58 protein-coding genes and 1 pseudogene (1 of these 59 only partly in view) are annotated in these 56,484 nt (G+C 65.8%); 32 read left to right on the plus strand and 27 right to left on the minus strand.

Going from position 1 to position 56,484, the window contains the following annotated elements:
* Nucleotides 1–160 precede the first annotated feature (160 nt).
* On the minus strand, nt 161–685 hold the full coding sequence (locus ACIBI6_RS38460) for a cysteine dioxygenase (protein ID WP_396959921.1): 525 nt from the start codon (nt 683–685) through the stop codon (nt 161–163).
* A gap of 172 nt (nt 686–857) precedes the next feature.
* Entirely contained in the window at nt 858–1,439 is a 582-nt protein-coding gene (locus ACIBI6_RS38465; RefSeq protein WP_396959923.1) for a TetR/AcrR family transcriptional regulator, read from the minus strand.
* Nucleotides 1,440–1,540: 101 nt separating this feature from the next.
* On the opposite strand from ACIBI6_RS38465, the gene ACIBI6_RS38470 reads away from it, so the two are divergent.
* The 5 genes from ACIBI6_RS38470 to ACIBI6_RS38490 all read left to right on the plus strand — a co-directional run bounded on the left by ACIBI6_RS38470 (nt 1,541) and on the right by ACIBI6_RS38490 (nt 9,782).
* Nucleotides 1,541–2,965 carry an MFS transporter gene (locus ACIBI6_RS38470; RefSeq protein WP_396959925.1) on the plus strand — a complete coding sequence of 475 codons (1,425 nt, stop codon included), beginning with the start codon at nt 1,541–1,543 and terminating at the stop codon, nt 2,963–2,965.
* Between the two features lie 474 nt (nt 2,966–3,439).
* Entirely contained in the window at nt 3,440–4,498 is a 1,059-nt protein-coding gene (gene pheS / locus ACIBI6_RS38475) for a phenylalanine--tRNA ligase subunit alpha (protein ID WP_396959927.1), read from the plus strand.
* 46 nt (nt 4,499–4,544) lie between these two features.
* Entirely contained in the window at nt 4,545–7,049 is a 2,505-nt protein-coding gene (gene pheT / locus ACIBI6_RS38480) for a phenylalanine--tRNA ligase subunit beta (RefSeq protein WP_396959929.1), read from the plus strand.
* 592 nt (nt 7,050–7,641) lie between these two features.
* Complete coding sequence (locus ACIBI6_RS38485) at nt 7,642–8,907, plus strand: hypothetical protein (RefSeq protein ID WP_396959931.1); 1,266 nt, start codon at nt 7,642–7,644, stop codon at nt 8,905–8,907.
* Nucleotides 8,908–9,008: 101 nt separating this feature from the next.
* Complete coding sequence (locus tag ACIBI6_RS38490; RefSeq protein WP_396959933.1) at nt 9,009–9,782, plus strand: ESX secretion-associated protein EspG; 774 nt, start codon at nt 9,009–9,011, stop codon at nt 9,780–9,782.
* A gap of 39 nt (nt 9,783–9,821) precedes the next feature.
* On the opposite strand, the gene ACIBI6_RS38495 is transcribed toward ACIBI6_RS38490, so the two are convergent.
* The 5 genes from ACIBI6_RS38495 to ACIBI6_RS38515 form a co-directional block, all read right to left on the minus strand.
* Entirely contained in the window at nt 9,822–10,850 is a 1,029-nt protein-coding gene (locus tag ACIBI6_RS38495; protein WP_396959935.1) for a hypothetical protein, read from the minus strand.
* 54 nt (nt 10,851–10,904) lie between these two features.
* Nucleotides 10,905–11,411, minus strand: a complete 507-nt coding sequence (locus ACIBI6_RS38500; RefSeq protein WP_396959937.1) for a PspA/IM30 family protein — start codon at nt 11,409–11,411, stop codon at nt 10,905–10,907.
* A 25-nt stretch (nt 11,412–11,436) separates the two neighbouring features.
* A complete protein-coding gene (locus ACIBI6_RS38505) occupies nt 11,437–12,204 on the minus strand; it encodes an alpha/beta hydrolase (RefSeq protein WP_396959939.1) in 768 nt (255 codons plus the stop codon).
* Nucleotides 12,205–12,258: 54 nt separating this feature from the next.
* Nucleotides 12,259–12,549 (minus strand): DUF427 domain-containing protein, encoded by a 291-nt coding sequence (locus ACIBI6_RS38510; protein ID WP_329406503.1) that lies wholly within the window; start codon nt 12,547–12,549, stop codon nt 12,259–12,261.
* Nucleotides 12,550–12,869: 320 nt separating this feature from the next.
* Nucleotides 12,870–13,787, minus strand: a complete 918-nt coding sequence (locus ACIBI6_RS38515) for a helix-turn-helix transcriptional regulator (protein ID WP_396959942.1) — start codon at nt 13,785–13,787, stop codon at nt 12,870–12,872.
* A 166-nt stretch (nt 13,788–13,953) separates the two neighbouring features.
* On the opposite strand from ACIBI6_RS38515, the gene ACIBI6_RS38520 reads away from it, so the two are divergent.
* The 5 genes from ACIBI6_RS38520 to ACIBI6_RS38540 all read left to right on the plus strand — a co-directional run bounded on the left by ACIBI6_RS38520 (nt 13,954) and on the right by ACIBI6_RS38540 (nt 18,447).
* On the plus strand, nt 13,954–15,204 hold the full coding sequence (locus ACIBI6_RS38520) for an MFS transporter (protein WP_396959944.1): 1,251 nt from the start codon (nt 13,954–13,956) through the stop codon (nt 15,202–15,204).
* A gap of 2 nt (nt 15,205–15,206) precedes the next feature.
* Entirely contained in the window at nt 15,207–15,734 is a 528-nt protein-coding gene (locus ACIBI6_RS38525; RefSeq protein ID WP_396959946.1) for a cyclophilin-like fold protein, read from the plus strand.
* 169 nt (nt 15,735–15,903) lie between these two features.
* Nucleotides 15,904–16,929, plus strand: a complete 1,026-nt coding sequence (locus ACIBI6_RS38530) for a zinc-dependent alcohol dehydrogenase family protein (protein ID WP_364352299.1) — start codon at nt 15,904–15,906, stop codon at nt 16,927–16,929.
* Between the two features lie 32 nt (nt 16,930–16,961).
* Nucleotides 16,962–18,095, plus strand: a complete 1,134-nt coding sequence (locus tag ACIBI6_RS38535; RefSeq protein ID WP_364352296.1) for an alpha/beta hydrolase — start codon at nt 16,962–16,964, stop codon at nt 18,093–18,095.
* 214 nt (nt 18,096–18,309) lie between these two features.
* Nucleotides 18,310–18,447: a hypothetical protein gene (locus ACIBI6_RS38540; RefSeq protein WP_396959948.1), complete on the plus strand. Its 138-nt coding sequence runs from the start codon at nt 18,310–18,312 to the stop codon at nt 18,445–18,447.
* A gap of 239 nt (nt 18,448–18,686) precedes the next feature.
* Here the strand turns inward: ACIBI6_RS38540 and ACIBI6_RS38545 are convergent, their stop codons facing one another.
* The 5 genes and pseudogenes from ACIBI6_RS38545 to ACIBI6_RS38565 form a co-directional block, all read right to left on the minus strand.
* Nucleotides 18,687–19,697, minus strand: coding sequence for an alpha/beta hydrolase (locus tag ACIBI6_RS38545; RefSeq protein ID WP_396959950.1), 1,011 nt, complete (start codon nt 19,695–19,697; stop codon nt 18,687–18,689).
* 187 nt (nt 19,698–19,884) lie between these two features.
* Nucleotides 19,885–20,124: pseudogene (locus ACIBI6_RS38550) on the minus strand (DUF397 domain-containing protein); the annotation flags it as partial.
* Entirely contained in the window at nt 20,114–20,404 is a 291-nt protein-coding gene (locus ACIBI6_RS38555; protein WP_396959952.1) for a DUF397 domain-containing protein, read from the minus strand. The gene ACIBI6_RS38555 and the pseudogene ACIBI6_RS38550, both read right to left, overlap by 11 nt.
* A 27-nt stretch (nt 20,405–20,431) precedes the next feature.
* Nucleotides 20,432–20,641, minus strand: coding sequence for a DUF397 domain-containing protein (locus ACIBI6_RS38560; RefSeq protein ID WP_396959954.1), 210 nt, complete (start codon nt 20,639–20,641; stop codon nt 20,432–20,434).
* Nucleotides 20,638–21,567, minus strand: a complete 930-nt coding sequence (locus tag ACIBI6_RS38565; RefSeq protein WP_396959959.1) for a helix-turn-helix domain-containing protein — start codon at nt 21,565–21,567, stop codon at nt 20,638–20,640. Before ACIBI6_RS38565 ends, ACIBI6_RS38560 begins: the two co-directional genes overlap by 4 nt.
* Before the next feature lie 361 nt (nt 21,568–21,928).
* On the opposite strand from ACIBI6_RS38565, the gene ACIBI6_RS38570 reads away from it, so the two are divergent.
* The 3 genes from ACIBI6_RS38570 to ACIBI6_RS38580 are packed head-to-tail and all read left to right on the plus strand — an operon-like array spanning nt 21,929 to nt 22,848.
* Nucleotides 21,929–22,234 (plus strand): hypothetical protein, encoded by a 306-nt coding sequence (locus tag ACIBI6_RS38570; protein WP_396959961.1) that lies wholly within the window; start codon nt 21,929–21,931, stop codon nt 22,232–22,234.
* On the plus strand, nt 22,231–22,572 hold the full coding sequence (locus ACIBI6_RS38575; RefSeq protein ID WP_396959963.1) for a hypothetical protein: 342 nt from the start codon (nt 22,231–22,233) through the stop codon (nt 22,570–22,572). The genes ACIBI6_RS38570 and ACIBI6_RS38575 overlap by 4 nt, the downstream gene beginning before the upstream one ends.
* Nucleotides 22,573–22,623: 51 nt before the next feature.
* Nucleotides 22,624–22,848, plus strand: a complete 225-nt coding sequence (locus tag ACIBI6_RS38580) for a hypothetical protein (RefSeq protein ID WP_396959965.1) — start codon at nt 22,624–22,626, stop codon at nt 22,846–22,848.
* A gap of 22 nt (nt 22,849–22,870) precedes the next feature.
* Here the strand turns inward: ACIBI6_RS38580 and ACIBI6_RS38585 are convergent, their stop codons facing one another.
* A complete protein-coding gene (locus ACIBI6_RS38585) occupies nt 22,871–23,257 on the minus strand; it encodes a hypothetical protein (RefSeq protein WP_396959967.1) in 387 nt (128 codons plus the stop codon).
* Nucleotides 23,258–23,269: 12 nt separating this feature from the next.
* Complete coding sequence (locus ACIBI6_RS38590) at nt 23,270–23,782, minus strand: DUF3558 domain-containing protein (protein ID WP_396960049.1); 513 nt, start codon at nt 23,780–23,782, stop codon at nt 23,270–23,272.
* A gap of 467 nt (nt 23,783–24,249) precedes the next feature.
* On the opposite strand from ACIBI6_RS38590, the gene ACIBI6_RS38595 reads away from it, so the two are divergent.
* The 7 genes from ACIBI6_RS38595 (at nt 24,250) to ppc (ending at nt 33,505) form a co-directional block, all read left to right on the plus strand.
* Complete coding sequence (locus ACIBI6_RS38595; RefSeq protein ID WP_396959969.1) at nt 24,250–28,002, plus strand: nitrate- and nitrite sensing domain-containing protein; 3,753 nt, start codon at nt 24,250–24,252, stop codon at nt 28,000–28,002.
* Nucleotides 28,003–28,043: 41 nt separating this feature from the next.
* Complete coding sequence (locus tag ACIBI6_RS38600; protein ID WP_364352512.1) at nt 28,044–28,427, plus strand: roadblock/LC7 domain-containing protein; 384 nt, start codon at nt 28,044–28,046, stop codon at nt 28,425–28,427.
* A gap of 35 nt (nt 28,428–28,462) precedes the next feature.
* On the plus strand, nt 28,463–28,861 hold the full coding sequence (locus ACIBI6_RS38605; protein WP_396960051.1) for a DUF742 domain-containing protein: 399 nt from the start codon (nt 28,463–28,465) through the stop codon (nt 28,859–28,861).
* A gap of 49 nt (nt 28,862–28,910) precedes the next feature.
* Complete coding sequence (locus ACIBI6_RS38610; RefSeq protein WP_396960053.1) at nt 28,911–29,465, plus strand: GTP-binding protein; 555 nt, start codon at nt 28,911–28,913, stop codon at nt 29,463–29,465.
* A 37-nt stretch (nt 29,466–29,502) separates the two neighbouring features.
* Nucleotides 29,503–29,646, plus strand: coding sequence for a hypothetical protein (locus ACIBI6_RS38615; RefSeq protein ID WP_396959971.1), 144 nt, complete (start codon nt 29,503–29,505; stop codon nt 29,644–29,646).
* 501 nt (nt 29,647–30,147) lie between these two features.
* The gene (locus ACIBI6_RS38620) at nt 30,148–30,567 is read left to right on the plus strand and encodes a VOC family protein (protein ID WP_396959973.1); all 420 of its coding nucleotides are present in this window, start codon (nt 30,148–30,150) and stop codon (nt 30,565–30,567) included.
* A gap of 172 nt (nt 30,568–30,739) precedes the next feature.
* A complete protein-coding gene (ppc, locus tag ACIBI6_RS38625; RefSeq protein ID WP_396960055.1) occupies nt 30,740–33,505 on the plus strand; it encodes a phosphoenolpyruvate carboxylase in 2,766 nt (921 codons plus the stop codon).
* A 119-nt stretch (nt 33,506–33,624) separates the two neighbouring features.
* Here the strand turns inward: ppc and ACIBI6_RS38630 are convergent, their stop codons facing one another.
* The 3 genes from ACIBI6_RS38630 to ACIBI6_RS38640 form a co-directional block, all read right to left on the minus strand.
* A complete protein-coding gene (locus tag ACIBI6_RS38630; RefSeq protein ID WP_396959975.1) occupies nt 33,625–34,026 on the minus strand; it encodes a RidA family protein in 402 nt (133 codons plus the stop codon).
* A complete protein-coding gene (locus tag ACIBI6_RS38635; protein WP_396959977.1) occupies nt 34,023–34,793 on the minus strand; it encodes an IclR family transcriptional regulator in 771 nt (256 codons plus the stop codon). Before ACIBI6_RS38635 ends, ACIBI6_RS38630 begins: the two co-directional genes overlap by 4 nt.
* 70 nt (nt 34,794–34,863) lie before the next feature.
* Entirely contained in the window at nt 34,864–35,961 is a 1,098-nt protein-coding gene (locus ACIBI6_RS38640) for a sugar kinase (RefSeq protein ID WP_364352254.1), read from the minus strand.
* Nucleotides 35,962–36,049: 88 nt separating this feature from the next.
* Between ACIBI6_RS38640 and ACIBI6_RS38645 the strand changes: the two genes are divergently transcribed.
* Genes ACIBI6_RS38645 through ACIBI6_RS38660 form a run of 4 tightly spaced genes read left to right on the plus strand, consistent with a single transcriptional unit; the run spans nt 36,050 to nt 41,039 of the window.
* Nucleotides 36,050–37,333, plus strand: coding sequence for an amino acid deaminase (locus ACIBI6_RS38645; protein ID WP_396959980.1), 1,284 nt, complete (start codon nt 36,050–36,052; stop codon nt 37,331–37,333).
* A gap of 9 nt (nt 37,334–37,342) precedes the next feature.
* A complete protein-coding gene (locus ACIBI6_RS38650) occupies nt 37,343–38,953 on the plus strand; it encodes an amidohydrolase family protein (protein ID WP_396959982.1) in 1,611 nt (536 codons plus the stop codon).
* Nucleotides 38,954–38,958: 5 nt separating this feature from the next.
* Entirely contained in the window at nt 38,959–39,576 is a 618-nt protein-coding gene (locus ACIBI6_RS38655; protein WP_364352246.1) for a bifunctional 4-hydroxy-2-oxoglutarate aldolase/2-dehydro-3-deoxy-phosphogluconate aldolase, read from the plus strand.
* Nucleotides 39,577–39,587: 11 nt separating this feature from the next.
* Entirely contained in the window at nt 39,588–41,039 is a 1,452-nt protein-coding gene (locus ACIBI6_RS38660; RefSeq protein ID WP_364352243.1) for a gluconate:H+ symporter, read from the plus strand.
* Nucleotides 41,040–41,337: 298 nt separating this feature from the next.
* On the opposite strand, the gene ACIBI6_RS38665 is transcribed toward ACIBI6_RS38660, so the two are convergent.
* Nucleotides 41,338–42,300 carry a helix-turn-helix transcriptional regulator gene (locus ACIBI6_RS38665; RefSeq protein ID WP_396959984.1) on the minus strand — a complete coding sequence of 321 codons (963 nt, stop codon included), beginning with the start codon at nt 42,298–42,300 and terminating at the stop codon, nt 41,338–41,340.
* A 63-nt stretch (nt 42,301–42,363) separates the two neighbouring features.
* On the opposite strand from ACIBI6_RS38665, the gene ACIBI6_RS38670 reads away from it, so the two are divergent.
* Complete coding sequence (locus ACIBI6_RS38670; RefSeq protein ID WP_396959986.1) at nt 42,364–43,521, plus strand: epoxide hydrolase family protein; 1,158 nt, start codon at nt 42,364–42,366, stop codon at nt 43,519–43,521.
* A 34-nt stretch (nt 43,522–43,555) separates the two neighbouring features.
* Here the strand turns inward: ACIBI6_RS38670 and ACIBI6_RS38675 are convergent, their stop codons facing one another.
* Nucleotides 43,556–44,536: a helix-turn-helix transcriptional regulator gene (locus ACIBI6_RS38675; protein WP_396959988.1), complete on the minus strand. Its 981-nt coding sequence runs from the start codon at nt 44,534–44,536 to the stop codon at nt 43,556–43,558.
* A 62-nt stretch (nt 44,537–44,598) separates the two neighbouring features.
* On the opposite strand from ACIBI6_RS38675, the gene ACIBI6_RS38680 reads away from it, so the two are divergent.
* Entirely contained in the window at nt 44,599–45,090 is a 492-nt protein-coding gene (locus ACIBI6_RS38680) for a pyridoxamine 5'-phosphate oxidase family protein (RefSeq protein WP_364352231.1), read from the plus strand.
* Nucleotides 45,091–45,280: 190 nt separating this feature from the next.
* On the opposite strand, the gene ACIBI6_RS38685 is transcribed toward ACIBI6_RS38680, so the two are convergent.
* Complete coding sequence (locus ACIBI6_RS38685; RefSeq protein ID WP_364352228.1) at nt 45,281–46,183, minus strand: LysR family transcriptional regulator; 903 nt, start codon at nt 46,181–46,183, stop codon at nt 45,281–45,283.
* 110 nt (nt 46,184–46,293) lie between these two features.
* Here ACIBI6_RS38685 and ACIBI6_RS38690 point away from each other — a divergent pair, with 110 nt between their 5' ends.
* Complete coding sequence (locus ACIBI6_RS38690; protein WP_396959991.1) at nt 46,294–47,058, plus strand: SDR family oxidoreductase; 765 nt, start codon at nt 46,294–46,296, stop codon at nt 47,056–47,058.
* 24 nt (nt 47,059–47,082) lie between these two features.
* Here ACIBI6_RS38690 and ACIBI6_RS38695 read toward each other — a convergent pair whose 3' ends face one another.
* The 7 genes from ACIBI6_RS38695 to ACIBI6_RS38725 form a co-directional block, all read right to left on the minus strand.
* Entirely contained in the window at nt 47,083–47,232 is a 150-nt protein-coding gene (locus ACIBI6_RS38695; protein ID WP_396959993.1) for a hypothetical protein, read from the minus strand.
* Nucleotides 47,233–47,254: 22 nt separating this feature from the next.
* On the minus strand, nt 47,255–47,671 hold the full coding sequence (locus tag ACIBI6_RS38700; protein WP_396959995.1) for a hypothetical protein: 417 nt from the start codon (nt 47,669–47,671) through the stop codon (nt 47,255–47,257).
* 40 nt (nt 47,672–47,711) lie between these two features.
* A complete protein-coding gene (locus ACIBI6_RS38705; RefSeq protein ID WP_396959997.1) occupies nt 47,712–48,932 on the minus strand; it encodes an RNA polymerase sigma factor in 1,221 nt (406 codons plus the stop codon).
* A gap of 1 nt (nt 48,933) precedes the next feature.
* Nucleotides 48,934–49,275, minus strand: a complete 342-nt coding sequence (locus tag ACIBI6_RS38710; RefSeq protein ID WP_396959998.1) for a YciI family protein — start codon at nt 49,273–49,275, stop codon at nt 48,934–48,936.
* 9 nt (nt 49,276–49,284) lie between these two features.
* The gene (locus ACIBI6_RS38715; protein ID WP_396960000.1) at nt 49,285–49,854 is read right to left on the minus strand and encodes a dihydrofolate reductase family protein; all 570 of its coding nucleotides are present in this window, start codon (nt 49,852–49,854) and stop codon (nt 49,285–49,287) included.
* A 105-nt stretch (nt 49,855–49,959) separates the two neighbouring features.
* Nucleotides 49,960–50,739, minus strand: coding sequence for an isocitrate lyase/phosphoenolpyruvate mutase family protein (locus ACIBI6_RS38720; RefSeq protein ID WP_396960002.1), 780 nt, complete (start codon nt 50,737–50,739; stop codon nt 49,960–49,962).
* Entirely contained in the window at nt 50,736–51,416 is a 681-nt protein-coding gene (locus tag ACIBI6_RS38725; protein WP_396960004.1) for a hypothetical protein, read from the minus strand. Before ACIBI6_RS38725 ends, ACIBI6_RS38720 begins: the two co-directional genes overlap by 4 nt.
* On the opposite strand from ACIBI6_RS38725, the gene ACIBI6_RS38730 reads away from it, so the two are divergent.
* The 5 genes from ACIBI6_RS38730 to ACIBI6_RS38750 form a co-directional block, all read left to right on the plus strand.
* Nucleotides 51,415–52,185 carry an ArsR/SmtB family transcription factor gene (locus ACIBI6_RS38730; protein ID WP_396960006.1) on the plus strand — a complete coding sequence of 257 codons (771 nt, stop codon included), beginning with the start codon at nt 51,415–51,417 and terminating at the stop codon, nt 52,183–52,185. The genes ACIBI6_RS38725 and ACIBI6_RS38730 overlap by 2 nt on opposite strands.
* Before the next feature lie 327 nt (nt 52,186–52,512).
* Nucleotides 52,513–53,571, plus strand: coding sequence for an N-acetyl-gamma-glutamyl-phosphate reductase (gene argC, locus ACIBI6_RS38735; RefSeq protein ID WP_396960008.1), 1,059 nt, complete (start codon nt 52,513–52,515; stop codon nt 53,569–53,571).
* The gene (gene argJ, locus ACIBI6_RS38740; RefSeq protein WP_396960010.1) at nt 53,568–54,785 is read left to right on the plus strand and encodes a bifunctional glutamate N-acetyltransferase/amino-acid acetyltransferase ArgJ; all 1,218 of its coding nucleotides are present in this window, start codon (nt 53,568–53,570) and stop codon (nt 54,783–54,785) included. The genes argC and argJ overlap by 4 nt, the downstream gene beginning before the upstream one ends.
* A complete protein-coding gene (argB, locus tag ACIBI6_RS38745; protein WP_396960012.1) occupies nt 54,782–55,798 on the plus strand; it encodes an acetylglutamate kinase in 1,017 nt (338 codons plus the stop codon). Before argJ ends, argB begins: the two co-directional genes overlap by 4 nt.
* A protein-coding gene (locus ACIBI6_RS38750) for an acetylornithine transaminase (protein WP_396960014.1) crosses the window boundary here: on the plus strand, nt 55,795–56,484 show its 5' portion. It continues 525 nt past the right edge of the window; only the first 690 of its 1,215 coding nucleotides appear in the window; its start codon is at nt 55,795–55,797; its stop codon lies off the right edge, out of view. The genes argB and ACIBI6_RS38750 overlap by 4 nt, the downstream gene beginning before the upstream one ends.

Below are 56,484 nucleotides of genomic sequence, written 5' to 3' on the forward strand. Positions count from 1 at the left end.
GGCCTGCGTTACGACGAAAACACCCACCTCAGCAACCGCCAACGCGCCCAAGCAGCCCTCACCGCCGCCTGAGGTTGACAGAAGGTGTCTCATGATTGCGCCTCCCTAGCGCTCGGCTCCGTCATGACCACCATGGCGGCTGTGTTGAATGTTCGCTCGCTCATACGCCCACGAAATCCGTGAGCGCGCGGTACTCGCGGACCGGTCGAAGCGGTGGTGAATAAGCGTGTACCGAAGCGGCCGGGCGGGTGCTGTGATTGCGCAGCCGGTGCGCGCGTTCAGGTCCGAAGGCGACAGTTTCGCCCGCTCGCCATTGCGTCGTGCGGACCGGGCCGCCGGGATGACGGTATTCCTCGCCGAGTTCACCGATGGATACCGTGAACGAGCCGGACGCACCGCCGTGATCGTGCGGTTCGGTGCCCTGTCCCGGTGCCCACGACAGCAGCCACACCTCGACGCCCATGGTCAGCGCCAGCCGGGTCCACCAACGTTGCTGCGGATCGAACCGAACGATGTCCAGGAGCGGTGTTGCCATGGCATCGGCAACCGACCTGGTCAATTCCCGCAATTCCGCCGGCGACCACAACGTCCGCTCCGGACATACCGCCTCGCGTATCAGCGGTACATCGACCGAGGGGTGAATATCATTGGTGTGCTTGAGATTCACCGGCAGTGATGTGGTCAAGCGAGATACTCCTGACATGGTCGTGGGGACAAATCGACTGCGCTGCCATCAACCGCGACGAAGCGGTCTCGGCGCATTTTCCGGCACCACGACGCCGTTGCCATCGGTCTCGATCACCGTGAGCAAAACTGTGCATCCGCAGACCTTGCCGTCACCGCACGGGAAAGATCGGCTAATCCGCCTCGGCGCGGAGGCTTTCGAGCATGTCGGTGGCCCAGCAGACCTCGACCGAATCGGGGCCGGCGACACCCATTGCGGCCATCACGGTGAGCAGCATGCCGTTGCCGAGGAAGCGGCAAATCTCCGTGATGGAGGCGTCGGTGAGCTCTTGGATCACGCTGTAGATGCCGCCGAAGCGTTCGCGGACGTTCGGGCCGATGGCCGGATCGGAGGCGGCGGCGAAGGCATGCAGCAGCACCAGGAGTAGTTCGCGTTCGTTGAGGAACGTCTTGTAGCCCTGGCCGAGCGCGCGCATCTTCTCGTCCTGCGTGGAGTCGGGTGTGATGCCTTCGGCGGCGGCCGCGCGGAAGATGTCTTCGATGCGGTCGCATACTTGGTTCGCCGCGGCCAGGAACAGTTGCTGTTTGGTGCCGAACAGGCGGATCACATATGGCTGCGAAACTCCGGCCAGTCGCGCGATCTCATCGGTTTTCGTTGCGGCATAACCTGATTCGGCGAATGCGGTGATGGCCGCGCGCAATACTTCCGCGCTGCGTTCGGTCGCGGTCATCCGGGTTCGGGCTGGACTCGCCATCGTGCTCCACTTCGTCGTCGGCCGCCTGCCCTTGACATGTTATCAGTCGATGCATACTGTCCGAGCAGTTAGTTATCAGTCGATTACAACAAAGGCTGGACATGTCCGAGACACTCGTAACCGCCGCCCCGCAGGCGCCCGTCGAACCGCATGCTGGCGGCCGCGCGCTGGCGGCCGTGCTGGCCGCGGTCGGCATCCCGATGTTCATGGTCACGCTGGACAACCTGGTGGTGACCAATGCGCTGCCGGTGATCCGCACCGAACTCGGCGCCTCCCTCGCCGATCTGCAATGGTTCGTCAACGCCTACACGCTGGCCTTCGCATCGCTGCTGCTCACCGCCACGTCCATCGGGGACCGGCTCGGTCGCCGCCGGATCTTCCTGGCCGGTATCGCGGTCTTCACGGCGGCATCGGCGGCGTGCGCGCTGGCCAGCGAGCCCTGGATGTTGATCGCCGCCAGGGCGATTCAGGGTTTCGGTGCGGCCGCGGTGATGCCGCTTTCGCTGACCCTGTTGTCATCGGCGGTCCCGGAGAAGATGCGCAGTGCCGCCATCGGCATCTGGGGTGGCATCTCCGGGCTCGGCGTCGCGCTCGGACCGCTGATCGGCGGTGCGGTGGTCGAGGGACTGAGCTGGCAGTGGATCTTCTGGGTGAATGTGCCGATCGGCGTGCTGGCGCTGCCCTTCGCGGCGCGGGTGCTGACCGAATCGCACGGGCGGGCCAAGCGGCTGGATCCGCTCGGGCTGGTGCTGTCCGCGGGCGGCGTGCTCGCGGTGGTGTGGGGCGTGATCCACGGCGCCGATGACGGTTGGACCTCGACCGGCGTGCTGGCCGCACTGATCGGCGGTGCGGTGCTGCTCGGCCTGCTGATCGCCTGGGAGTTGCGGACACCGGATCCGATGCTGCCGCTGCGATTGTTCCGCTCCCGCGCATTTCGGGTGAGCAATACCACCGTCTTCACCTTCTCGGTCGGCGTCTTCGGCTCGATCTTCTTGCTGGCGCAGTATTTCCAGGTAGTGCAGGGCTTCGGGCCGTTGCAATCCGGTATCCGGACCATGCCGTGGACGATGGCGCCGATGGTGGTCGCGCCGCTGGCCGGATTGGTCGTGGATCGGGTCGGCGCGCGGAATCTGCTGACGGCCGGACAGACGTTGCTGGCGGTGGCCCTGGCCTGGATGGCGGCGGTGGCCTCGGTCGACGCGAGCTACCTCGCATTCGTCGGTCCGTTCCTGCTGGGTGGCATCGGGATGGGGCTGACATTCGCACCCGGTGCGACCGTGGTGATGGCCAGTGCGAGTCCAGCGGATCGGGCGATGGCTTCGGGCACCAACAGCACCATCCGTGAGGTGGGTGTCGCCATGGGTGTCGCCGTGCTGGCGTCGGTCTTTGCCTCACACGGCTCCTACACCGATCCGCAGAGCTTCGTCGACGGTCTGATTCCCGCCGTGTGGGTCGGCGCCGCGATCGTCGCGGTGGGCGCGGTGCTTTCCCGGCTGTTGCCCAGCCGCATCACCGCAGTGGACTGATCGTCGCGGCACTGATCGGCGGCTATGCGCCCGCCCCATGTCATTCGCGTGGGGCGGGCGCACAGCTGCGTTCTGGTATGGCCGCCGTCGCAGGGTGCGCGCCACTTCCGGGCCCTATCACGACGGGCCTTTGGACATGAGTGGTGCGTGCCGGGCATCGAACAGGGCGCAACCTGCGGCGAGGCCTAAGCGTGCGCTCTTCGCAATCCTGGTCCTCGTCGCGGGGTACGCGCTGTTCGTCGTCGGAAATGGAACTGCGGCGCGCTGTGGCGATCAACGAATTGCCGCTGGCCGTCGAGCCGCGCTGGCCGTGGGTGAACTGCGCAAGTTCGAGCTGGCACACGCTCGGCAAGCGCCACAGCGGTAATCCGGATGAATCGGCCGCGGCGCATCGAATACGATTCGACCAGCAGCAATGTGGGTAGGCAATTACGCGGACCCGCCAACCGATCCCCAGGGGAGAGACGAACGATCGTGGCCGACGACAACGATGGAGTCGAGAACGCAGCGCTGAGCGAAGAGGCATTGGCCGCCGCCGCGGCGGAGGCCGAGAAGGCGTTTGCGGCGGCCGCCGATCTCGATGCGCTCGCGGTCGCGAAGACCGAGCATCTCGGCGGTAAGGCGCCGCTGGCCTTGGCCCAGCGTGCGCTCGGCAGCTTGCCGAAGTCGGAGAAGGCGGACGCGGGCAAGCGCGTGAATGTCGCGCGGGCGCGGGTATCGGAGGCCTTCGAATCGCGCCGCACGGTGCTGCTCGCCGAGCGTGACGCGGCCGTGCTGGTCGCCGAGGCGATCGATGTGACGCTGCCCGCGCGTCGGGACGCCGTCGGAGCGCGCCATCCGATCACGGTTATCTCCGAGCAGATCGCGGATGTCTTCGTCGCGATGGGATGGGAGGTCGCCGAGGGGCCCGAGGTCGAGACCGAGCACTTCAATTTCGACGCGCTGAATTTCCTGCCCGATCATCCGGCCCGCACGATGCAGGACACCTTCCATATCGCACCGGAGGGTTCGCGGCAGGTGCTGCGCACGCACACCTCACCGGTCCAGGTGCGTTCGCTGCTCGAGCGCGAGCTGCCGATCTATGTGGTGTGCCCCGGCCGGACCTTCCGCACCGACGAACTCGACGCCACCCATACCCCGGTCTTCTCCCAGGTGGAGGGTCTGGCGGTGGACAAGGGTCTGACTATGGCGCATCTGCGCGGCACCCTGGACGCGTTCGCGCGCGCCCTGTTCGGGCCGGATACCCGCACGCGTATGCGCCCCAACTACTTTCCGTTCACCGAGCCATCGGCCGAGGTCGACGTGTGGTTCCCGGACAAGAAGGGCGGCGCGGGCTGGGTCGAATGGGGCGGCTGCGGCATGGTGAACCCGAAGGTGCTGATCGCCAGCGGGATCGATCCCGAGGTGTACAGCGGGTTCGCGTTCGGTATGGGGCTGGAGCGGACGCTGCAGTTCCGCAACGGCATCCCGGACATGCGGGACATCGTCGAGGGCGACGTGCGCTTCACGCTGCCCTTCGGTGTTCGGTCCTGAGCTTGTCGATTCCAACGAACCTTCGATCGAGAGAGCGAAACGTCAAGTGCGAGTAGCGCAGTCCTGGCTGACCGAAATCCTGCGCCGGACCACCCCCGACTGGTCGGTGACCCCGGAGGAGCTCGATGCCGGATTCGTCCGCGTCGGGCTGGAGGTCGAAGAGGTCGACAAGCTCGAGCGGGTGACCGGTGATATCGATCGGCCGCTGGTGGTCGGTCGCGTCGCCGAGATCACCGAGCTGACCGAGTTCAAGAAGCCGATCCGGTTCTGCAAGGTGGATGTCGGCAACCCCGATCTGCAGGAGATCGTCTGCGGCGCAACGAACTTCGCCGTTGGCGACCTGGTCGTCGTGGTGCTGCCGGGCGCGGTGCTGCCGGGCGGATTCCAGATCTCCTCGCGCAAGACCTACGGGCATGTGTCCAACGGCATGATCTGCTCGGTCGCCGAACTCGGTATCGGCAAGGATCATTCGGGCATTCTGGTGCTCGAGCCGGGTACTGCCGAACCGGGCACTGACGCCAATGAGCTGCTCGGACTCGACGATACGGTCATCGAGCTGAACATCACGCCGGATCGCGGGTACTGCTTCTCGGCCCGCGGTCTTGCGCGCGAACTGGCGTGCGGATTCGATCTCGAATACGCGGATCCGGCGGTGCGGACACTGGCCGATGACGAGCAGGACGCGTGGCCGGTCCGGCTCGAACCGGAGTCCAAGTGCACCCGTTTCGCGGTGCGCCGGGTCATCGGTATCGACCCGAATGCGGTGAGCCCCTGGTGGTTACAGCGTCGGCTGCTGCTGTCGGGTGTGCGCCCGATTTCGCCCGCGGTCGATGTCACCAACTATGTGATGCTCGAGCTCGGCCAGCCGCTGCACGCCTTCGATGCGGCCAAGCTCACCGGCGGTCTCGTCGTGCGCACCGCCGACAACGGTGAGACGCTGCGCACTCTGGACGAGGTCGAGCGGGTGCTCGATGCCGAGGATGTGGTGATCGCCGACGATTCCGGTGTGGTCTCCCTCGCGGGTGTAATGGGCGGTGCGACAACGGAAGTCGGCGCGGAGTCGACCGATATCGTGCTGGAGGCCGCCACCTGGAATCCGCTGCTGGTCTACCGGACCGCGCGCCGGCACAAGCTGGTCTCCGAGGCTGGTAAGCGTTACGAGCGGGTCGTGGATCCGGAGATCAATGTCGTCGCGCTCGATCGCGCTGCCACGCTGCTGGCCGAAATCGCCGGTGGCACAGTGCAATCCGCCCTCACCGATGTGCGTGTGCCGGTGCCTGCCGCGCCGCCGATCCGGATCGATATCGATCTCGCCGATCGGGTGGCCGGCGTGGTGTATCCGACCGGCACCTCGGCGCGTCGGCTCGCGCAGATCGGCTGCACGGTCGAGGTGGGTGTCGATGAGACCACCGGGCACGGACAGCTCGTCGTCACGCCGCCGAGCTGGCGGCCGGATCTGGCCCAGCCCGCCGACCTCGTCGAAGAGGTGCTGCGGCTGGAGGGGCTGGAGCAGATTCCGTCGGTCATTCCGACCGCGCCGGCCGGGCGCGGGCTGACCGCCGCGCAGCGCCGTCGGCGCGCGGTGAGTCGGGCGCTGGGCTTCGCCGGATGCGTCGAGGTGCCGCCGCCGCTGTTCCTCGCCGCCGGGATTTTCGACATTTGGGGCTTGGCCGCCGACGATCCGCGCCGCAACACCACGCGGGTGCTGAACCCGCTCGATGTGGAGCGCGCGGAATTGGCGACCACGCTGCTGCCGGGGCTGCTGGAAGTGGCCGCGCGCAATATCTCTCGGGGTGCGCGCGATCTCGCGATCTTCGGGATCGCGCAGGTAGTGCTGCCAGGTCCCAATGTGCGTGCGGTGGCGGCGTTGCCGGTGGATCGTCGTCCGACCGATGCGCAGATCGAGGAGCTGATCGATTCGCTGCCCGCGCAGCCGGTGCATATCGGGGCGGTGCTGACGGGTCGGCGGGAACCGCGCGGGCCGTGGGGTGCCGGACGTCCGGCGGAGGCCGCCGATGCCTTCGCGCTCGCCGACGCCGTCGCCGATGCGGCGGGGGTGAGCATCGAGCGTCGCCCAGGGGTCTATCTGCCGTGGCATCCGGGGCGGTGCGCCGAGCTGGTGGTCGATGGTCAGGTCATCGGGCATGCGGGTGAATTGCATCCGGCCGTTTTGGAGCGGGCGGGTCTGCCGCCGCGCACCTGTGCCGTCGAACTCGATCTCGATGCGCTGCCGTTGCGCGAATCTCGGCCCGTCCCAGTGGTTTCCCCGTTCCCGGCGGTACTGCAGGACGTCTCGGTGAGCGTCGCCAAGTCGGTGCCCGCTGCCTCGGTCGAATCGGCGCTGCGCACTGGCGGCGGTACGTTGCTCGAAGATATCGCCCTGTTCGATGTGTACGAGGGCGCGCAAGCGGGGGAGGGACGCAAGTCGCTCACCTATGCCCTGCGTTTCCGTGCCACCGACCGGACCCTGACCGAGGACGAGGCGAGTGCCGCGCGTGACTCGGCAGTCGCTGCGGCCGCCGGCGCGGTCGGCGCGGTGCTGCGGGGGTAGTCGACTGAAATCGGCCCCGGATGGAAATCCCGTCCGGGGCCGGTTTGCGTTGTGGCTGAGGGCATACCGCGCGGGCGGCCGAAGAAGGTCGAGTGTCGCTCGCGACCGCTGAGTTGCCGATGCCACTGTGTCGCAGCTGCACTCGCATGTCGCCCGCTGAGCTGACGCAGACCTTCGATGCGGTCACACACCGACGCTCCGCATGACACGCCGAGCTGAAAGTCACAAGCTCTGCGCGAACTCGGATTTGGCGCGGCGGTCGAATTTTTCGTCCGCGATAAGCCATGGATGGCACTCCTCTGGTGCCGCTTTCGTAGGTCGAGGCGTCACCGCATGGTCAGGTCGGGGATGGCCAGAGGGGTTGGTCCTGATCGCCGGTTGACACCCGCGGTGTTGTGCGGCTGAAACCGGGGGGACTGCTCGCGGGCCGATTTGCTCGTCGAGTGTCCAGCGCAGAGCCGATTCGTCGCGCGGCAGGTGGGGGATACCGTTTGATATGGTAAGGATCTCCGGACGGGTCGAGAGGGTGGGGATGGCGCACCGAGTGACGTTGATGCTGCGATCGATGGGCGGTTGAGCCATGGGATTCGGCATGTTCGAGTGGAGCGCAGGCGATCTCGGCTCCGCGATGCTCGGAAGTCTCACCGATTGGATCGCGGGCGAGGAACGTCAACCGGGGGTCGATCCGGCCGCCGTGCAGACCAAATACAACCAACAGCGCGACGGTGTCCGCAGCACCGCCAATGGCATCGGCTTCCACGGTGACTACCGGCCGCGTTCGGTCAACAACCGCGACGACTTCGATACTCCGACGACCTCCCAACTGCGCGAAAAGGTCGACAAGATCGACATCACCGCCGTCGACAACCTGGCGACCGCATGGAATGAGATCGGCAAACGCGCCGAGACCTCGCTGAACACCTTCAACAAGGCGATGGAACGCGCGACCGATGAAAGCATCTGGAAGGGTGCGTCGCGCGATGCCGTCGCCAAGGCTGTCAGCGACTACAGCACCCAGGCCATGCAACTCGCCAATGCCGCCAAGCTGACCGGCAGCAAGGTCGCCGAACTCAAAACCGGCCTGGAACCGACCAAAGCCCTTGTGCCGCATGCTCCCGAGCTCCGGTCGAATGTCGAAAACGCTCGGCACTGGGTAGCGGGCCGTGGCTGGCGCGATAACGACGAGGCCGAGAGCACCGCGCACGCCGAGGCGGTTCGCGTGCTGCGCACCGTGTACGCGCCGGTCATCGAGGAGACCGACACCAACGTCCCGGTCATTCCGAAACCCGATAACCCCACCGCCAAGCCGGGCGAAACTCCCACCGTGGGACCGGGTTACAGCCCTGGTGGCAGCCAGCCCGGTACTTCCACCGGCGGCACCGAGCCGACGGGAAAGCAGGAGCCCGCGAGCACCGAGGATGGCCAGTCCACCGACCCGTCGAATACCCAGTCGACGGATAGTTCGACGACACCCACTGCCAGCACCGAGCCGACCACGACAAAGCCGGATACCACCGCGACCAACCCGTCGTCGACGACAATGCCGACCACCACAGGCTCGTCGACCGGTTCGGGCAGCCCGAGTGGCATACCCGGCACGACCAGCCAGTCCCCGGGCCGAACCGTCACCGGCGCACCCACTGGCACCGCTACCTCCGCCGCGGCGGCAACGACCACCGCCGCGACCACGGGCCGCAGCGGTATGTCCGGCATGGGCTCACCCGGCAGCCGCGGCGGCAAGGACGAGAACGAGTCCACCAAGGGCGTCCCCGACTACTTGATCAACCAGCAGAACGGCGAAGAGCTCATCGGGCTCGACAGCGCGCCGAAGACGGTCCCGCCGGTCATCGGTGAGTGACCGAACGCGACGAGGGCACCAAGGACACAGCGTCAACGATCGCAGCGGAGCCGAGCGCCAGGGAGGCGGAGCTGTGATCGCCGGAAAGACAGGAAGACCGCATGACAACCGCGCGGCGGTGGCGTTTCACCGCGCTCGAATTCCGAGTGCTCTGGGAGTCGACCGGACGGGATGTGCTCCCGTATCCGCTGCGACATCGCTCCACCGAGGTCTTCCAGGAAGATTCGAATCGGTTGCGTCGGGCCGCGGCCGAGGTGGTGGTCCCACAGTTGGACGACGATCTGGTGCGGTCCGTCGAGGTGCTGCTGGCACCGGAGGCGCGCGTGGAGGTGGCGGGGTTCCACGGTCCGCGTAACGAGCGGAAGATTCGCGCACACGGTGGGGTGCATTTTCAGCACGCCGCATTGGCGATCCAGGAGCCGGGGCCCGATCACGAGCACGGCGGAGATGTGGACCTGCTGTTCCTATCGGCCGATGACCTGGCCCCCGCCGTGGTCGATGTATTGCCGGAAACCCGTCCGGGACAAGGCAAACCGATGCAGGTGCCGGTCGAGGAATTGGAGAAGCCACCGCCCGTGGTGCGCGACGCGTGGCGTCCGACGATTCGCGAGGAGTTCGACAAGTTCTTCCGTCGGCCGACCACTGCCACCGTGCATGTCGGCGTCTACCCGCTCGGCAGTGTGGACAATCGGCATACCAAGGGCCGCAAGGACTTCCAGATCACAGATTTCGAAAATGATGGGCGCTATGTAAGTTTCGGCAGTCGTACCGTCATCGTGAAGCCGACCGATCGCCAGCGCATCACCTCGACACTGCGCGAAATGATCAGCCGCACAGTCGAAGAGGTCCGCAACGGTGATCACCTCGCCCGTTGAGTGCCCACGCCCGGTCGCGCCGGGCGTGGGCCCGCCGGATCAGCTGGTGGCCTCACCCAGGATTCCGAGCACCACGTCCGAGGTGTAGAACGGCTCGAGTCGTTCCCGAATCAGCTTGCCCAGTACGCCATTTCGCTTCGCGCCCTCGATAACGGCGGGGCCGTAGCGCAGGATCTCCTTGGCGATATCGTCGCCGGACAGACCGAGTTCCGGCAGCATCGCGGCCAGCGTGTAATCGCCGTATTTGGTGAAGAAGACATCCACGCACTCGTCGACGAGCAGCCCGAAATACTCCTTCTCCCTGGTGGTGACCGCGATCTCGTAGCAGAGCAGCACCAGTTCGTTCAGATCCTTCTGGGTCAGGTAGTCCCGCAGACCGCTCACCGGCTCATCGGCGTGCAGATCCCAGAACTCCATCGCGGCATCGTGTACCGGAGCGTCGCGCAACATCTCCCGAATGGCATTGTTGGTGCGCTTGAGCGCGAATACCGCGCCCTTGCCCGCCATATCGCCGATGAAGGTGCTTTCGGTGGCCTTCTTGGCGGTCTTGGCCGCCGACTGTCCCATGGAGATCAGCGAGGAGACACCCGGAATCTTGCCCGCGATCTGCCTGTTCGCCTCCATGAAATCGGAGATCAGCTTATCCACGAACTTCGAGGCGACGGTGGCGACCAGCGGGCTCTCGGTGAGCCGCTCCAGGATGCGCTCCTGTGCCTGGTGCATACCGAAGATCTTCTCCAGCAGTGCCTCGACCGGTTCGCGGTCGACGACCTGGCCCAGCGTGTAGTCGTTGTTGGCGGCGATATTGTCGTAGATCGAGTCGGCGAATACCCCGACCATATCCGCGATGACCGGACTGCCGCCGATCAGGTCGATGACGGTGCGAACCGTCTCCTTGGCCTGGTCGATGCCGACGATATCGCGGAAGATGAGGGTGTCGGCCACCTCGATCACCGATTCCACGTCACGAGCGACGACCTCGGTGAAGCGCTCGCCGCTCACCTCGGCCAGCAGGAATTCCACTTGGGCATCGAGTAGCCGTTCGGCGATCTCACCCGGCTCGCTCATCGAATATCACCATCACATTCGTAGTCCGTCGCGCTCGGTCAGCTTACGGATCGTTCATTCGACATCATTGCCGTGCAACGATTTCCGTATCTGAGCCAGACGCTCACGCGCCGCTTTCTCGCGCGTCTCCCATTGTTCGTCGGCGCTGCGGCCCGCAGGAGTCTGCCGGTCGAGTTCGCCCATCCCCTGCGCGGTACCGAAACGCTGCTCGACCTTATCGCGAACTGACTCGAAAGTAGGTACGCCGCCGGACGAATATCCGCCCACCTCGGGTCCGGACGGGATACCGGTCGGCGGTACCGGTACCGCCGGTACCGGAGAAAAGCCTCCGACCTGCTCGGATGCGCCGACGCCCGACTCTTGATCATGCGGTTGCGGCGTGACCGTGGTGGGACTCACACCCGCATCGGGGCCCGCATGACCGAGGCCCGAGGCTTCCGCGACCGCGGTGTGCACCCACGAGAGCCGAGGCCGCCCCGCGGTGGCGGTACCGAGCACTGCCAAGAGTTCGTCATCGGACAGTGCCGCGAGGCGCGCGGTGATCTCACCCAAATCGCTCATATCGCCAGGCTACGCACGAGCGCCGTCACGGGTTGAGCAGATCACTCGCCCAAGTGCGGATCAGATCCGGCCAACTGACCCTGGCCGAGATGATCAGATCGTTGTGACCGCCGCCGGGAAAGACCACCAATCGCTTCGGTTCGGGTGCGGCCGCGTACAGCCGCTCGGCGTGCCGCAGCGGCAGCAGTTCGTCCTGGTCGCCGTGCATGATCAAGATCGGTGCGCGCAGCTTGCGGATGCGGCGCAGGCTCGGATAGGCGTCCGGGACGAACGGGCTGGGTAGGAATGGATATACCGAGCGGGCCGCGTCACGCAGACCGGTGAAAGTGGACATCAGAATCAGTCCTGTGGGCGGATGCTCGGTCGCCAGTTCGAGCAGCACCCCGCCGCCGAGCGATTTCCCGAGATAGAGCACTCGATCCGGATCGACGCCAGGCTGTTTCAGCAGCACCTCCCGCGCCGCGTGGGCATCGAGGTAGGTGCCGTACTCGGTGGGGCGCCCGGTGCTTCGGCCGTAGCCGCGGTAGTCGAAAGTCAGTACGTCCAAACCGATTTGGGTGAGCAGCGCATAGATCGGCACCCGGTCGCCGATATTGCCCGCATTGCCGTGCGCGAACAGGACGTGCCCGATCGAGCGGGCGGCGGGCAACCACCACCCCTGCAGTATCTCGTCGTCCGTCGTGCGGATGGACAATTCGGTGTAGTCCATCTCGAGGACCGACGGCGTCTGCACGATCTGCCGATCGGGCATGAAGGTCAGCGCATTGAGGATCGGACTGGCCGGATGTCGCATGCCATCGTTCTTACCCGGTACCCGCCACCTCTGCGCGCCGACGCCCCGAGCGGACTACACCTCGACGATGTCGACGCCCTTCCAGAACGCGACCCGATCGCGCACCTGCTCGGCCTCCGGCTTCGGATCCGGGTAGTACCACGCGGCATCCGGATTCTTCGCGCCTTCAACCTCGACCGTGTAATAGGACGCGAGCCCCTTCCATCCGCACACGGTATGCGTATCGCTGTCCCGGAAGTACTCCGTCTTCAGTGTTCCCGCCGGAAAGTAATGATTGCCCTCGACCACTACGGTGTCGTCGCTCTCGGCCAACACCGTGCCGTTCCATACCGCTCGTACGCTCATCGAATCTCCCACCGTCGCACTGGATTCCGCCGCGCAGACACCACGGCTACGGTGTGTAACCCAAACCACACGCACCGTATTCCCCGCCACCGCTCGCTATCAGTCAGCCGCGCACCTCCGACCAGTCCCGGCGTTGCGCGCAAAAGGTGCGCGGTCAGCCGAGAAGGCGACGCCGCGTGCCGCTGACCGCGCGCCGCTGACCGCGCATCGCCCGGCGTCTGTGCCTCGAATCGGATCGGTCACCGCCGTGGAAACCCCTCCGTGACCGGCATATCGCCATCGTGGTCATTCTCTTGCTCTCAAAACGCTGGGGTGACGAGCTATTCGCCGGCCGTGGTGGCGGGTTGATCGGCGGGCGCGGGCGGGTGAATGTTGGTGGCAGCCCAGGTACCGAGCAGGGTCATCGCATCAGCCGACGGGGTGGCCGGTTGCACGGTGTAGAAGTTGACGACCAGCCCCGGGTCGGCGGGCAGCGGCATGGTTTCGTAGCCGATGCTGATGTCGCCGACGACGGGGTGATGGAAGGATTTGGTGCCGGTGTAGTGCAGGCGCACATTGTGTTTGGCCCATCGGACCCGGAATTCCTCGCTGCGGGTGGACAGTTCGCCGACCAGGTCGGAGATGCCGCGGTCATAGGGGTCGCGGCCGGCGTCGGTGCGTAGCAGGTTGACCGCACCGTCGGCCATGTGGTCCCAGTCGGGGTAGAAGTCGTGGGCGCGTGGGTCCAGGAAGCAGAACCGCACGAAGTTCACCGGCTTGGAGACGTCCGGGTGCAGGGGGTCGGGGTAAAGGGGGCTGTAGAAGGCGTAGCCGAGTTGGTTGCCCGCGACCAGGTCGTGGCGGGCGTTGCGGACGAAGGCGGGCCCACTGTAGGTGTCGAGCAGGTTCTGCACGCCCGGACGGACGGTCTTCGCGGCGCGGCGCGGGCGTCGTTGCGGGCTGATCAGGGCGTTGCGGTGCAGATCGAACAGGTGGGAGCGTTCGGCGTCGTCGAGTTCCAGCGCGCGGGCGATGGCGTCGAGCACCGACTCGGAGACGCTGTTGACCTTGCCGCGTTCGATCTGGGTGTAGTAGTCCACCGACAGCCCGGCCAGGGTGGCGACTTCCTGGCGGCGCAGGCCCGGGACGCGGCGCTTGGCGGCGTCGTAGACCGGCAGCCCGACCTTTTCGGGGGTGATCTTGGCGCGGCGTGAGGCCAGGAACTGGCCGATCTCGGCGGCGCGGCTGCTCGACTCCATGTGATCGAGGCTAGGCCCGTGGCCTGCGTGTTTGCCAGGTGCTGTGAGAGGGGTGTTGCCAGCACCCCTCTGATCTACACCTCCCACAACCGCGCTGCGCCGCGTTGCATGGATTGCGGAGCCGACAGCTCCGAGTCCCGCAATTCTTCGACATCGACGAGGTGAGATGAGCACGCCGACCATCGACCGCCCGAGCACCCGTTTGCCTGTGCTGGTGTACGTGCTGGCCGCCGGGATCTTCCTGATGGGCACGACCGAGTTCATGATCGCCGGCCTGTTGCCCGACGTGGCCGCCGATCTCGGGGTCGACATCGCCCGGGCCGGCCTGCTGGTTACCGCGTTCGCGGTCGGCATGATCATCGGCCCGCCGGTCATGGCGCTGGCCACCCTGCGGCTGCCCGCTCGGGCCACACTGGTCGGTGCGTTGGCGGTGTTCGCGGCCGGGCACGTGGTGGCCGCGGTCAGCGACTCGTTCACCGTCGTCACCGTCTCCCGGGTGGTGACGGCGCTGGCGACCGGCACGTTCTGGGCGACCGGCGCGGTCGTCGCCGCGGCGGCCGCGGGACCGGGGGCGAGCGCGCTGGCGCTGGCGGTGATGTCGGGCGGGTTGAGCCTGGCGGTGGTCGCCGGCGTTCCGTTGGGCACCTTCGCCGGGCAGCTCACCGGATGGCGTGGCCCATTCTGGATCCTCGCCGCACTGGCTGTTCCCGCCATCGTCGCCGTGCTGCGCTTTGCCCCCGCGACCTCCCACCGCGTCACGGACGAGGTGTCGGTGCGGGCCGAGGTCGCCGCGGTACGTCCGTGGCGGGTGTGGGCGGTGCTGGCGGCGATCACCCTGGCCCAGGCCGGGTTCCTCGGCGCCTACAGCTTCATCAGCCCGCTGCTGACCGACCGCGCCGGTATTGCCACGGCGCTGGTCCCGCTGGTGCTGGTCGGATTCGGTATCGGTGCGCTGGCCGGTACTGCGCTGGGCGGTCGGCTCGGTGACCGGTGGCCGCTGGGCACCATCACCACCGCGATCGCCGCCACCTCGCTACTGCTGCTCGTCCTCGCTGCGACGGCGAGCCACTCGACGATCGTCGTCGCCCTGGTCGTCGCGCTGGGTGCGTCGGGTTTGGGGGCGAACCCGGTGCTGATCGCGCAGACTATGCGGTTCGCCGGGCACGGCTCCCGGCTGGCGTCCTCCCTGGCGACCGCGGCGTTCAACCTCGGCACCGCCGCCGGTTCGGCACTGGCTGCGACCACCCTGTCCACCGCCCTCGGCGTGACCGGACCCGCGGTGCTGGGCGCGACGATCACCACGACCGCGCTGATCCCGATCGCTTTCCTCGCCGCCAACCGAACTGGTCCGCGCAGCGACAACACGCCGACGCGACCCGGCCGGCAGCCCCAGCGGGTTCTGATCGGAGTGAGCTGAGCATGCGCCGCACCGCAACCGACAGGAGCTACCTGTGCACCCTGATCGCCGTGAGCGCGATAGCGGCCACGGCGGTGATCACGGCCTGCTCCGACGCCCCGGAAACAACTACCCCGGCCCTCCCCGCGCGTGCCTGGCAACCGGCGACGACACCGCCAGGTCAGGAGGAAACGTTCATGCAGATCCGACTGCGTATCGACACCAGCGAAGCCACCGCGCGGCTCTACGACAACCCCACCGCCCGCGATTTCGCCTCGCTGCTACCGGTCACCCTCACCATTCACGATCTCGGCGGCAGGGAGAAGGCCGGGACGCTGCCGCGTGAACTCGCCGACGGGCAGGGCCAATCCGGTTACCGCGCCGGGCAACTGGGTTACTGGGCGCCCAGCCACGACCTGGCCATCTACTACCGCGAAGACGGTTTCCGCATCCCCGCCCCCGGGATCGTGATGATCGGCGAGATCGAGGGCGGTCTCGACGCGATCACCGCCGCCAACGCCGGCACCACCCTCACCATCACCGCCGCCTGAGCACCGAACAGAAAGGGCATCCCTCGTGCCACGCGGCATGTCAACGCCATCTGCCCGGGAACCATCGAAACCCCGATGGTCACCCAGATGTACGTCGTCGGCGTCGCACTGCCCGTCGACGGCGGCTACATCGCCCGCTGAACCACCCTGAATCGAGAGGACACACCCCATGCGTGGAGTTGTCATGTACGCCCCCGGCGATGTTCGCGTCGTCGACCGCGAAGACCCCAAAATCGTCGAACCCACCGACGCGATCATCCGGCTCACCGCCACCTGCATCTGCGGCTCGGACCTGTGGCCCTACCGTGGTGTCGAACCGGTCGATCACACCCTCATGGGGCACGAATACGTCGGTGTCGTCGAAGAAATCGGTTCCGACGTGCACACCCTGAACGTCGGTGACTTCGTCGTCGGCTCCTTCGTGATCTCCGACAACACCTGCGAGATCTGCCGTGCCGGATTCCAATCCCGCTGCGTGCACGGCTCATTCGTCGCCGGCACCATCGGCACCCAGTCCGAACTCGCGCGCATCCCCTACGCCGACGGCACCCTCGTCGCCACCCCCGCCATGCCCGAACCCGACCTGATCCCGTCGCTGCTGGCCGCGTCCGACGTGCTGGGCACCGGCTGGTTCGCCGCCGACGCCGCCGCGGCCGGACCCGGAAAGACCGTGGCCGTGGTAGGCGACGGCGCAGTCGGGCTGATGGGTGTCCTGGCTGCCAAACAACTCGGCGCCGAACGGATCATCGCCATGTCGCGTCACGCCGATCGTCAGGCTCTGGCCCGCGAGTTCGGCGCCACCGACATCGTCGAAACCCGCGGCGACGAAGGTGTGGCCGCGATCAAGGATCTCACCAACGGTCTCGGCGCCCACAGTGTCATCGAGGCCGTCGGGAGCCAGGAATCGATGATGCAGGCCATCAACTCCGCGCGCTCCGGTGGACACGTCGGCTACGTCGGTGTCGCCCACGACGGCGTCACCCTGCCCGCCGACCAGCTGTTCTTCGCCGAAGTCCACCTTCTTGGCGGCCCCGCCCCCGTGCGCCGGTTCCTGCCCGACCTCATCGACCGTATCTGGAATCGAACGATCGACCCCGGCAAGGTCTTCGACCTCACTCTCCCTCTGGACAACGTCGCGGAGGGTTACAAGGCGATGGACGAACGCCGCGCGATCAAAACCCTGCTCACTGTCTGACCACCGAAGAAACCTGCACCAGGAGCACCACCATGACCACCATCACGACCGTGCGACGACATCCGCGCCGCTGGACCCGCATCGCCGGCGCCGGTATCGCCACCCTCGCAGTTCTGGCCGCCTCGGCCTGCTCCGGCGCCAACTCGGCCACAACATCCGCCACGCCTGTGACACCGATCGCGGGCCTGGCCCCCGGTGACCTGTCGCGCGGCGCGGACAACTTCTACACCAGCGACCAGGTCACCATGCAGCCGGTGACGTTCAAGAACCAGTACCAGATGGACGTCACCGGCAATTTGTTCGTCCCCAAGAACCTCGCCCCCAGCACCCGGGCCGCGGCGATGGTGGTCGGGCATCCGATGGGCGCGGTCAAGGAGCAGAGCGCCAACCTCTACGCCACCAAGATGGCCGAACAAGGCTTCGTCACCCTCGCCCTTGACCTGGCGTTCTGGGGCGGCAGCGGCGGTGAACCCCGCAACGCCGTCGCCCCTGACCTCTACACCGAAACCTTCTCCGCCGGTGTCGACTACCTGCGCACCCAAGACACTGTCGATCCCGAACGCATCGGTGCTCTGGGAATCTGCGGCAGCGGCAGCTTCGTCATCTCCGCCGCCAAGATCGACCCACGCATCAAAGCTGTGGCCACCGTCAGCATGTACGACATGGGCGCAGCCAACCGCAACGGGCTCAACCATTCCGTCACTCCCGAGCAGCGTCAGGCGATCCTCGCTCGAGCCGCCGCACAGCGTGATGTCGAATTCACCGGTGGCCCCACCGAATACACCAGCGGCACCGTTCACGAGCTGACGGCCGAATCGACCCCTATCGAGCGCGAGTTCTACGACTTCTACCGCACCCAGCGCGGAGCCGTGACTCCCGAGGGCGCCAGCCCGGACACCACGACCCATCCGACGCTGTCGAGCAACGCGAAGTTCATGAACTTCTACCCGTTCAACGACATCGAGACCATCTCTCCGCGGCCGATGCTGTTCATCACCGGCGAGAACGCCCACTCCCGCGAATTCAGCGAAGAGGCCTACCGCCTCGCCGGTGACCGCAAAGAACTGGTGATCGTGCCCGGCGCCGGCCACGTCGACCTCTACGACCGCACCGAACTCATCCCCTTCGACAAGCTGACCAACTTCTTCACCCAGAACCTGCCCTGACCGGGACAGTTCATCGTGGGGCCCGGCGTGCCAGCAACACCGCGCGCCGGCCCCGCCGTATCCGGATACCGCACCGACTACAGCTACCGGCACGGGAGGAAGCCATGGACCACCGCACCAACCACCATGATCGAGCATCGGCCTTCGTACTCGGCCTCGCCATCGCGATTGTCGCCATCACCACCTACCTCTACTCGATTGGCACGCTCAGACCATGCTGAGCTACCCCCGCTGGATGTTGATCTCCGGCACTGATGCACCGCAGATGGTGGAATGCGGCCCAGGACCGACCGCCACCTCCTGGGATGTAGTAACCCTCGACCCGGAGTACCTCAGGAGACAGCAGACGTAGGTTGCGTGGTCAGAAGAGGATGTCTCGGACCCGAATCAGCCGGTGGCCGGTCGGGCCCCTCAGCGTCGATGTCGATCTCCGCGAGCCCGCAACCCGCGGTGGTCCAAGGACCACGGCATTGGTAACCCACGAGAGAAGTCCGGACTTGTTCAGTCTGGTCTTCGGATTGGCCGTATACGCCTAGTGCAGATAAGCATCGCCGACAGTGCACCGCTGGGGCGCGCGGCGGGCGCTGGCTCTTATACGCCGAGGCCTGCCTTCAGGGACGGCCAGGCTTTGGGCAGGGCGGTCTTCCAATACGGCCATGAGTGGACGCCGACGGCGGCGTAGTCGATGGAGAGGTCGGCGCCGAAGAGTTTCATGGCGGGCGTGAGAGCAAGGGTGCAGTCGTGCGATACCTGTTCGATCTCGTTCGCCCGGAGCGGGTCGTTGGGCCACGACCAGCGATCGTCGAACGGGGCATCGTCGGGGCCGGGCACGCCGGTGCCCATGTACAGGTGGACCGGTTTTCCGCGCAGCGTGTCGAGGTGTTTGCTCGGATCGTGCGCCGCCCACTCCGGGTTGCCCGCGGAACCCCACATGTTGTCCGGGTTGCCGCCCTTCGATTCGACCACGGGGCGCACCGAGAGCTGGCCGACACCGTCGGTGGAGTAGCAACCGCTGAAGGCTGCCAGGGCTCGGAACATGTCGGGGTGGCGCACGGCGAGAATGGCCGCCGCTCCCGCTCCCATCGAAAGTCCGCCGACGGCGTAGACCCCGTTGCCTTTCAGTTCACGGTCGATCAGCGGCGGCAACTCCGAGGTGAGGAAGGTTTCCCACTTCTGGTGTCCGATTTTGGGATCGTCCTGCAACCAGTCGGTGTAGTAGGTTCCCCCGCCGCCGACCGGCATCACCACATTGACCGGCTTGTCGGCGAAGAACTCCTTGGCACCGCCGCGCAGCGTCCAAGTGCTCGCCGGCTGAGATTCCGACGCTCCGTTTCCGTCCAGCAACAGCAAGGTTGGCCGGGATACCGACTGATTCGCGGGTACCAGTACGTCGAGGTGAATGGTCCGCTTCATCGCGGGGGAGTGCACGTATATCTGCCATTGCTGCGGGGAGGTGCGCTCGATCCGCTCGACGGTGGCCTCCGCGTGCGCTTGCGGAGCGACAACGAACAGCGGCGCGACCGCGACCGCCACGGCCGCGGCGATAGACGCCATCCGCCGGTACCCCCGGCGTTCTCGCAATACCGACACGCGTAAGACCATGTGCAAACCTCATCGACGGTTGGTGCCCTTGGAAGGGCGTGAATTTTCGCGTCGACGATGTCATGAAACGTCATGTAACCGGCGTCATCGGATTCCCACCGTTGGTGAGGCAGTCGGGTCGTGGACTGTGGAATCGGTGGGTTGGAAGCGCAATGGCTTGTACTGCAACCCGATTCGTCCGTTGTCCTTACGCTCGCGAACGGTGCAGCCCGGTTCGTTGTGTCGGACCGGGGCTGCTGAACCGTATTTCAGAGGGGGCCGCTAGTGGGGGCTGGTTGAACTCGCCGCCGCTCTGGACGCCAGCGGTGAAGGCATCCCACTCGGTCGGAGTGAAGATGAGCGCCGGGCCGGTCGGGTTCTTCGAGTCGCGTACTCCGCCCCTGCCCTCGCCGAGTTGCGGGACCTCGATGCAGTCCTTACCACTGGCGCTGCGGCTGCTCTAGAACCATTTGGCCCCGGACAAGTTGATGTTCACGCTTCTTGCTTCGAGGCTCGTCGCTACGCAGGCCGATTGAACTCGCCGCCTTGGACGCCAGCAGTGAAGGAGTCCCACTCAGAAGGGGTGAGACGAGTGCCGGTCCGGTCGGGTTCTTCGGGTCGCGTACTCCGCCCCTGCCCTCGCCGAGGTGCGCGATCTCCATACATGTGTCGTTGCCCGTGCTGTGGCTACTCTTGAACCACTTAGCCTCCGGCAAGTCGATGTTCATCCCGTCTACTCTGACAGAGGCCAGTCACTATGCGGGCCGGTTGAACTCCCCGTTCTGGACGCTAGCGGTGAAGGCATCCCACGCGCTCGGCGAGAAGACGAGTGCTTGGCCGGTCGGGTTCTTCGAATCACGCACCCCGACCTTGCCCCCGCCGAGGTGCGCGACCTCGATGCAGTCCTTACCACTGGCGCTGCGGCTGCTCTTGAACCACTTCGCGCCGGACAGGTCGGTGTTCACGCTCCGTACTCCTTTGCAACCGCCATTATGTGGCTTCGAGTGTCGTGCTCGCTCAACGCTACTCGGTGGATGTCGGCATACGCTGCAAGATACTGCTCAACTTCGTCGCCCTTGTCCAAGTACAGGGCACCTGTGAAGCCCTCCACGTAGACCACCGGTGGCTCCTTCAGCGCCGGGTTCGGATGAGCTGGGAACTCGATGTAGACGAAGTCTTTGGTTGTCAGTCCCAAATGATTCGGTGCATTGAACGGGACGATCCGAATCGACACGTTCGGGCGATTGCCGACCTCGATGAGTCGTTTCAGCTGGTCCGCCATGACTTCGTCGCTCCCGACGCGGTGCCGCAATACGGACTCGCTCAGCAGCACTTCAAGCGTGAAATTCTCCGAATCGTGAATCCGCTCCTGACGCTTCGCGATCAGATCAACTTCGCGGTCGGCATCAAGAGGTCGACCCGGTTGCGCCGTAGATATTTCCCACATCGCCCTCCGGTAGCCGGGCGTTTGGAGCAAGCCCGGCAGCAATGTCGACTGCCACGAGATAACGCGGCTGGCGGATTGCTCGAGCCCGAAGAACATCTCGAAATCCGGAGCTATTGCATCGGTATACGACTGCCACCAACCGTCCTTGCGGGACTCCTGGGCCAGCCACAACAGTACGCGCCGATCGGTATCACTGGCTCGATAAAGGTCGCAGAGCGCGTTGATGACCATCTTCTTGATTTCACTGTTGCGTCCGGATTCCAAGCGCCACAGCGTTTGTGACCCCATTTCGCATGCCTGGGCGGCCCGCGCCCGGCTCATCTTGCGCTCCTCGCGCAGCTCGCGCAGGCGTTGTCCGAGCACGCGGCGCGGCAGAGTCGTGATGTTCGATTCGGTCGACAAAGTAATGCCACCCACCCTTTCGTTAGCGTTACTTACGGTCATGTCAAGCTAGATGGAATAGTCAGACTGTTTGGAGCGAATTCGATTCGGGCTGAATCGAATTGGAATGCTCCCAACGTACCCGCTTGGTGTTTTACTGACTATGCGCCAGACGGTCGGGTCGACCAACCATTCGCCTCTGCTCAACCACCCCTCGCGGTGGCGAATTCGTGATGCCGCGCCCGACCATCTGACGTTCCAAAATCGCCACCGTCACAATATCTTTCGGAGGTATCCAGTGTCCGGCCTGACAGCAATCGATCACAACACGGTGCCGCCTGATTCGAGGACGACCGCAATCCGGCCCGCAAGCGAGGCGAAGGGAGCTGATCGCGAGCGGGAGCGGCCGAAGGCCACGGGGTTTGTGCGCGGCGACGTATCCGGACTGCAAGCACCGCGGCACGCGGCCGCGGTGCAGCGGCATGCCTGCGCGCTGGGCTATCACTACGTGTACACCATCCGGCCCCCGCGGGACGCCGCCGATGCGATCGGCTACGCACTCGGCATCGCGGCGGGCTTGGATGTGGCCGCGATCGTGGTCTACGACCTGGATCAGGTGGACAATCAGCCCGCGCGGGTGTGTGAGGACTTCGACCTCGAAACCGTTTGTCCCGCAACGACATGGGCACGCGTGGCAGGTCCGGCGTCGGTCGAGACGGGGGCGGCGTGAACGACGACGCGATACTCACTCCGCCGCGAGTCTGCGGCCGTGCCGATGTGCGACTGTCGCATCAGCTGATGCGGCAACACCGGGCCTGCCGGGTCGATCTGTGTGTCTGGAAAGCCGCGGCGTACTACACGCTGGTGGCCGCAGGGCATCTCGCGCCGCAGACGCTGACGCCGCGCGAGCCTGCCGCGGCGCGCGGTATCCACTTCCCACCGCTGGATGCGCAACCACCGGTGTGTGGCGGGCCGCCGATACGAACGCTGCGGGAGGTGCTGGACAGGTTGTCGGAGCTGGCGCTGCCGCTGACCGACTCGAATGGCAGTGCCATCCATGGGAATTGACTTTCTACGGGGCCGAATATGCGTGAGTGTCGCACCGAGGTCGACGGGTGGGTGGCCATCTGGAAGATCGACCACTGGAGTATCCGAATTATGCTCGTGCGCAGCCTTATCGATAGCGCGCGTCCATTGCTGAACGTCGATGTGGAGGCGGCCGCGCCCGACCTGGCCGATATGCGTGAGAAATACCCGAACCTGTCCCGTTTGTGGAATGCGGTGCGGCACGAGTACTGGGCGGAAGTGATTACGCCTCAGGAACATTCGGAGGGGACTATTTGATCGACGACAAGAGCGGCATGGCTTATCCGCCCATCGATTCGGTGTTGGTGTTGAAGTACGCGGAGTTGGTAACGTCTTGGCCGGTAATACGTTTGATTGATAGGGCCATTATCTCGCCCATGTCTTTGACTACTTCGATGTGTTCACGAATGATGGCGTCGATAGAGTTGGCTTCGCCGGTCGCTTGGCCTTTGAACATCTTGACCAGATCATCGGCCATGTGGAAATCGCCGAAGCCGGAAACGTTTTGCGCCTGCCGAGTGTACCGTGCCATATCCTGGAGGTCCTGCATTCGCTGATCGCACGCCGTGAGGCATTGCCGCGCTGCCTCTTCGCTGTCCAGATACAACTCACCGCTACGTGCTTGTTCTGCGAACCGCTGCCATTGTGCTAATTCGGACTGACTCATGAGAACCCCCTGTCATTTCGGCAGAACTGGAACGATCGACGCACCGATGCGAGTCAGAAGTGTGCAAGGGTCGTCGAGGTTGTCCACGCCCGCATAGTTCAGCAGTCCCAGTTGCAGGACGCCCTGAGACGCGGGGAACACCACATCGCAGCCCAGATCCTTGGAAGCGCCGTCGACTCGGAACTGTCGACCCTGACGGCCACCGATCACAACATCCTGGAAATCGACGTTTCCAGCTTTGTGCTCGAACTCGTCGACGGTTCGTCCCGTTGAGTAGACAGTGAGCGAGTACGTTCGTCCGTTCCAGGCGCAGATTTCCCACCCCGACTGGTGGACCCCAGCGATGCCGCTCTCTTTGGTCGCAGGCTTGAGCCCCGCCGCCACCACCGTGTCATCGGGGATCTGCGTGCACGGATCGAACAGCTTGACCGATGCCGCACTCGTCTCACTGCTGGCGCTCGGATTACCGCTCGTCGAACTCCCACACGCGACCAGCCCCGGCAGTGCGGCCGCCGCGAGCAGCATCAATTTCAATCGGTGCGCCATCCCCACCCTCTCGACCTGCGACTATCCGGAGATCTTGACCATATCAAACGGTATCCCCGGCATTGGTGGGTGCAAGGTAGGCGTGCTCTGAGGATTCAGTGCAGAATCACGCACACCGAAACCTCGGCGAACCCGATTGCGACGGGCGTCACGTCACACCGTCCAGCGGCCCGCTGTGAGCGGATCGATACCGCGGAAACGCTGGATTACCAGCGTGTATACAAATGCTTCCGATGTCCGGTTTGTCCGGTTTTCGCGTTGACACTTGCCATATCCCCGGAGCAGGCTGCTGCGTGACTTTCCGTGCGCTCGGGGTGTAGCGATCACGGCTTGGCCGTCGGAGGAGCAGGGTGGTGCGTTTACGTCAAAGGTCGGAAAAATCCGGTGGCACACCGGATATGACTGCCGATCCCGGAAGTGAACGCAAGGTTGCCGGGAACAGAATAGTGCGACCGCGCACGATTCGGGGGCAATTGGCCCGAATCCTCGTCGTCTCATTGGTTTTGGTGCTGGGGCTGCTCGGCGTGACGGTCGCCCGGGAGGTCAAGGCGTTCCGCGAGAGCGGAGACACGGTGCACGCGGTCTCGCTTGCGCTGGCCGTACAGGATCTGGTGCAGCAGGCGCAGCGCGAACGCGGACTCAGCAATGGCCTGCTCGGCGGCGATATTCGCCTGGTTCAGACCGTGGCCGATCAGCGGGCCGACACCGATCGGGCCATGCGCGCACTCGAGGAGGCGGCCGCCGGGAATACGCCCGGCGCGACTCAGGTGCGTTCGGCACTCGGACAATTCGACGCGCTCGATGCGACCCGTGCGCAGGTCGACGCCCGCCGCACCAGCAGGCAGGCCGCCTTCCAGTTCTATACCGACGGCATCTCCGCGCTGAATCGCCTGACGCTCGGGCTCGATCAGGCGCGCGACGCCGAGGTTCGACACGGCCTACAGGCTCTGTACGCGCTCGGGGAGGCCAAGGAGCAGACGGCCAAGGAGCGCGGATTCCTCAATGGCGTCTTCGCCGCCGATGAGTTCCGCAATGGCGAGTATGTCGAGTTCCTCGATATCCGCGCCGCCAAGATGGCCGGACTGACCGCCTTCGCGCGCGACGCGACCGCAGCACAACAGGCCCAACTCGATACGGCGCTACGTAGCGAAAATGCCGTCAAGGCAGGCGAATCGGAGCGAATCGCGATCGCGTCGAGCGCCGGTCCGCTGGTGCGTTCGGTGGATTCGAGCACCTGGTGGGCGCAGATGACGGCGGTCATCGACGAGCAGCGCACGGTGCAGCAAGGGGTCGGTGACGATGTGCAGCGGCGCGCGCAGGCGCTGCGCAGGGATGCGTTCCTGACGCTCGGCGGCTTCCTGCTCGCGGCACTGATCGCCATTGCCGCCGAGGTGGTGCTGGTCTTCGCCAGTGTGCGCGCCATCGTGCGTCCGCTCGCCGAGCTGGCGGCAGCGGCCGATGATGTCGCCAATCACCGACTGCCCGAGGTGATCGCGGCCTGGCAGGCATCCGATGACACCCATCCGGATCCGCCGGCGCCGGTGCGCACACCGCGCGGCGCGAGTGCCGAAATCGCCGCCGTGGCAGGGGCATTGGACGGCGTGCAGACCACCGCCTTCGAATTGGCTTCGCAGCAGGCGCTGGTCCGCCGGAATACCACCGAATCGATGGCGAATCTGGCGCGGCGCAACCAGAATCTGGTTCGCCGCCAGCTCGGCCTGATCAGTGAATTCGAACGCGAGGAACTCGATCCCAAGGCGCTGTCCAATCTGTTCGAGCTCGATCACCTCGCCACCCGCATGCGGCGCAATGCCGAAAGTCTGCTGGTGCTGGTCGGTTCGGCGAGTCCGCGGCGTTGGGCCGAACCGATCGCGCTCACCGATGTGGTCCGGGCCGGATTGTCGGAGGTCGACGACTATCGCCGGGTGGTGCTGCGGCGGGTCGACGATATCGCGATCACCGGCGCGGTGGTCAGCGATCTCGCGCACATGCTGGCCGAGCTGATCGAGAACGGATTGGCCTTCTCCCCACCGGATATGGAAGTGGAGATCTACGGACGCAAGCTGCCGACCGGATATCTGCTCGCCGTGGTGGACCACGGTGTCGGGATGCCGGTGGATCAGTTGGCGGAGGCGAATGCCCGGCTGCGCGGCGAGACCGATTTCATTGTCGCGTCGACGCGGTATCTGGGGCACTACGTGGTCGGTCGGTTGGCGCGACGGCTCGGGATCGATGTCGAGTTGAATGTGTCGCCGGTGAGCGGAATCGTCGCGCGCCTGCTGTTGCCCGCGGGAATTATTGCGGGAGAAAAGGATCGGCGTGCGCCAGCCGCTGGACAGCGGGGCGAGGCGGCTGCGGGGCCTGCGGGTGGGGTGCCGGGAGCGCGCGGCCATACCGGTTCGGCGGTGGCGGGGTTTGTCGGTTCCTCGGTGGTCTCCCGTGCGGGGGTGGACGATCGACGGGCACCTGCGGGCGGGGAGCGGGGCGAGGCGGCTGCCGGGCCTGCGGGTGGGGTGCCGGGAGCGCGCGGCCATACCGGTTCGGCGGTGGCGGGGTTTGTCGGTCCCTCCTTGGTCTCCCGAGCAGGGGAGGACGATCGACGGGCACCTGCGGGCGGGGAGCAGGGCGAGGCGGCTGCGGGGCCTGCCGGTGGGGTGCCGGGTGTGCAAAGGCATACAGAGTCGGCAGCGGAGTTTGTCGGTGCCTCGGGGGGATCCCTTGCGGGTGAACCTATTTCGGCGATAAGGCCGCTCGGCAGGCCAAGGCACGGTGCTCCGGTCAACGGTGCTCAGATCGACAGTGCCTGGGTCGATAGTGCATGGGTCGACCGTGCCGGGGTTAATGGTGCATGGGTCGATGGTGCGGGGGCTAACGGTTCTCGGGTCGACGGTGCTGGGAGTGACAAGGCTCGGGTCGACGGTGCTGGGAGTGACAAGGCTCGGGTCGACGGTGCTGGGAGTGACAAGGCTCGGGTCGACGGTGCCGGGCGTGACGGTGCTCGGGTCGACGGTGCCGAGGGTGACGGTGCTCGGGTCGAACGTGCCGGGGTTAATGGTGCATCGGTCGATGGTGCGGGGGCTAACGGTTCTCAGGTCGACGGTGCCGGGGGTGACGGTGCTTGGCTCGACGGTGCCAGGGGTAACGGTTCTCAGGTCGACGGTGCCGGGGGTGACGGTGCTCGGATCGACGGTGCCAGGGCTAACGGTTCTCAGGTTGACGGTGCCTCGTTACCTGGCGGGCCGACGCATGATGTGCAAATGACCGGCGGGTCCGACCTCGACGGCGTCGAACCTCGGCGAGCGAGGTCCGGTGGACCCGCGCATTCCCGACCGGGATTCGCGTCGCCGACATCGACACCCGCGCTGTTCGCCCACTTCCATTCCACGCCGGGCGATTCCGGCGACCGTGTCGGATTCACCGACGCCGACGTCGAGGGAGCTGTACCGAGGGGCGATCGGGCTGCCTCCGAGGGCATCTCGAGGGGCGATCAGGCGGCGTCTGAGGGCGTTTCGAGGGGCGATCAGGCGGCGTCTGAGGGCGTTTCGAGGGGCGATCAGGCGGCTTCTGGGGGCGTTTCGAGGGGCGATCAGGCGGCTGGCCTCCGGACCGGCGATTGGGCTGCGGCCGGTGTTATCCCGACGGGTGACACTGCAGTGGCGGGGAGCAACGGATCGCTGACGGGTCTGCCAAGGGTGGATGGCACTGGGAGCGACGATGCCAACGGTTCCCAGACAGGCTTGCCCGTCAACGGATCGGGGACTGATCGTTCTGCCCACGCCGCACCCACGCCCGATCGCCAAACCGATGCCGTACCTACGACCGAACGGCCGCGACCCGCCGTCCACTCGTCAGCGAGCCATTTATTGTGGCAGATACCCGAAACCGCAACAGCGGCAACGGAATCTGATGCTACAGGCGCGGCTGTGCAGCGAACCAAGAACGGATTGGTCAAGCGCAACAAGCGAGCACGCTCAACTGCCAATGGAAGCGCACCAACGGCTCTCACTCCGGCCCCGCCCAGCGCTCCGGTCGTGGAACGCTCACCGGCCGAAATCCGCAGCATGCTCGCCTCGTTCCGTGCCGGACACGAGCGCGGCGCTCCCGCCTCGCCGCGAACGGAGGCGTCCGAAAACATCCCGCGCGCCGCGGATTTGGCGCAAACCTCGGCTTTACCCACGACCGCAGAGGAGCTTCGGTGACTACCCATATTCAGACGGCGGACCCGCACACCTTCAATTGGATGCTGGCCAACTTCGTCCGCAATACCGACGGTGTCCGCGATACTGTCGCCGTCTCCTCCGACGGTCTGCTCATCGCCATGTCCGAGGGTCTGGACCGTATCGGCGCGGATCGACTGGCCGCGATGGTCTCCGGCCTGTCCAGCTTGGCTCGAAGTGCTTCGCGCAGTTACGCATTCGACGGTCTGAAGCTGATCATGATCGAGATGAAGCGCGGTTTCCTGCTGGTCTCGGCCCTCGGTGACGGCAGTTGCCTCGGCGTAATCGCCGACGGCGGTTGCGATGTGGGTCTGGTCGGGTACGAGATGGCCGTGCTGGCCGAACGCGCCGGTGCGCTGCTCGACCCCGCGCTCATTTCGGAATTGCGAGAGTCGTTGCGCAGATGAGGGATCCATACCGGCCGCGGTTGCCGGACCCGCGGATGATCCCGGTGAACCAATCCTTCGGTTGGCACGGCGCCAATCGGCCGACGAAGAGTAGTCCGGATGTGCAGGCCCCCGATGACCGTTTCGTGCGCCCCTTTGTCGTTACCGCGGGCCGTACCACTCCGTTGATCGACGGGCTGCGCATCGAAACACTGGTGCTGGCAACGCCTGCCGCACTGTCCGCGCCGCTGCACTTTGAACAGCGCACCGTTGTTCGGCTGTGCCAGCAGCCGCATTCCATTGCCGAAATCGGGACGGCGCTGCACGTTCCGGTGGGCGTCGCGAAGGTGATCGTCAGCGATCTCGCGGCCGCCGGGCATGTTTCGGTCCGGGACGCCCCCGAACTTTCCACCGCAGCCATCGAGAGGATCAGGGACCTTGTACGGGCACTCTGAATATCGGACAGCACAGGTCGAGCGGCCCATGCCCGCCTCGGTAAAGATCGTGATCAGCGGCGGATTCGGGGTCGGCAAAACAACATTCATCAGCGCGATCTCCGAAATCGAACCCCTGGTGACGGAGGCGGCGATGACCGAGGTCGCCATCGGTGTCGACGATCCGGGGCGACGCGCGGACAAGACCCAGACCACAGTCGCTCTCGATTTCGGCCGCATCACCCTCGACACCTCGCTGGTGCTCTACCTTTTCGGCACTCCGGGTCAGGATCGCTTCGTCTTTCTGTGGGACGACCTGGTCGACGGCGCGCTCGGCGCGGTGATCGTGGTGGATACCGGCCGGGTCGAGGACTGCTACCCGGTGCTCGACTACTTCGAAGAACACAACACGCCATTCGTGGTGGTGGTCAACCGTTTCGAACAGGGCGAGCACTTCGAACTCGACGAGGTCCGTGAGGCGCTGGAGCTCGACGAGTGCATCCCGATCCTGGAATGCGATGCGCGAGAACGGGCTTCGGTGAAGGAGGTGCTCGTCGCACTGCTCGAACAGGTGCTCGTGCAGCGCCTGTCCGCATCGCGACCGCACGTCCGTGAGGTCGGCTGAATCCGTAGCCTGGCGCTGGTGGGTGATGAAGGAGCCGATGTCGGGTGTGGACTTGTATCGCCTGAACTACGTCGCGATCATGCTGGACTGGGCGCCGATAGTGATCTGCGACGATGTGTCGATCGGGCCGGAGTTTCGGCTGCTTACCACGGTGCATCCGATGGCCGATCAGCGCAGGTAGCGCTGGGAATCAGCAATGACACAGTGGTCGGGGCGGGCAGCGTCGTCACCCGGGATCTGCCCACACACGTGTTCGCGCCGGGCAATCCGGCGCGGGTGCCGCGCGAGTTGTGGGCGCGCCTGTGGGTGATAGTCGCGTGCCTGCGGGCGGGTCGGTCGGTGATGACTTCGGCTACGCCGCCTAGCTCGGCATGCCGCTGCTCGACCCGACAACGTGATTCGGACTGGCCCCCGACAACCAAGGCCGAGGCCGCTTGGCCGAACCGCTGCGGCCGAGTTGTCTGCACACTTGCTCCTGATCGGCGGCGAGCACATTCACGCAGAATTCGCTTGGCGGGTTCGGTACTGCGGAATCCGGTGCAACCACGAGGGCTCAGCGGTGATATCCAACGAACCGGCGTGATGGCGGCCGAAGCGGACGAGAATCTTCTCGGGATCACCGATGAATTCGGCACACGCTCGGCGTCACCCTTTTATACCGCTCGAACCAAGGGAGATAGCAATGAGCAACGGCAAGGATTTCACTCTGACCCACGTCGCGGTGCTGGTCGGCGACCAGGACCAGGCGCTGGAGTTCTACCGCGATGTCATCGGCTTCGAGGTCCGCCAGGATATGCCGTTTCCTGGCGGTCGCTGGCTGACCGTCGGACCGGCGTCGCAGGCCGGTATCGAATTCATTCTGGAGAACCCGGAGATGAATCCGAACGAGTCCGCGCGCGAAGCCGCGAAGGCGCGGTTGGCCAGCGGTGCGCAGGGCACCCTGATTTTCACCACCGAGGCCGTCGACGACACCTTTGCCCGGCTGCGCGAGGCCGGTGTCGATGTGGATCAGGAGCCGATCACCCAGCCCTACGGCGTTCGGGACTGCGGTTTCCGCGATCCGTGGGGCAACCACCTGCGGTTCTCCCAGCTGCTCGGCTGATTCCCCGAACTCGCCGATGCCGACGTCGATCGGCCTCGGCGAGAACCGGCGTGCTCGGCGTCACCGCGAAGGCCTGATCTTGGCGCAGTAGTGTCGAGTCATGAGCGAGCGCATCGAGCGGATCAGCGACACCGCGCCCTCGGGCGTGACAGTGCCGAACGCCGGCGAGCGACTGTCGGAAACGCCGACCGCACCGGAGGCGACCCGGCCGCTGCGGGACGATATCCGGTTCCTCGGCGGCGTGCTCGGCGACACCATCCGCGATCACGAGGGCCCCGAAGTCTTCGACCTGATCGAGCGGGTGCGGATCGAGGCATTCCGGGTGCGGCGCGAGGAGGTCGGGCGCAGCGCGGTGGCGCAGATGCTCGACGGCGTCGATATCGCGGTCGCGTTGCCGCTGATCCGCGCGTTCACCTATTTCGTGCTGTTGGCGAATCTGGCCGAGGATATCCAGCGCGACCGGCGGCGATCGGCGCATGAGGCGGCGGGGGAGCCACCGCAGGATTCCTCGCTCGCGGCGACCTACCGCAAACTCGACGCGGCGGCGCTGGACGGCACCGAGGTCGCCGATCTGCTCGCCGATGCGTTGGTATCGCCGGTGATCACCGCACATCCGACCGAAACCCGGCGCCGCACCGTCTTCGATGTGCAGACCCGCATTACCGAATTGATGCGATTGCGGCAGCGCTATACCGAAACCGAGCGGGCACGCGCGGATCTGGAGCTGCGCATCCGTCGCCAGGTGCTATCGCTGTGGCGCACGGCGCTGATTCGATTGCAGCGCTTGCGGATTCAGGACGAGATCTCGGTCGGTCTGCGCTACTACGACATCACGCTTTTCGACGTAATTCCGGCGATAAACGCGGAAGTTCGGGCGGCGCTGCGATCCCGCTGGCCGGGCGCGGAATTGCTGCCGCGCCCGATCCTGCGCCCCGGATCGTGGATCGGCGGCGATCGTGACGGAAATCCTTATGTGACAGCGGATGTCGTGCGTCAGGCGGCAGCACAGGCATCGGCGGTGGCATTCGGACGGTATCTGCACGAGCTGGTGGAGCTGGAGAAGTCGCTGTCGCAATCGGCGCGGCTGGTGTTGGTGACACCAGAGGTGGCCGCACTGGCCGAGGCCGGTTATTCCGATCCCGCGACGCACTCGGATGAGCCGTATCGCCGCGCGCTGCATCGGATTCGGGCGCGCCTGTCGGCATCGGCCGTCGCCGCGCTCGGCGAACTGCCCGCCGACGGGCTGGATATGGGTGCACCGGCCTATCCGACACCACAGGCGGTACTCGACGATCTGGACGCAGTGGACGTCTCGATGCGGGCCAGCGGCGACGGTCTGCTCGCCGATGAACGCTTGGCCGCGCTGCGATATGCCATCGAGACATTCGGATTTCATCTGCAGGGCCTGGATATGCGGCAGAACTCGGAGGTGCACGAACAGGTCGTCACCGAGCTGCTGGCCTGGGCGGGAGTGCATCAGGACTATACGAGTCTCGCCGAGCATGAGCGGGTGGAGCTGCTCGCCGCCGAGTTGCGTACCCGCCGTCCGCTGCTCGGTCCGCATGCGCGGCTCAGCGAACTCGCCGCCAAGGAGATCGACATCGTCCGTGCCGCACGGGACGTCGTGCAGACCTTCGGCGTCGAGGCGGTACCGAACTACATCATCAGCATGTGCACCTCGGTCAGCGACATGCTGGAAGCGGCGCTGCTGCTGAAGGAGGGCGGGCTGCTCGATCCCGGTGAGCCGGACGGGCCGCCGAGCTGTCCGGTGAATATCGTGCCGCTGTTCGAGACCATCGAGGATCTGGGTGCCGGTGCGGCGACCTTGGCCGCGGTGCTGGATGTCCCCGTGTATCGAGAGCTGGTGGCCGCCAAGGGAATGCGGCAGGAAGTGATGCTCGGATACTCCGATTCCAATAAGGACGGTGGGTATCTGGCCGCCAACTGGGCGCTCTACCGTGCGGAGCTGGATCTGGTCGAGGTCGCGCGCAAGACCGGAATTCGCCTGCGGCTCTTCCACGGTCGCGGTGGCACGGTCGGTCGCGGTGGTGGGCGCAGCTATGATGCGATTCTCGCCCAACCCGTCGGCGCCGTGCAGGGTTCGCTGCGGTTGACCGAGCAGGGTGAGGTGATCGCGGCCAAGTACGCGGAATCCGGTGCGGCGCACCGCAATCTGGAGTCGCTGATCGCGGGCACCCTGGAGTCGACGCTGCTCGATGTGGAGGGGCTGGGTCCCGCTGCCGAGCCGTCGTATGAACTCATGGACGATCTGGCGGCGCGCGCCCGTGCGTCCTATGCACGGCTCGTGCACGAAACACCGGGATTCGTAGAGTATTTCCGGCAGTCCACGCCTGTTGCCGAGGTCGGCGATCTGAATATCGGCAGTCGTCCTGCCTCCCGCAAGCCGACGAATTCGGTGAGCGATCTGCGCGCCATCCCGTGGGTGATGTCGTGGAGTCAGGCCCGCGTCATGCTGCCGGGCTGGTACGGAACCGGTGCCGCGCTCGAGGACTGGGTCGGCGGCGATCCCGACCGCTTGGCGATTCTGTCCGACCTCTATCGCCGCTGGCCGTTCTTCCGGACGGTGCTATCGAATCTGGCCCAGGTCATGGCCAAGAGCGATCTTGATATTGCGGCCAGGTACGCCGAACTAGTCGATGATGTGGCCTTGCGCGAGCACATTTTCGGCATGATCCGGGACGAGCATGCCCGCACCATCCGCATGCACGCGGCGATCACCGGCAATGATCACCTGCTCGCCGACAACCCGTCACTGGCGGAGTCGATCCACAACCGCTTCCCGTATCTGGAGCCGTTGAACCAGATGCAGGTCGAGCTGCTGCGCCGACTGCGCGCGGGCGACGACACCGAACTCGTCAAACGCGGCATCCTGCTGACCATGAACGGACTCGCCACCGCGCTGCGCAACTCCGGCTAGGTTGCCTCGGTAGCTCCCGCGCGCCTTTTGTCACGCCGCGCGCGAAATCGCGGGGCGAAACCATGCGCGGCGCGCGAATCAGTGCGTGGGACCGTCGGGCGGCGAGACGGTGGCGGCGGTTAGAGGATGGCTAGGGCGTCGATCTCTACCAGCATTTCCTCGCGGGGGAGGCCGGTGAATACTGTTGTGCGGGTTGGTAGTGCGTTGCTGGTGGTGTTGGTGGTGACGAAATCGCCGTAGGCTTCGTTCATGGTGGGGAAGTCCTCGCGCTTGGTCAGGTAGACGCGCAGCATCACCACGTCGTTGAAGGTGGCGCCGCTTGCTTCTACGATCGCCTTGACATTCTGCAGGGTCCGAATGGTCTGGGCGGCAACGTCACCCGGGAACAGGTACTCGTTGGTCGTCGGGTCCACCGGGCCCTGACCCGAGACCTGTACGAAGGGTCCCTTGCGCACGCCCTGGGAGAAGGTGTGTGCGGGTGCGGGCGCATCGGTGGTGTGGACGGCGATCTTCTCACTCATGAGTGGCCTTTCGTTGCGGTGCGGCCGGGGGTCCAGCCGAGTTCGGCAGAGATGGCATCGGCCGCCGCGCGGACCCGCGGCAGCTCCGCCAAAACCTGATCGTGGTCGAGCAGCATGTCCGGCACCGACATCGAGACCGCGGCTACCACCGTCCCGGTGCCATTGCGCACCGGAACGCCGATGCAGTTCACGAAGCTCTCGTGCTCTTCGTGGTCTTCCGCATAGCCCTGTGCCGCAACGAGTTCCAGCTCCGTCAGATAGCCCTCCGGAGTGCGGATGGTGCGATCGGTGAACGTGCGGTAGTCGAGGCGCTCGGCGATCGCGAGCCATTCGGTGCGCGGCTGTGCGGCGACGAGCACCTTCCCGACCGCCGTGCAGTGCAGTGGCGCAGGTCGGCCGATGCGGGAGTACATTCGCACGCTCTGGATCGCGTCGAATTTGTCGATGTAGATGGCATCGCCGGATTCATATGTGGCCAGGTGAATCGTCTGGCCGGTAGCGGAATTCAGCGCGCTCAGATGCGGGCGGGCGAGGGTGCGGACGTCGCGCTGTTCCAAGGCGCGGTTGGCGAGTTCGAAAAGCCGGGAGCCGAGAACGTATTGGTGTTGGGTGTCATGGGTGACGAAGCGCTGCGACTCCATGGTCTGCAGCAGCCGCAGCACGGTCGACTTGTGCACGCCGAGTTCACCGGCCAGCTGATCGAGCGAGCGGGCGTCCTCTCCGAGCGAGAGCAGAATGGTCAACGCACGCAACAAACTCTGACTCATGACTGCGCCTCGCTGGCGCTCGGCTCCGGCATGACCGAGAAATGCTCGGCTGCGTCCATTGATCGCTCGCTCATGACGCCACATTCTCTGCTACGACATCTCTGCTGTAATGCACACGCCCCCAAGCGGGCTGGTCGAGCATCGCCAATGCTTCCAGCGCACCGGGCGATGGCAGTTCCGCGACATCCCCTGTGCCGGTCAGCGCGGCGGCGGCACACAGATGCCCGAAGCGCAGCCGCTGCTCCAGCGGGCGTCCGTGCAGCAGGGCGGCCAGATATCCGCCCGCGAAGGCATCACCGGCACCGATTCGCTCGGTGATCTCGAGTTCCAACGCGGGCGCTTCGACGCGCTCGGTTCCGGAGAATCCGGTCACCGAATGCTCATTGTTCTTGACCACCAGATGTTCCGGCTCCGGGAACAGTGCCCGCAATCGGTCGGCATCGTCGGTGCCGAAGACCGCATCCGCCTCGTCGGCGCCGAGGAATACCACATCGCAGCCGCGTACATGACGAGCCAGCACCTCGGCGGCCTGCTCGTCGCGCCCCGCCCACAGGGTCGGACGGTAATTCAGGTCGAAGCTGACGAGCCTGCCTCGGCGGGGCAGTGCGACAAGGCTTTCGGTGAGGCGGGTCGCGGATTCCGAGAGCGCGGTGGTTATTCCGGTGAAGTGCACGAGGTCGCAGCGCTCGAGTAGTCCTGCCGCCGCCGTCAGGTCGACGGTGGACAGTGCGCTGGCGGCGGAACCAGTGCGGTAGTACTGCATGCGGCTGGTCCCATCGGCCAGATCGGTGGCCTTGCCCGAGCCGCTGCCGCGCTCTTTCACATAGATGGCGGTGGGGCGTGCGGGATCGATGACAACCGCCGACACATCCACGCCACGTGCCGCGAGATGTCGGGTCAGATACCGGCCGAATCCGTCAGCGCCGACCCGGGAAATCCAAGCCGCATCCACATCGAGCTGTGTGAGCACGGTGGCCACGTTCGCCTCGGCGCCGCCCGCGGTTCGCTCGAAGTTCTCCGAGTCCTCCAGCGGGCCGGGACGCGCCACCAGCACCGCGAGCCCCTCACCGATGGTCACCGCCCGTGGGCGGGGCGACGTAGTAGGCCACGTCACATCGATCTCCCTTCTGCCCTTGCGGCCACCGGCCATCCAGTGCAGAATAACCACGCAAAACACGATATGCAACCAGCGTTGCGAATTATGCAATGTACTGGCGGTATGATTCGGCGGACTCGATTCCGCGGGAAGGAGCGACATGGCGATCGATGAGAAAGCCGTTGCCGCACTGGCGGATCGGATGCTCGGGCCCGAGCACAAGGGTCTGCCGCCCGCGGCGTGGGGCCGCACGGTTCGCGACTTCCTGGACTCCGCGCCGCACCTCGACGAGTTCGAAACCCCGGTATTGACCGTCGACCGGGCAGCTGTCGCGGCGAATGTCACGGTGATGGCGGATTGGGCGGCCGCCGCGGGTGTGCGGTTGGCGCCGCATGGGAAGACCACCATGGCCCCGCAGCTATGGGCGCAGCAATTGGCGGCCGGGAGTTGGGGGATCACATTCGCGACCGTGTGGCAGGTGCAGGTGGCCCGGTCGTTCGGTGTCGGACGGATCGTGCTGGCCAACTCGCTCGTCGATCCGGTCGGATTGCGCTGGGTCGCCGCGGAATCGGCGCGGGATCCGGAGTTCGAATTCTTCTGCTGGGTCGACAGTGTCGAGACCGTCGCGCTGATGGAGCAGCATCTGCCGGACGATGCGCGCATTCGGGTGATCGTCGAACTCGGTGGGCCGCACGGGCGTACGGGCGCGCGCACCGTCGAACAGGCACATGCGATTGCCGAGGCCGTCGACCGCGCCGAGCGGCTGACCCTCGCCGGTGTCGGCGGCTACGAAGGTGCGCTCGCCCACGATCGCACCCCGGACGCGATCGCCGCGGTCCGCCGCTACCTGGACGAAATCGCCCGCCTACACCGCGAACTCGCCGCGGGCGGAAGCTATCCGGAGGATGCGATCGTCACCGCGGGCGGCAGCGCCTTCCCCGATCTGGTCGTCGAATGTCTGGCTGGACTCGCCGATGAGCAAGGCGTTCCGACCACAGTGGTATTGCGCTCCGGTGCGTACATCATTCACGACGACGGCTTCTACGCGGGGATCTCGCCGCTGGCACCGCCGCGCAGCGAACGACCGCTGCGCTCGGCGATGCACGGGTGGGCGCGGACCGTATCGCGACCCGAGGCAGAACTCGCGCTGCTGGATGCCGGCAAGCGCGATCTGCCATTCGATGAGGGGCTTCCGGTCCCGCAATTCGTTGCGGGACCGGAAGGTTCGTTGAATCCGGCGGCGCATGTCAGTGCGCTCAATGACCAGCACACCTTCCTGCGGCTGCCGGACGGTGTGGCCGGTGACCTGCCGGTCGGCAGTGTGGTGCGGCTGGGCCTGTCGCATCCGTGCACGGCATTCGACAAGTGGCGGCTGATCCCGGTCGTCGATGATGCCGATGCGGAACGTCCGCGCGTCGTGGACCTCCTGCATACCTTCTTCTGACGAGTGGCCATGACGGACTTAGTGTTTCGCGATATCGACGTCATAGACGGCACGGGTGCGCCACGTTTCCGCGCGGATGTCGGCATCGACCGAGGACGGATCAGCACGATCGCGGACCCGCGAACGATCACCGAGGCGGCCAGGTTCATCGATGCACCGGGTTCGGTGCTCGCTCCCGGCTTCATCGATATGCACGCGCACTCCGATCTGCATCTGCTCACGCAGCCCGGGCATTTCCCGAAGATCAGCCAGGGCGTCACGACCGAGGTCATCGGACAGGACGGGCTTTCGTATGCCCCGATCGATACCGCCGCCCTGGCGGTGCTGCGGCGTCAGATCGCCGGATGGAATGGTAATCCCACCGATCTGGACTTCTCTTGGCGCACGGTCGCGGAGTACCTGGACCGGCTCGATCAGGGCATAACGCCGAACGCCGCCTATCTCGTACCGCAGGGCACACTGCGGCTGCTGGTTGTCGGTAGCGAACAGCGGTCTGCGACGGTGGCGGAGATCCGGCGAATGCGGGACTTGCTCGCACAGGGGCTGCGTGAGGGTGCGGTCGGTATGTCGAGCGGACTCACCTATACGCCCGGAATGTATGCGGACACAGGTGAATTGGCGGCGCTGTGCGAGATCGTCGCCGAATACGGCGGGTTCTATGCGCCGCATACGCGCTCCTACGGTAAGGGCGCGTTGGCGGCGTACGCCGAGATGATCGGCCTGGCTCGCAGCACCGGATGCGCACTGCATCTCACCCACGCGACCATGAACTTCGGCGTGAACCGCGGGCGCGCGCCGGAATTCCTGGCTTTGATCGATGCGGCCAGGGCCGAGGGGTGCGATATCACCCTGGATACGTATCCGTATCTGCCCGGCTCGACCACACTTTCGGCGCTGCTGCCGAGTTGGGCGATGTCCGGTGGTCCGGATGCGGCATTGGCTCACATCGACGATCCCGCGATGCGTGCGCGAATCGCGTTGGACGTGAATGTTAATGGTTCCGACGGCTGCCACGGCGTCACGGTCGAATGGGAGACCATTCAGATCAGCGGTGTAGCGAATTCGGAGTTGGCGGAGTGCGTCGGCAGGACCGTCGCGCAAATCGCGGCCGATACCAGTCGCGAACCGGTCGCGGTTTTCTTCGACCTGCTGCGCCGAGATCAATTGGCCACCACCATCCTGCAGCACGTCGGGCATGAGGAGAACGTGCGCGCGATCATGGTGCATCCGGCGCATATGGGTGGAAGTGACGCACTGCTCGTCGGCGCGCGGCCGCATCCGCGCGCCTGGGGCACCTTCCCGCGCTATCTGGGCCATTACGTCCGCGAACTCGGCGTGCTCGGGCTCGAGGAGTGCGTGCACCACCTCACCGGACGGCCCGCCGAGCGGCTGCGGCTGAGCGACCGCGGACACGTATTCACCGGGTATGCAGCCGATCTCGTGTTGTTCGACCCATCGACGATCGCCGATGCCGCGACCTTCGAGGACCCGAAGCAGCAGGCACGCGGTATTCAACATGTGCTGGTCAACGGCGAATTCGCCATCGAGAACGGCGCGCCCACCGGCAAGCTCGCCGGACGTGCGCTGCGCATGGATGCCACGCGGAAGGAGACATATTGACCACCATGAGCGCTCTGGAGGTCATACGCGCCGACCGCGTGCTGAGTGTGGTGCGTGCGCCGGAGATTCCGGACCCGCTGGCACTTGCGGATGCGTTGGCACGCTCGGGGATTCGTACGTTAGAGCTCACCTTCACGACACCGGGTGTGCTCGATTACTTACGTATCGCCGCAACGGCCCCTGATGCGGTTGTCGGTGTCGGAACCGTACTGCATGCCGATCAGGCCAAGGCCGCGATAGATAGCGGCGCACGGTTCCTCGTAACACCCGGTGTGCGTGCGGAGGTCGCGGCCGTCGCGGCCGAGCGCGATATTCCGGTCGTCATGGGCGCTTTCACACCGACCGAGGTACTCACCGCACTCGACCTCGGCGCCGCCGCGGTGAAGATCTTCCCCGCCAGGGCGCTCGGTCCAGGCTATTTGAAAGACCTGCGCGGCCCCTTCCCCGATGCGGCGCTCATTCCCTCCGGGGGCGTCAATGCGGGCAATGCCGCCGAATTCCTCGCCAACGGAGCCGTGGCCGTGACCGCGGGTACCGATGTCGTGGCCCCATCCGACGTCGCCGCGGGCCGATGGTCCGAAATCGCCTCGCGCGCGGCGTTATTCGTTCGATCCATGAATTGAGAGGTACCCACATGGGCACCACTGTCGACTGGCTACGCACTACAACACCCGGATTGTTGGTGCTGTGCGGTCTCGCGATTGCCGTACTGCTGCTCGCTATTATCAAGGTCAAGCTGGAGCCGTTCATCGCGCTGCTGCTCACCGGACTCGGGCTGGCGCTGGCCGCCGGACTACCGGTGTCGAAGATCGTCGGTACGGCGATCAAGCCCGGTGATTCGCTGCTGGAGACCGGTTTCGGCGGCATCCTCGGGCATATCGCGGTCATTATCGGCCTCGGCACGGTGCTCGGCGCGATTCTCGAACGTTCCGGTGGCGCGGACGTTTTGACCGGCAAGCTGTTGAGCATCTTCGGCGAGAAAGGCGCACCGGTCGCCATGGGTCTGCTCGGGCTCATCTTCGGCATCCCGGTCTTTTTCGATATCGGCATCTTCGTGCTCGCGCCGCTGATCTATGTGGCCGCCAAGCGCGGTGGTCGATCGCTGGTGCTGTATGCCATGCCGATGTTGGCCGGTCTGTCCATGACCCACGCCTTCCTGCCGCCGCATCCAGGGCCGGTCGCACTTGGTGGTCTGCTCGGGGTGAGCCTGGGCTGGCTGATAATCATGGGATTCATCTGCGGCATCCCGGGTTTCATTGCCGCAGGCATCGTGTGGGGCACCTACATCGGTAAGCGGGTGCAGGTCGAGGTGCCTGCCGAATTCCTGGTGCGGCCGGAAGCCGAGCCTGCGGCGAAAGGCGAAGGTCCGGGGACCGCAACGGATCCGGAGGCAGTACGCACCGAGACACGTCCGCCCGCAGTCGGTCTCATCGGCGGCATTATCGCGATTCCGCTGGTGCTCATTCTCGGCGCGACCTTCGGCAGCCAATGGCTGGACAAGGAGTCGCGACTGCTGCAGGTGCTCACCTTCCTCGGCACGCCCGCCGTCGCGCTACTGATCGCGGTGCTCGTCGCCTTCTATCTGCTCGGCGTGCGGCGCGGTTCCAGTGTGCAGGAACTCAGTACGCTCACCGCGGAATCGCTGAAGCCGGTCGGTATGCTGTTGCTGGTGGTCGGTGCGGGTGCGTTCTTCGGAAAGGTCATCTCCGCCACCGGCATCGGCACCGCGCTCGCCGACACCATGTCGGCCGCCGGACTGCCGGTGATCGTGCTCGCTTACATCATCAGCTGTGGTCTGCGCGTCGCCCAGGGCTCGGCTACCGTCGCTATCGTGACCACCGGCGGTATTGTCGCGCCGCTGGTCACCGGGCACGGATACTCGCAGATGGCCATCGCACTCATCGCCATGGCGATCGCGGCGGGTTCGATCATCCTCAGCCACGTGAACGACGGTGGCTTCTGGATCATTTCGAAGTACTTCAACCTGACGGTGAAGCAGACGCTGCAGACTTGGACGGTGCTCGAAACCGTGCTGTCGGTGGTGAGTTTCGCGGTTGCGGCGGTGCTGTTCGCGATTGTCGGCTGAGCTCGCATCAGCCCGGCATCGTGATCGAATCCCGTTGCCGGGCTGACCAATTCGTGGCAATGGCGGGCTGTCGCGTCCAGGGTCAGGGCGTAGCGGGCCGCCATTCGGCTGCGGTCTGTAATGGCCGCATGCGTGGTGAAAGCCGTCGAGTCGTCCACCGGTCGGGGCGTATGGGGTGCTGTCGCGCAAGGGGAGTCGGGTGCCGGTGGTCGCGGGGCGGGCGGCCATGCGACTCAATGCCGTTGTCGGTGCAGGTGAAAGCGCCTGTGGCGGTGTTCGATCGGCGTTGTCGAGCGAATCAGTCGAAGTTGCGGAGGGCGGTTGCGCAGCGGTCGGCTTGGGCCCGGATGGCAGTGACGAGTTCGGGTGGGCCGCTGAGCAGTGTGAAGTCGATATCCACCGAGGTGATCATCCAGACCAGTGCCTCCGGCGTATCCGCGCCGACGTGCAGATGACAGCTGTGGTCGTCGACGGCTTCGATGACGCCCATGCCGGGCCAGACATTCGCCGCGGCATCCTCGGCGGACTTGTGCAGCAGGGCAATTGCCTGATGCGGCCACGCCCGGGACGACAGTTGTAGCGAAAGGTGCGCCGCGACATCGCCTTCCGGGAGCTCACGCGGAGTGAAGCTTGGGCCGGTGGGTGTTCGGGGCGAGACGCGGTCGGCCCGGAAGGTGCGCCAGTCACCGCGATCGACATCCCAGGCGACGAGGTACCACCGCCTGCTGAAGTGCACCAGGCTGTGCGGCTCCACCGTACGACGGGTGGTGGCGCCGCTGTGCGCGCGATAGTCGAAGCGCAGGCGTTCGTGCCGTTGACAGGCCTCGGCGACGGCCATCAAGGTGTCCGGTTCGACCGTTGCGTCCGGTGTCCCGACCCGAACCGTCGCGCCATGCAGCGTGCGGACGCGGTGGCGCAGTCGCGGCGGCAGCACCTGCTCGAGTTTGCTGAGTGCGCGCAGCGATGCCTCCTCGATACCCGCGACGGTGCCATCGGAGGCGCTGCGCAGGCCGACCGCCACCGCGACGGCCTCCTCGTCATCGAGCAACAGTGGCGGCAGGGCAGCCCCGGCGCCCAGCCGATAGCCCGCGGTGCCCTGTGTGGCGTGCACCGGGTAGCCGAGTTCACGCAGCCGATCCACATCGCGGCGGACCGTGCGGCCGGTGACGCCGAGTCGTTCGGCGAGTTCGGCTCCGGCCCAGTCGCGGTGGGTCTGCAGCAGGGCGAGCAATTTGAGCAGGCGCGCCGAGGTCTCCAACACGAAATCCAGAATGTCAGATTCTTAGGAACGTGCCTGTCCTAAGGGGGTCATAGCGTCGTTTCCATGAGCACCGAACAGGACATCCGCCCCTTCCGCATCGAGATCCCGCAGGCCCGGATCGATGACCTGCACGCCCGGCTGGCGAATACCGCGTGGCCGGATGAAATCCCGGGCGGCGGTTGGGATAAGGGCGCATCCATCTCGTATATGAGGGACCTCGCAGAGTACTGGCGGTCCGAATATGATTGGCGCGCGGTCGAAGCGCGACTGAACGAGCTGCCGCAGTTCGTCACCGAGATCGACGGACAGCAGGTGCATTTCCTGCACGTCCGCTCGCCCGAACCCGATGCCGTGCCGTTGGTTTTGAACCACGGCTGGCCCGGCTCGTTCGTCGAATTCCTCGATGTGATCGGGCCTTTGAGCGACCCGCGCACGCACAGCGGGGATCCGGCCGATGCATTCCATCTGGTCATCCCGTCGTTGCCCGGATTCGCCTTCTCCGAGGTCGGGCCGAAGGTCGGGGACGGTTCGACAGAGCAGTTCGCGCAGGTGGTGGCAAAGTTGATGGCCCGGCTCGGCTACGACCGGTACGGGGCGCAGGGCGGTGACGCGGGTTTCTTCGTCTCGACCGAACTGGGGCGCATTGCCACCGACCATGTGCTCGGCATCCATGTGAACGGTCCGATCACACTGCCGTCCTGGAGCGATGACGGAACAGAGCCGGACTACAGCCCCGAGGATCGGGCGAAGTTGGACAAACTCACTGGGAGCGAGAGCTACACCCGGTACGGCTATGCGATGGTGCAGGCGGGCCGCCCGCAGACCCTGGCCATCGGCATGCACGATTCGCCCGCCGGGCTGCTGGCCTGGATCGTGGATCTCTTTCAGCGCTGGACCAATCCCGCGCTCGAATTGCCCGATGCAGCGGTGGATCGCGATGCGCTGCTGACCAATGTCAGCCTCTATTGGTTCACCAGGACCTTCGTCTCCTCGATCCGGCTGTACGGGGAGGGGGACTCGTGGGGGATGCCGCTGCGGAATTCCGGCGTGCCGACTGCGGCAGCGGTATTCGCCGGTGACAATTCCATTCGTGTGCTCGCGCAGCAGCAGCACAACATCGTGCGATGGACCGAATACGACCGGGGCGGTCACTTCGCGGCAATGGAGGCGCCGGATCTGCTGACCAGCGATGTGCGCGCATTCTTCCGCTCGCTGCGCTGAGGTTGCGCACACTCTTTGCGCTGGGTGGGTGGGCTCAGGGAACTCGCGGGCCTCGATAGCGCTCGGCCATCGCGAAGGCCGTGGCAGCGAGCCGGTCGCGGAATTCTGGCGGGTCGAGAACCTCACAGAATTGGCCGAGCGGCAGGATCGCACTCGCTAGAACCTCGTAGGACTCCGAGGGAATGGTTGCTTCAACCCAGCCCTCGGCGTCCGGTTCGGTTGCCGATGCCATCGCCTCGACGACCGCGGCGGGCTCGATCATCAACCGGAGCAGCGGCAGCTGGGCGGCCGCGATCCGGCAGCGAGCCCGCACTCGAAGCATCGATCGGGCGAAATCATCGGCGGATTCCGACCAATGCGCAGCGAGGTTGAAATCATTTGGCCGCGTGAAGGATTCGCCCGACGGCACAACCGAGGTGATCCGGCTGACCCGATAGGAGCGGATTGCCGATCCGTCGCGTGCGACGAGATACCAAGTTCCGGCCTTCAACACGAGGCCGAGCGGATCGAGGCGGCGTTCGACGGCGCGATCCTTACGCCGATAATGGATATCGAGTCGCCTGTCGTGCCACAACGCATCGGCAACCGCTGCCAGCGTTGGTGTTTCGTCGGGGCGGCGGAACCAGCCCGGCGCATCCACGTGCACACGTTCCGCGATTCGTGTTGCCCGGCCGCGCAATTCGGGTGGCAATGCGGCCAGCACCTTGAGCTGCGCGGTCGCCAATACCGTGCCTAGTCCGAGATCGGCGGCGGCCGCAGGTTGTCCTGCGAGCAGTACCGCATCGGCTTCCTCGGTGGTGAGACCGGTCAACCGGGTGCGGTACCCGTCGACCAGCCGCACGCCACCGGTCCGACCCGGTTCGCTGTAGATCGGCACGCCCGCCGCCGACAGCGCCTCGATATCGCGATACACCGTGCGCACCGACACCTCCAGCTCGCGCGCCAGCTCCGGCCCCGTGGTCCGGCCGCGGGTCTGCAGCAGCAACAACAGCTGCACCAGTCGACTCGCTCGCATGATTCGAGATTAGCCATAAAACCTGACAGAAGATGTCATGTTTGGCTCGTACCGTCGACCGCATGACCACATGGAGCCAGTTCACCGAAGAAGCCCCACGCATCGCGACCGTGTTCACTCGTCGCCACCAGGCCACCGGCAATCTCTGCATGCTCGGTACCCTGCGCTCCGACGGTTTCCCGCGCATCAGCCCCGTCGAACCGCGGATTTTCGAGGACATGCTGGTGATCGCGGGCATGCCGAACACCACCAAGTTCAAGGATCTCGCCCGCGACCCCCGCTTCTGCCTGCACACCGCGACCGTCGACACACAGGTCGGCGACGGTGACGCAAAGCTCTTCGGCACGGTTATCGACCTCCCGGACAAAGACGTGCACGCCCGCTTCGCACAACAGTTGTTCGACGAATCCGGATTCGACATCCGCGACCAAGAGTTCGACCACTTCTACACCGCAGATCTGACCAGCGCCTCCACCGTCGAGGTCATCGACGATCACCTGGACATCACCATCTGGAAGCCGGGACAGGGGGAGCGGGTGGTGCGCAAGCACTGAGCGGTAGGTGGCTTGTCGGCGGTGATCAGGGCCGACCAGTTCGGGGAAAATCACCGCCGGGGCGATCTCGGTGGGTGCTGCGGGTCCGCGTGGCATTAATAACCGGCGCGTGGTGCAGCCACGCGGACTGCGCTGGCTACGTCTCTGCGCTGCGAGCGATGGCGAGGATGCCGAACTCGGTGCTCTCCCGTCAGCGAGGGGTGAGCTGGGCTGCGATCGACGCGGGAACTGGAATGCCGCGACGATGCAGGTCAGCTGTGAAGCGTTGTACCAGTGGATCATTCGGCGTGCAGGTCAAGGCCACGACGTTCCGGGTCAGACGTGGTTTCATACTGGCTACCGCGCCGCTGAACGACGCGGTCAACGCGGTGGTCGGGACCAGTGCGACGCCGAGTCCGGCGGCCGCCAGCTGGGCTGCGGTGGTGGCCTGACGGGTTCGGGTCGCCGCGGTGAGGGTGACGCTGTGGTCGGCGGCGATCTGGTCGAGCCAGACGCCGAGGCCGTTGTCCGGGTGATAATGCACGATCGGTTGGGCCGCGATATCGGCGAAAGTCAGTGCCGAACTTGTCTGTTCGGTGGTCGGCAAGACCGCGACGATCTCCTCCGTGCCGATGACATCCAACTGTCCGTCCCAATGCGCAGGCTGGGGACCGATCGCGATATCCACCTGCCCCGACGCGGCCAGTTCAGCCAGCGCGTCGGCGCTCGACAGTTCCGTCAATGCGAGGTGGATGCCTGGGCTTCGCCGATGCCAGGCACGCAGGACCGGCGCGAGCAGTCCGGCCGTCATGCTCTCCGCGCAACCGATGCGAAGTTGTCCCTCGGTGCCCTCAGCGATGGCGCGGCCGGTGCTGACGACCCGCTCCGCGGCGGTGAGCGCGGCCCGCGCGTCCGCGACGATCGCCCGGCCTGCCGCGGTCGGGCGTACGCCGCGCGGCAGCCGCTGCACCACCGGCGTGCCGATTTCGCGTTCCAGGGCCGCGATCTGATGCGACAAGGCGGGCTGCGACATGTGCAGGCGCGCGGCGGCTTCGGTCACGGAGCCGTAATCCAGCACGGCGACAAGGCATTCCAGGGCGCGCAGTGTTGCCATTCGGAGATTCTATCGAAAACTGAGAAAAGATTCATGGCGCGATGGGATTGTGGCGGTGCCGGACCACGTTCGATCTCGGTGAAAGGCAACAAACACCGAGGAGGCAAAACATGTCGGATGCGATGAATGGGAAGAAGCTGCTCGTCATCGGAGGACGTTCCGGAATCGGGCGGCAGATCGCCGCGGACGCGCTTGATGCGGGTGCGCATGTCGTGCTCGCCGGACGGGATCGCGAGGCCGTCGATCGTGCGGTTGCCCGGATTGTGGACGACTATGCGACCAACGGCGCTCACGATCCGTCCGGGCCGAGTGCGTCTGTGGTCGGCGCGACGGTCGACCTGACCGATGAGGATTCGATCCGCGTGCTCGCCGAGCAGATCGGCAACCTGGACTACCTGGTCTCGGTGGCGGCCGCACACGCCAACGGTCCTGTGACGCAGCTGGATCGAAGCGCCGTCGATCAGGCATTCGACGCGAAGGTTATCGGCCCTCTCCTGCTCGCCAAACACTTCGCCCCCAGAATTCACGGCGGGGGCGCGATCCTCCTGTTCTCCGGCGTCGCGGCTTGGCGGCCCGCGCCGGGACGGGCGGTCATGGCCACCACCAACGGCGCGGTGAGCTTTCTCGCCGAAGCACTAGCAGTCGAACTCGCCCCGATCCGGGTGAACGCGTTGTCCCCAGGCATCGTCGATTCCGGCGCCTGGGACGCAATGGGCGCGGACAAGCAGCAGTTCCTCACCAACATCGCGACCGCCAGCCCCGCCCGCCGAATCGGCCACCCCTTCGACATCTCCGCAGCCGCACTCCTGGCCCTCACCAACCCCTTCCTGACCGGCACCACCCTCCACGTCGACGGCGGAGGTCGCCTCGCATGAACATCCCCAGTCGTATTCGCCCGTTCACACCTCGACTGCGCCGAGCAGTCGGTATTCGTGACCCTGGCGGTGGATCAATCTGCGCAGTTCAGCAGTGATCACCGCCGAATCGATCGGTGCGGGGTCGGCGGGTTGCGGGTCATGGGCGGCTACTCGCCGCAGTGGTAGCGACACGCGAAGCGAACTTCGGCGCAGATCATCTCCCGGCGAGGAACTCGTCTTCGGCTGGATAGTCGAAGAACTGGCGGAAGTATGGATCGTCGTCGGTGGGGAGTATTCGCGAGATATCGCCTGATCTGGCGGCGGAAGTCAGCCAATCGAGTTGTGCGGCAACCGTTGTCGCATAGTCGCCTACTGGTTGATAGCCGAGCGCGATGGCTGCGGAGGTGTCGAGGACCACTGGGGTGGTGGAGTCCCAGGGGGTGCCGCCCAATGGGTGATCGTCCAGCAGCACCTCGGTCCAGTCGTGGGCGAGGTAGCGGGCGACTGTGCGGGAAATGTCGAGCGCACTGGGGGTGTCCGGATCTGCGATATTGAGGATGCGTGTGCCGGGCTGGCGGGCGACAGCGCGTCCGATCACACCGGACCCGCCCACGATCAGTGCATGAGGCACCCTGCGAGGCTAGAGCACCTGCCGGATGTGAACTCGGCTATCAGTCGGCTGAGGCAAGCTCATCCCTGTGCCGCCGCAGGAAGCTCTGTTCAGCGGTGTTGTCTGTGTGGGCGATGGCCGCGTTGTAGGCCTGAATAGCCTGTGCGGTGTGGCCGAGTCGGCGGAGGAGGTCGGCGCGGATCGCGTGGTACAGGTGGTGATTGGGTAGGTCGATTTCGCAGAGCAGCGTGAGCGCCGCCTCAGGGCCCTCGACTTCACCGACCGCCACCGCGCGGTTCAGTGCCACCACCGGGCTCGGTGCTATGGCGGCCAATTGGTCATAGAGCTGCAGGATCTGTTGCCAGTCGGTGGATTCCGGCTCGGGAGCATCGGCATGCACGGCGTTGATTGCGGCTTGGATCTGGTAGGGGCCGGGTTGGTTGCGGCGCAAGCATTCTCGAACGAGGGCATGGCCCTCAGCGATAAGAGCGCGGTCCCAACGGTGACGGTCTTGCTCCGGCAGCGGCACGAGTGATCCGTCCGGTGCGGTGCGGGCGGCTCGGCGCGATTCGGTGAGCAGCATCAGTGCGACCAGCCCGTGTACTTCCGGCTCGTCGGGCATAAGCTCGATGAGTAAGCGCCCCAAACGGATTGCCTCGGCGCATAGGTCGGTGCGTATCAGCCGATCACCGGAGGTGGCGGTGTGGCCCTCGGTGAAGATCAGGTAGATGACGGCCAGGACTGCGCGCAGTCGGGCGGGCAGGTCGGCGTCGCGGGGGACTCGGTAAGGGATGCGGGCGTCGCGGATCTTGCCTTTGGCGCGGACCAGCCGTTGCGCCATGGTCGATTCGGAAGTCAGGAAGGCGTGCGCGATTTCGGGCGTGGTGAGACCGCCGAGAAGCCGCAATGTCAGTGCCACTTGGGTATTCAGCGATAGTGCTGGATGGCAGCAGGTGAAGATCAGGCGGAGGCGGTCGTCCTGGACGGCACCCATATCGTCGGATTCGTTGTCGGCGTGCAGGAGTGCAGCCTCGGCATGGCGGTCGTCGCGAGATGCCTCGCGCCGCAAGCGATCGATGGCTCGATTGCGTGCAGTGGTGATGATCCAACCCGGCGGGCTCGGCGGGAGTCCGTCGGTCGGCCAGCGTTGTACCGCCGCGGTGAACGCATCCTGCACCGCGTCTTCGGCGATGGTGATATCGCCGAAGACGCGGATCAGGCTGGCGACCGCGCGGCCGTAATGTTCGCTGAATACGGCCGCGATCGCGGCGTCGGTGACCATCTCAGTGATCGGCCACCGGCCGGACCTCGATCGGCAGCGTGAGCACGGCGGCCATCCGCTTGCCCCAGTCGAGCGCCTCGTCCAGATCGGCCGCCTGAATGACGGTGAATCCGCCGATGTGCTCCTTACTTTCGACATACGGCCCGTCGGTGACGAGCACATCGTTGCCCTGGGCGCGCAGCACGGTGGCGGTGCTCGGCGCATGTAGGCCCGCGGCGAAAACCCAAGCGCCCGCGGCACGGATCTCGTCGTTCAGCGCGTACAGGTCGCGCATGATCTCGTCGAGATCGTCCGGCGGCGGCGTGTCATCGGGCTGATAGATGCTGAGCAGATACTGCTTCACGAGTCCTCCTCATCCCCGCTGGTAGGTGGCGATCACCACGCCGGTGGGGGTGGTGACGCTATCGATGAGTCGCAATTCGCCGAGGTCCGCGCCCTCGAACAATCGCCGCCCGCCGCCGACCACGATCGGATGGGTCATCAATAGATACTCGTCGACGAGCTCATTGCGCATCAACGTTTGCAGCAGATTGCCGCTGCCGAGCACCACGAGATCCTGTCGCAGCTCGCGCACCGCGGCGACAACGTCGCCGCCGAGCAGTGTCGAGTTTTCCCAAGGCAACGGTTCGGTCAACGTCCGGGAGGCGACGAACTTCTCGGTCTTGTTCAACACGTCGGTGTACGGATTGTCGGTTTGCTGCGGCCAGAAACCGTAGAAGTCCTCGTAGGTCCGCCGTCCGAGCAGCAGCGCACCGTGATGGGTCGCCATATGCTCGCCCATCACCTCGGCTTGCACGGGATCGTCGTGGCGATGCGCCCAGCCGCCGTGGCGGAAACCGTCCCTGACGTCCTCGTCGGCCCGGCCGGGGGCCTGCATGACGCCGTCCAGGGTGACGTGCTCGACAGCGATGATCTTGCTCATGAGGAAGTCCTTCCTGTTGCTGGCCGGTCCGCTACCGGCTTCACCTCCTACACGAGCGGCTACCCGCTGAATCGACATCGCGGACAGAAATCTTTCGGCGGTTTCTTACGACCCCGTGATCGCCTGGATTTCGCGGTAGCTGGGAATGCCGGAGCGAATGGCCCCGCCGTCGCGCACCGCCCGCGCTACATCCACGATCCCGGCCAGCGCCGCGCGATACAGCAGCGATCCCGTGCTGATGCGCCGCACACCCAAGGCCGCGAGTTCCGCGATCGACGGCCCGGCGACCGAGTACAACATGTTGACCGGCAGCGGCACCGCCGCGACGATCCGGCCGATCTGATCCGGATCGGTCACGCCGGGCACGAAAACCCCATCGGCACCGGCCTTCACATATTCCTCGGCGCGAGCCAGAGTCGAACCCTGTTGCAGCCGCAGCCAATACGTATCGACCCGGGCATTGACGAACAACTCGGGCGCGCGCAACTTGATCGCGGCGATCAACTCCGCCTGGTGCCCGGGCTCGGCCAGAGCCGTATCTGCCCGCCCATCCTCGAGATTCACTCCGGCGATGCCCAAACCGGCCAGCTGCGCGACATATTCGGCAACCGTTCCCGGGTCTTCGCTGAACCCACCCTCGATATCGACGGTGACCGGCACCGGTAGCCGCGCGAGTCTCGTTGCCAGCGCAAGTGTTTCATCGCGCGTGACACCGGCGCCATCGGTGAGACCAGCCGCCACCGCGACACCCAGACTGGTGGTCCCGATCGCCGCAAACCCCTCCGCGGCCAGCACGGCGGCCGACCCGAAGTCCCAGGCATTGGGCAGCACCAGCGGCCCGGCCCCGTGGTGCAGATCGTGAAAAGCCTTCGTCTTGTTCGTCATGACCCCTCGATGATTCCGGTGGCGATGGCGATGGCATGGTCGCGACCGGGGCAGACATGCGGCCCTGCGCCGAATCCCAGACCTGCGCCGGTGAGGTCGAGTTCGACCAGTTCATCGTCGAGGACGCGGCGGGTGCGGCGCACCGGTGGATCCTCGACCAACGTTCGCGCGATGATCTCATCGGCGGCACCCGCACCTGCGAGCCGACGTGCGTTGTCCACCAGCGCACCTGTCGCCTGACAAGCCTGGATCAGCAGACCGATCCGCGCGGCCGTCCGCTCATCGGCCACTCCGCCGCAGGCGCCGACCAATTCCGTGACGGCCCGATCCGCCTCCGGGCTGTCGGGTTCGTGGGGCTGGTAGTGCGCGGCGGCCACGGCGACGGACGATAGCGAGATATCCTGGAGCCCAAGCGCTTCCGCTAGCACGCGAACATGCGGCAGCTTCCCATCGGTCATCCTGGCCCGTGCGCGCAGCACCTCGGGAGCCAGCCGCGCCAATTCCGCCACGACCAGGCCTCGCCGCCGATCATGTTCGGCCCCGTCACAGAATCGGGCGACGGTGGCGCGCAGCCACGCGATCCCGGCCGGTGGCACGTCGCGAGAAACCGCGGGCATCGGGGCATCGGCCAATACCGCCCGCACCCGATCGGGATCGGTGATCACAGGACTGTTCATGTCGCGACGCTATCCCGCCGACGTTTCGGTGGTCGCCGAATCAACCCGGCGCGATCATAGGGTGGTGCAAACCCGAGGAGCCGAGCTGGCCGGACTGGCCACCCTGCTGGCCGACCGCACCCGCGCCGATATGTGCCTGGCACTGCTCGACGGTCGCGCTTGGACGGCGGGCGAGCTGGCCCGCCATGCCGGAGTGGCGCCATCCACCGCGACCGAACATCTGAACCGGCTGTTCGATGGTGGTCTACTCATCGAACGCCGGCAGGGCAGGCACCGCTACGTGCAGCTGGCGAGCTCGCAGGTCGCCGAGTTATTGGAGACCATGGTCGCCCACCTGGAACCGGCACGGCCCGAGTCCACGACGCTTCGCGCGTCCACCGCGGCTGCGGCCCTGGCCCGCGGCCGAACCTGCTACGACCATCTCGCGGGCCGACTCGGCGTCGCGATCACCGATGCCATGACCGAGCGCGAACTACTCGATGACGACAGCGGCTTCGCCCTCACCGACGCGGGTCTGGCGTGGCTGACGGGCCCGATGGGCATCGAGGCGAACACGCTGCGGACTCGCCGCCCGATTGCCCGCCCCTGCCTCGACTGGACCGAACGCCGCACCCACCTCGGCGGTGCTGCCGGAGCACAGTTGTGCCGCCGGTTGCAGGTACTGGATTGGGTGCGGCGCGTCGGCTCCGGCCGCGCTGTCCGCCTCACTCCGAAGGGCGAAAGGGGCCTGCGGGAGGCGCTCGGCATCGATCCTGCCACGGTTGCCTGAACACCTCGTCCGCACTGAGCGACCGTCCACGGCCCCGGTAGCGCGTCCAACTCGGGTTCTACGCCGCTGCTGGACTGTTGATCATCGTGGTCGCTACTCAGGTCGCGGTGAGCACCGGTCTGATGGACAGGCGGGTCCACCACGATCCTGGGACTCCCGTCTGTCCCCGTCGGGGCGGGTGCTAAATCTCATCAACCCGATTGAGATGGGTTCTTTCCGGGTATGACCGCTCAGGCGTATAACGGAACGGCCTGGTGACAAGGGTCCGGCTGGGCTATGCAGACCCCCGTTCATGAATGAGCTTGCATAATCGTGCATAATCATCACATGGTTGATTCGTCGAGTAACCCAGTGTTGCGGGTTGCTGTCGCCGGTGCCAGTGGATACGCCGGCGGCGAGGTGCTGCGTCTCTTGCTCGGTCATCCGGCCTACCGCGACGGGCGCCTCGTCATCGGGGCGCTGACCGCGGGATCGAATGCGGGTAGCACGCTGGGGGAGCTCCAGCCGCACCTGCTGCCCCTAGCCGACCGCGTGCTCGCGCCGACCACGCTCGACGAGCTGGCCGGCCATGACATCGTCTTCCTCGGCCTGCCGCACGGCCAATCGGCGGCCATCGCGGAGCAGCTGCCGGAGTCGACGGTGATCATCGACTGCGGCGCCGACTTCCGGCTGACCGACGCGGTCGCCTGGGAGAAGTACTACGGCACCACGCACGCGGGCAGCTGGCCCTATGGCCTACCGGAACTGCCGGGCGGGCGCGAGCGACTGCGCGGCGCGCACCGGATCGCCGTTCCCGGTTGCTATCCCACGGTCGCCAGCCTCGCGCTGGCACCCGCGATCGCGGCCGGAATCGTCGAACCGAAGGTGAATGTTGTTGCGGTGAGCGGTACTTCGGGCGCGGGCCGCAAACTCGATATCGGTCTGCTCGGCTCCGAGGTGATGGGTTCGGTGCGGGCCTATGGCATCGCGGGCGCGCACCGGCACACCCCGGAAATCGCGCAGAACCTGCGGGCCGCCGGTGGTAGCGAGGTCGCCGTGTCGTTCACCCCGGTGCTGGCGCCGATGCCGCGTGGCATCCTCGCGACCTGCACGGCCCCGACCCGAGCCGACGCTGAACAGGCTCGCGCGGTCTATGAAAAGGCTTACGCCGACGAACCATTCGTGCAGCTGCTGCCAGAAGGCACACTGCCGCAGACGGGTTCGGTACTCGGCTCCAATGCCGTCACCCTCCAGGTCGCGGTGGATGCCGATGCCGGACTGCTGGTGGTGATCGGCGCGATCGACAACCTGACCAAGGGCACCGCGGGCGCCGCGGTTCAATCCATGAATCTGGCGGTCGGATTCGACGAGACCGCAGGACTTTCCACCGTAGGAGTGGCACCGTGACGACGATCGGAACTCCGGCAGGCAAGCTGGTCCGGAGCCAGGGCGTGACCGCACCGCTCGGCTTCCGGGCTGCTGGCATCGCCGCTGGCATCAAGGCCAGCGGAAAACCCGATCTGGCACTGGTATTCAACGAGGGCCCGGAATACGCGGCCGCGGGCGTGTTCACCCGCAACCAGGTGAAGGCCGCACCGGTGCTGTGGTCGCAGCAGGTGCTCACCACTGGCCGCTTGCGTGCGGTGATCCTGAATTCCGGTGGAGCCAATGCCTGTACCGGTCCAGGCGGATTCCAGGATACCCACCAGACCGCCGAGGAATTGGCCAAGGCGCTGAGCAATTGGGGCACCGAAACCGGCGCGGGCGAAATCGCGGTCTGCTCAACGGGTTTGATCGGCGATCGGCTGCCGATGGACAAGGTGATCCCGGCCGTCACCGAGATCGTGCACGAAATGGGCGGCGGACTGTCCGGCGGACTCGATGCGGCGCACGCGATCATGACAACCGACACCGTGCCCAAGGAAGCGGCGTTCCACCACCGCGACAAGTGGAATGTCGGCGGCATGGCCAAGGGCGCGGGCATGCTCGCCCCCTCGCTGGCGACCATGCTGGTGGTACTCACCACCGATGCCGCCGCGAGTGCCGAACAGCTGGATCGCGCACTGCGCAACGCGACGCGGCTCACCTTCGACCGGCTCGATGTCGACGGCTCCTGCTCCACCAATGACACCGTGTTGCTGCTCGCCAACGGGGCGAGCGAGGCCACGCCGTCACAGGAGGACCTCGACGCTGCGGTGCTCGCGGTCTGCGACGATCTGGCCGCCCAGCTGATGGCCGACGCGGAGGGTGTGACCAAGCGGGTGCAGATCACCGTCGCCGGTGCGGTCTCCGAGGATGAGGCGCTGATCGCGGCGCGCGCCGTCGCCCGCGACAGTCTGGTCAAGACCGCGCTCTTCGGTTCCGACCCGAACTGGGGCCGGGTGCTCGCCGCCGTCGGCATCGCGCCGATCACCCTGGATCCGAACCGGATCTCGGTGTCGTTCAACGGAAATCCGGTCTGCGTCGACAGCGTCGGAGCGCCGGGTGCGCGCGAGGTAGATCTGTCCGGCGCCGATATCGAGGTGCGGATCGAACTGAATGTCGGTGACGGCACCGCCACCGTGCGGACCACCGATCTGTCGCACGGCTATGTCGAAGAGAATTCGGCCTACAGCTCATGATCGAGCGCGGCGAGCGAACCCTCAACACAGCTGGCATCGCTGGGCACGGCGAAGGTGAGCGCCAGCGAGCCGGAGCCATTACCAGCGATGCGGTGCAGGGACTTTCGGCGTTGGACAAGGCGCACGTCCTCGCCGACGCATTGCCGTGGCTGCAGAAGTTCCGCGACAAAATCGTAGTCGTCAAATATGGCGGCAATGCGATGATCGATGCGGGCCTGAAACATGCCTTCGCCGCCGATATGGCGTTCCTGCGCACCGTCGGTGTGCAACCGGTGGTGGTGCACGGCGGCGGACCGCAGATCAGCGCAATGCTGAAAAAGCTTGGGCTGCAAGGCGAATTTCGCGGTGGCTTCCGCGTCACCACACCCGAGGTAATGGACGTGGTGCGGATGGTGCTGTTCGGTCAGGTGGGTCGGGAACTGGTCGGGCTGATCAATGCGCACGGCCCGTACGCGGTCGGCATCTCCGGTGAAGACGCGCGCCTGTTCACCGCGACTCGACGCACCGTCGATGTCGACGGCGAGGCGACAGATATCGGGCTGGTCGGCGATGTCACCGAGGTGAATGCCGACGCGGTGCTCGACCTCATCGGCGCGGGGCGCATTCCGGTGGTCTCCACCATCGCCCCGGATGCCGACGGCGTGGTGCACAACATCAATGCCGATACCGCTGCGGCCGCGCTCGCCGAGGGTATCGGCGCGGAAAAGCTGGTGATCCTGACCGACGTCGAGGGCCTGTACACCAACTGGCCGGACCGTTCGTCGCTCACCTCGCACATCGACGCCGCCGAACTGGCCGAGTTGCTCCCGCGACTTGATGCGGGCATGGTGCCCAAGATGGAAGCCTGCCTGCGCGCCGTGCAGGGCGGGGTGCCGACCGCACATGTCATCGACGGTCGGGTCCCGCATTCGGTGCTGTTGGAACTGTTCACCGGAGAAGGAATCGGAACGATGGTGACGCCCGCCCCGCTGCCGACGAGCGCGGCGGACACACTGAACGGAACGAAAATATGAGTGACACAGCAGAGCTGCAACAGCGGTGGTCCGCCGCGTTGATGAAGAACTACGCCACCCCCAAGGTCGCGCTGGTGCGCGGTGCGGGTGCGGTGGTCTACGACGCGGACGGCAAACGCTACGTCGACTTTCTCGGCGGTATCGCGGTCAACAGCCTCGGCCACGCACATCCGGCGATTCTGGAAGCCGTCACCCAGCAGCTCGGTACATTGGGCCACACCTCGAATATCTACGCCAACGAACCGGTCATCGAACTGGCCGAACGGCTGCTCGCGCACTTCGGTGACGGTGAATTCGGGGACGGCCACGGCCGCGCGTTCTTCTGCAACTCCGGCACCGAGGCCGTTGAGGCGGCGTTCAAAATGGCGCGGCTGACCGGTCGGCCCAAGATCATCGCGACCGATGAGGCCTTCCACGGCCGGACCATGGGTGCGCTCGCGCTCACCGGACAGCCCTCCAAGCGGACGCCGTTCGAGCCGATGCCCGCCGGTGTCGTCCATGTGCCCTACGGCGATGTGGCGGCGCTCGAGGCGGTTGTCGACGAGGACACCGCGGCGGTATTCCTCGAACCGATGATGGGGGAGAGCGGCGTTGTCGTGCCGCCGATCGACTATCTGGTGAAGGCGCGGGAGATCACCGCGCGTCACGGTGCGCTGCTGGTCCTCGACGAGGTGCAGACCGGTATC

Origin of the sequence: Nocardia sp. NPDC050412, assembly GCF_044458825.1 — a bacterium.
Taxonomy (GTDB): Bacteria; Actinomycetota; Actinomycetes; order Mycobacteriales; family Mycobacteriaceae; genus Nocardia.

Coding starts and splice junctions, on each gene's coding strand:
- ACIBI6_RS38465 (WP_396959923.1), bottom strand. CDS start 1,439: ATGGCGAGTCCAGCCCGAACCCGGATGACCGCGACCGAACGCAGCGCG.
- ACIBI6_RS38470 (WP_396959925.1), top strand. CDS start 1,541: ATGTCCGAGACACTCGTAACCGCCGCCCCGCAGGCGCCCGTCGAACCG.
- ACIBI6_RS38485 (WP_396959931.1), top strand. CDS start 7,642: ATGTTCGAGTGGAGCGCAGGCGATCTCGGCTCCGCGATGCTCGGAAGT.
- ACIBI6_RS38490 (WP_396959933.1), top strand. CDS start 9,009: ATGACAACCGCGCGGCGGTGGCGTTTCACCGCGCTCGAATTCCGAGTG.
- ACIBI6_RS38495 (WP_396959935.1), bottom strand. CDS start 10,850: ATGAGCGAGCCGGGTGAGATCGCCGAACGGCTACTCGATGCCCAAGTG.
- ACIBI6_RS38500 (WP_396959937.1), bottom strand. CDS start 11,411: ATGAGCGATTTGGGTGAGATCACCGCGCGCCTCGCGGCACTGTCCGAT.
- ACIBI6_RS38505 (WP_396959939.1), bottom strand. CDS start 12,204: ATGCGACATCCGGCCAGTCCGATCCTCAATGCGCTGACCTTCATGCCC.
- ACIBI6_RS38510 (WP_329406503.1), bottom strand. CDS start 12,549: ATGAGCGTACGAGCGGTATGGAACGGCACGGTGTTGGCCGAGAGCGAC.
- ACIBI6_RS38515 (WP_396959942.1), bottom strand. CDS start 13,787: ATGGAGTCGAGCAGCCGCGCCGCCGAGATCGGCCAGTTCCTGGCCTCA.
- ACIBI6_RS38520 (WP_396959944.1), top strand. CDS start 13,954: ATGAGCACGCCGACCATCGACCGCCCGAGCACCCGTTTGCCTGTGCTG.
- ACIBI6_RS38525 (WP_396959946.1), top strand. CDS start 15,207: ATGCGCCGCACCGCAACCGACAGGAGCTACCTGTGCACCCTGATCGCC.
- ACIBI6_RS38530 (WP_364352299.1), top strand. CDS start 15,904: ATGCGTGGAGTTGTCATGTACGCCCCCGGCGATGTTCGCGTCGTCGAC.
- ACIBI6_RS38535 (WP_364352296.1), top strand. CDS start 16,962: ATGACCACCATCACGACCGTGCGACGACATCCGCGCCGCTGGACCCGC.
- ACIBI6_RS38540 (WP_396959948.1), top strand. CDS start 18,310: ATGCTGAGCTACCCCCGCTGGATGTTGATCTCCGGCACTGATGCACCG.
- ACIBI6_RS38545 (WP_396959950.1), bottom strand. CDS start 19,697: ATGGTCTTACGCGTGTCGGTATTGCGAGAACGCCGGGGGTACCGGCGG.
- ACIBI6_RS38555 (WP_396959952.1), bottom strand. CDS start 20,404: ATGAACATCGACTTGCCGGAGGCTAAGTGGTTCAAGAGTAGCCACAGC.
- ACIBI6_RS38565 (WP_396959959.1), bottom strand. CDS start 21,567: ATGACCGTAAGTAACGCTAACGAAAGGGTGGGTGGCATTACTTTGTCG.
- ACIBI6_RS38585 (WP_396959967.1), bottom strand. CDS start 23,257: ATGAGTCAGTCCGAATTAGCACAATGGCAGCGGTTCGCAGAACAAGCA.
- ACIBI6_RS38590 (WP_396960049.1), bottom strand. CDS start 23,782: ATGCTGCTCGCGGCGGCCGCACTGCCGGGGCTGGTCGCGTGTGGGAGT.
- ACIBI6_RS38600 (WP_364352512.1), top strand. CDS start 28,044: ATGCTGGCCAACTTCGTCCGCAATACCGACGGTGTCCGCGATACTGTC.
- ACIBI6_RS38605 (WP_396960051.1), top strand. CDS start 28,463: ATGATCCCGGTGAACCAATCCTTCGGTTGGCACGGCGCCAATCGGCCG.
- ACIBI6_RS38615 (WP_396959971.1), top strand. CDS start 29,503: ATGTCGGGTGTGGACTTGTATCGCCTGAACTACGTCGCGATCATGCTG.
- ACIBI6_RS38620 (WP_396959973.1), top strand. CDS start 30,148: ATGAGCAACGGCAAGGATTTCACTCTGACCCACGTCGCGGTGCTGGTC.
- ACIBI6_RS38630 (WP_396959975.1), bottom strand. CDS start 34,026: ATGAGTGAGAAGATCGCCGTCCACACCACCGATGCGCCCGCACCCGCA.
- ACIBI6_RS38635 (WP_396959977.1), bottom strand. CDS start 34,793: ATGAGTCAGAGTTTGTTGCGTGCGTTGACCATTCTGCTCTCGCTCGGA.
- ACIBI6_RS38645 (WP_396959980.1), top strand. CDS start 36,050: ATGGCGATCGATGAGAAAGCCGTTGCCGCACTGGCGGATCGGATGCTC.
- ACIBI6_RS38650 (WP_396959982.1), top strand. CDS start 37,343: ATGACGGACTTAGTGTTTCGCGATATCGACGTCATAGACGGCACGGGT.
- ACIBI6_RS38655 (WP_364352246.1), top strand. CDS start 38,959: ATGAGCGCTCTGGAGGTCATACGCGCCGACCGCGTGCTGAGTGTGGTG.
- ACIBI6_RS38660 (WP_364352243.1), top strand. CDS start 39,588: ATGGGCACCACTGTCGACTGGCTACGCACTACAACACCCGGATTGTTG.
- ACIBI6_RS38670 (WP_396959986.1), top strand. CDS start 42,364: ATGAGCACCGAACAGGACATCCGCCCCTTCCGCATCGAGATCCCGCAG.
- ACIBI6_RS38675 (WP_396959988.1), bottom strand. CDS start 44,536: ATGCGAGCGAGTCGACTGGTGCAGCTGTTGTTGCTGCTGCAGACCCGC.
- ACIBI6_RS38680 (WP_364352231.1), top strand. CDS start 44,599: ATGACCACATGGAGCCAGTTCACCGAAGAAGCCCCACGCATCGCGACC.
- ACIBI6_RS38685 (WP_364352228.1), bottom strand. CDS start 46,183: ATGGCAACACTGCGCGCCCTGGAATGCCTTGTCGCCGTGCTGGATTAC.
- ACIBI6_RS38690 (WP_396959991.1), top strand. CDS start 46,294: ATGTCGGATGCGATGAATGGGAAGAAGCTGCTCGTCATCGGAGGACGT.
- ACIBI6_RS38705 (WP_396959997.1), bottom strand. CDS start 48,932: ATGGTCACCGACGCCGCGATCGCGGCCGTATTCAGCGAACATTACGGC.
- ACIBI6_RS38715 (WP_396960000.1), bottom strand. CDS start 49,854: ATGAGCAAGATCATCGCTGTCGAGCACGTCACCCTGGACGGCGTCATG.
- ACIBI6_RS38720 (WP_396960002.1), bottom strand. CDS start 50,739: ATGACGAACAAGACGAAGGCTTTTCACGATCTGCACCACGGGGCCGGG.
- ACIBI6_RS38730 (WP_396960006.1), top strand. CDS start 51,415: ATGTCGCGACGCTATCCCGCCGACGTTTCGGTGGTCGCCGAATCAACC.
- ACIBI6_RS38725 (WP_396960004.1), bottom strand. CDS start 51,416: ATGAACAGTCCTGTGATCACCGATCCCGATCGGGTGCGGGCGGTATTG.
- argC (WP_396960008.1), top strand. CDS start 52,513: ATGGTTGATTCGTCGAGTAACCCAGTGTTGCGGGTTGCTGTCGCCGGT.
- argB (WP_396960012.1), top strand. CDS start 54,782: ATGATCGAGCGCGGCGAGCGAACCCTCAACACAGCTGGCATCGCTGGG.